Raw genomic sequence first — 57,381 nt, 5'->3', positions numbered from 1 at the left:
GCACTGCCCACCCTACATCTACATCTTCTCTAGATTTTTAATAAGATTACTGGTCAGGTGGGCAGTGCCTAATACCAATTCAAACCCTGACAATCCTTTTGGTACCCACTGCCCACCCTACATCTACATCTGAAGAATGAAGAATGAAGAATGAACAAATTCTAAAAGTGCGATTGACCTTAGGTCACGCTACGCGATGCTCGGTACGAGCCGCTACGCGATCGCAAAAATGGTTTGTGCTAGGAACCCTCCAACCTCTCCCCATCTCCCCATCTCCCCATCTCCCCATCTCCCCACACTTCCCCCTTCTAAACAACCCGATATATTGTACTCAAGTACAAACCGTTATAATTGATTCAGTCAGTTTCAGTAAATCCCTGTCCCACATTCATCTAGCTATTGATCAGGCAGCATTCCATCGGACTATCCTGTCGGCGGAATGCTAAAAAAAGCACTACTCCCATCACTCTTCTAAACAAAATCTAATGTCTGGTAACTCACCCCCACTGATTCAAACCCTGACCCCAGACCGTTGGGCAGGATGGAGCATGGACTTTATCGGGGCAGGCTATATTGCTTTATTTGTCAAAAATGGTCGGTGTGTGCGGGTATGGAAGCCAGGGCGTCATGTCAGCTTCGCCCTACCCTGGCTAGAAAAATGTGAACTGCTCCTAGTAGACAGCAAACTCCGGCACTTGCCCATTACCTCCCAAGGAGACTTTCTATCCCGGGATCAGTATCTTGTCAATGTCTCTTTGAATGTAATGTATCAAGTGGTAGATGCCAAACGAGTTGCCCTAGAAATATCTGACCCCATTGCTGCCCTAACTAGTGCCGTTAAAGATAGTTTAGGAGTAGCAATTAGTCACCTGAGGATGGAACAGTTAACCAATCAGGGACGAGTAGATGTCCGACAATACATTCTCGACCATGTTGACGTTTACTATACCGTAGGCTTTTCCATCGAAGATGTGCGAGTCAGTGACATCAGTTTTCCTAACACACGGGGGATAATTCGTCAAGTCGAAGGGATGAGTGCTCGACAGGAAGCAGAACATGAAGCCGTCCTAAAAATGCAGATTGCCAATGCTGGTCGCCCAGAACTCTCCCCACCACCAATCCAGCAAGTCAATATCCTCCCTGGTGGAGAAGCTAACTCTAAACACTCCATTGTCAATCAGGAAGTACCTAGGGCTACAATTCCAGACGAATCAGCCGCCACGGCCAGTCTGCCCATTCGCGATCAACCAGTACTTGCCCCAACCGTACTTTTTTCCAATCCTACCCCAGCAAGCAAGGGGCGTTTAGTAAACCGTTCATCCGGTGCCATGATTGTTTTGTCTGCTAATCCTTTCACCATTGGCAGAGAACCCACGAACACCCTAGTGTTAGAAGATGCGATGTGTTCTCGCAACCATGCCCAAATTCTCCAAATTCCAGAGCCTCAGGACAAAGTGCGCTACCAAATCATTGATGTGGGTAGTTCCAATGGTACTTTTGTGGACCAACAGCGGCTTAGTTCCCATCAACCCTTTTGGCTTAGTGCAGGAAATGTGATCCAGATTGGTAATCAGGAATGGACTTTCCAGTTACCTTGAGCAGTTGATCCGCATCTAATACTCTACGAGGCAGCATTACCGTAAAAGTAGTGCCAACGCTAACATCACTGTTTAGACTAATTGTCCCACCATGAATATCGACACATTTTTTGACAATGGCTAACCCCAGTCCAGTACCAGAAATATTTTCTACATTCGAGCCTCGATGAAAAGCATTAAATAGATTATGTTGCTCTTTCCTAGGAATGCCAATCCCGTCATCACTCACCTCAAAAATAACTTGGTTATTTTGACAGGTAAACTTGATCAAAACCTTGCCTCCATTAGGGGAATACTTGATGGCATTGTCAATCAGATGGGTAAGGATTTGCAGTAGCAGCTTAGAATCAAACAACGGTCGCCCACAGTCTTGATCAATGTTTAAAATCAGGTGATGTTTATCACCATAGTGCTGTTGCATGTCATCCACTAGATCACGCACAAATACCCCTAAATCCAAAGGAGTAGGCTGAAACTCCAGTTGTTCAAATTCTGCCTTATTCAGGAACATCACATTACCCATTAAGTCCGTTATCCGTTGAACAGCTGCTCGGATCCGTTGAAAATGTTGGCTTTGTTTAGATTTATCCCATCGATGGCAGTAAGCTTCCAGCAGTTCAGAACTGGAGAGAATGCTGGTCAAGGGCGTGCGGTACTCATGGGAAATGGCTATGATCATCCGAGATTTAAGATGATTGAATTCTTGTTCTTGGGCTAGAGCTTTGCGTAGCTGAGCTTCTAATTCTCGCAGTTGCTGGTTTGCCTGTTGTAGATCAGCAGTGCGTTCCGCTACCCGCTCCTCTAAGTACAAATTTTGGTCTTCTAGTTGTTTGGTCAGGAAATGCAGTTGTAAATGCACCTTGAGACGGGCTAACACTTCTTCAGTCTGAAACGGCTTGGTGATGTAATCTACAGCCCCCAGGGACAAACCTTTGATCTTATCAACCGTGTCATTCAGAGCAGTCATAAAAATCACTGGTATTTCATTAGTTGCCGGATTAGATTTCAGTCGGCGGCAGGTTTCAAAACCATCCATTACCGGCATGATTACATCTAACAAAATTAGATCTGGTGTTGCATATTCGCTCTGATCGATAGCCGTTTCACCATCAGTTGCTACCAATATTTCCCATCCCGAATTTGCGATCGCTTCCGACAACACTTTCAAATTCGTGGGATTGTCATCAACGATCAAGATAGTGGCTTGATCAACTTTAGTGATAGTCATGGATTTACCCCCTGAACGATTTTATAAATTCCCGAATTTGCTTAACCTGAAAGCTAGTTGCTAATTGCCTTAACTCCTTGGCAAAATGCCGATATTTTTTATCGCTCTGTTCCAGTTCAACCAAGGTTTTATCTATGCCATGGATATTGCCTCTTTTGGCCAATTCAAATAGCTGATCAATTACCTCAGCTGGTGGAGCAAAAATTTCACCTGTCTCCAGTGATAGATTTTCTGAAGTTATACTTTCTAGGTTGTTATTATGTTCATAAATCCAATTAATTTTTAAATATTTTTGTAACTGATTAAAAAGATAATCCATGTTAATTGGCTTAGATAAAAATGCATCAGCTCCAGTCTTTATACTGTTTGTTATGTCAGTTTCAAAGGCACTAGCAGATACAACCATAATCACTACATTTGGCAATTGCTGTGATTTCCTAATAGCACCGATCATTTCCAATCCATCCATAATTGGCATCACAATGTCTGTCAAAATTAAATCGGGCTTAATTTCTGTTGCTTGCTGATAACCTTCTTGACCATTACTTGCTTCAAAACAACGAAATCCAATCGACTCTAGTAGGTTAATGAGTAACGAGCGATTGTTGAGATGATCATCCACTATTAGTATGGTTGGACGTTTCCCTTTAATGCCAACAATATTGCTGCTGTCTACGACTGTTTCTTGCTGGGGCGATTCGGTAGTGGTTGCTAGTTCCAAATCTAGCCAAAACCTACTTCCCTCACCTAAGGTACTTTCCACTTTGATTTCACTCCCCATTAGGGAAATAAGCTTCATACTAATTGCCAATCCCAAGCCAGTGCCTTCTGATTGTTTTTTAGTATCTCCTACCTGCTCAAACGGCAAAAAAATCTTTTTCAATTGTTCTGGAGTCATCCCGACACCAGTATCTTCAATTTGAAACCTGATTGTGTGGGAAGGGTCACCATTCAACGATGAACCGATTAAACTTACTTGAAAGGTCACACTTCCAGTATCAGTAAACTTAATCCCATTACCCAGTAAATTAATTAAAACTTGCCGCAGGCGTTTTTCATCCCCATAAATACCCACTGGCAGCTGAGGCTCGGCATGGTAAATAAACGATATACCTTTTTGCTGGGCACGAATCCGACAAATTTCTACCACGCCCATCAAGAATGAAGTAAAATGAATATCACTTTTGTGCAGCTCTAGTTTCCGAGCTTCAATTTTCGATAGGTCTAAAATATCATTGATTAAAGTAAGTAAATGGGAGCCACACTGGTGAATAATACCGATGCCATCCAGGTCTGATTTACTTATATTTGAAGAGCGTTTGAGGATTTGAGCGTATCCCAGAATGCCATTGAGGGGAGTGCGCAGTTCATGGCTCATGTTAGCCAAAAATTCGCTTTTTGCCTGGTTAGCAACATCAGCAGCTACTTTGGCTGTTTCTAATTCTTGAGTGCGCTCCTTAACTTTGACCTCCAGAGTGCGAGAATAATCTTGCAATTGCTGGTTAGCTTGTTTCAATTGCCATTGATTCTGGGTATTAGTTCCTAAAATCGCCGATAAACATAGAGCTATTAATGGGGAAATTACAGGAATCCACCAACCTGTTAGAAAGACTAAATAGCTACCACCGACAATCATGCCCCCTGTCATCAAAATACTCAGAATTAATTTGCTCAGGAGATGTTTTCTTAACCAGTTAGTCTCTGGTAATACCCAACTTCCTACGGCTCCGATCAACGAACAGCAAAAAATCCACAGCCCCTGTGCGTTAACATACCATACTCGCAGCAGAAGTCGTCCATCAAGTGCTGCACTCAACATCTGGCTGGCGATATTGGCATGAATAACAACACCAGGCATTTCCTGAACGATAGAGCTGAGACTGCTATCATAGGGCGTCGGAAAAATGTCGTTAAGGCTCGGTGCAGTCATACCAATCAAAACAATGCGATTGTACAACTGCTCCGGCGAAATTCTATTGCTCAGAACATCACTGATTGAAACTGTATTGAAGCGCTCCTGGGTGCCACGGTAATTCAACAATATTTGGTAGCCTCCAAGATCTGCACCTTGATAACCAGCATTTTTCTCGGTTAGATTGAAAAATCTTGCTTGACCTAATTGGTAATACTCGCGCCTCCCATCGATTTTTTTGAGATTGATTCCTTTGGCTTGAAGATACATCAAGCTCAATCTAACCCCTAAAGTAGGTATATCCTTACCGGATTCATCTGCTGCTGATATCAAGCTTCGCCTTACTTTACCATCCCCATCTAGCACCAAATCTGCTAGAGCAACTTGATCTCGTTGTGCTAAGGTCGGAGGTGGGGCAACTCTTTTATCCCTCACGAGGGACTTCACTCCAATCAAGTTGGGTGTGGACTTCATCACCTCAACGAACTCCTGATAACCAGGTTCCACTGGAAAATCGCGATAAATATCCAGACCAATACCTTGAGGCCGGTATGCTTTAATTTTTGTGATTAACTCAGCTAAAACAGCATCAGAAATCGGCCATCCTCCCAGTTGAGTCAGATCCGATTCATCTATGGTGATAATCACAATGCGATTATCAATGTCTTCAACCGGACGCAGGCGAAAAAATTGATCCAGGGTAGCCCACTCCAGTAGCTGGAACCATCCTGCCGTATCCAAAACAGTGACTAGTGCAGCCACAACTGGAGCTATTATAAATACAAAGCGCCATTGCTTCAAACGCTCTTTAAAGTGAAGCCACATTCCCCTTAGTCAATCTCTAATCTAGGTCAGGTTTGTTCTCTACCAACCTTGGTGAGAAGCCTATAGGCGCTTCTATTGGTTGGCAGGATTCCAGGAATAGCATCGACCGGTAGAACTGCTTTTGTGGTGAGTCACTAACCCGTCGATAACTTACCTACAGAGTTCCCAGTAAATCCTGACTAAGTAACAGTCTTGAGAAAAAAAGCAAAAAAGGGATAAAAATTGACGTTGCCCAATTATGGAATGATTGAGGCTAATTGGTAATGGGTAATTGCTAACTGACTCAACTATAGCAATTATCATAGCTATGAGGTACACAGAATTTTTTACCTCTTCCCTCTTCCGACTTACCTGTTATCTGCTCCGTTATCTGCTCCGAAGTCCCTGCTCCCTGCTCCCTAAAACCGAATAATTTGTACCTCACCCAAAGAATAATTGCTATATACTTGATTGAGTTTCTTAGTTCAGCTATTGACAGGATAGGACGGAATCAATTCCGTAAGTTGTTTTAAGCCCCATGTTAAACCCCTGGTTTAAAACCACGGGTTTAAGAAGCGAGATTTTTTGGATTTATCACAGATCAGCTGCTAACTAACCCCTTGAGCCCCATAGGGTTAAATCCTTGCTTTGCAAGGATTGCAGGATAAGAGTTGATGGCCTGATGTTCAGTGATTTATAGTTTATTTATTGAGCAACGGCTGGTTAGCGATCGCATTTAGTCCTACTGATTGTAACAGTTCTTCCCAATGGGAGCGATAGACTGAATTTCTTGGTTCAGCTCGCCTTAAATCAGCGAGGGTAGCGACAGTATCGACCCAAATCCCATCTTTAGCCAACAATGAGGCTTTTTTCAGTGAGGCTTTTAATGTGTGCTGATTCATCAAGGTAGAATTGGCTTCAACTCGACGAATCCATCCAGTTACCTCAGGACTATCTGGTTCTAAATACTCCCCACAAATCATCACCAAAGACCACTGGTAATTCTTACCGACCTTTAGTGGTGGAGCCTCAGGTGGTAATTGAACCGCCATTACACCTGGCTGATTAGGCAGACGTATAAAGGACTGGTAATGATGGTTTCGCTGTTCATCCTCGAAACTTAAAAAAGCTTCTTGAGCTGAAGTCTGAGGAACATATACCAGCAAAGTTGGACGTTCTGCTACCGTTAAGCCCAAATTAGTGGCTGGCATCAGCGGTGTGACTGATGAAGTGGTGGTTTTAGCATCAGAGAAACAAATATCTTCACCCCGGGAAGCTCCTCCCCTTGCTCTCTCCGGTCTTGGATTCTGCGTATTTCTGAATCCGATCGCCTGAGTTGGCAAACTGTGGATGAGATTCATTCCTAGGAATAGTAAAGTAAAACAAAGTGGTAATCTCACGGCTAATTTGTTTGATTTCATAAAATATTTCCTATTGCTGCAGGACTTTCTTTATGATCATGCTGGGCACAGAAAGCAGAGCAGATTATTTACCGCTTTCTAATTTTTATTTTGAGGGTTGCTAGAACTTTCAATATAAACGCCTAATGTTTGCGTTCATGTTTGTTTTATGTTTTATTTCTAGTATGTTTGATGCCCAATTGTCCTCTAAGAATGTGTTTGAAAAGTCCTTCGATTAGAGATAGAGCAGTCGCCAGGGCAGTTAGGACATGACAAAAGTCTCACACCCTTTGTAAGCGCAAGAGTTTGACTTCTGACTTCTGACTTCTGACTTTTGACTTCTGCTATAGAGCAATTACAACCAATTTCCCACTAACACAAAGGGAGCCCAGTAGACAGGATGGTTATATTCCCCTTTCAATAGCGCTAACTGAGCACGGCGCAATGCTTCAGCTTTAGTTACACCTGCTTGAGCCAGATACTTGTAAAATTCAGCCATCAGCTGAGCAGTAGATTCATCCCTTACTGCCCATAGGGTAGCTAAGGTGCTCCGTGCTCCCGAACGTACTGCTACTCCAGCTAACCCCAAGACAGCACGATTATCCCCTCTAGCAGTTTGGCAAGCACTGAGTACCAATAATTCAATGGGATTAGTGTCTTGTCTTTCTCTTGAGCGCAGTAGTGAATTGAATTGCCGGACATTAATTCGATCGTTCCAGGCTAAAACAAACGTCTCATCGGCAGTACTACTAAACTGACCGTGGGTTGCCAGATGTAATACTGGGAAAGGTTGTGCATCAACAGCGTTTTGGAGGTTGCTATCAGTAAACTCCTGATTCAAAAGCACTGTTGTGGAAATTTTTGAGGAAATCTGTTCTAATTCTCGCTTTACTGCTGGCAACGGCTTAAAACCTTGGCGACCCTCACTCAGCCCAGCAGTTATAGCTTGGATCTGGTTTGATTCAAGGGAGCGTGGATCTAAAAGCTGCAATCCTGGACTTAGAGCTATGCTATATTTCTCGATCAAATACTGTTGACCATCATAGAGAGCGGACATGGGTAAATTCCGCAAAGAACCATCTAGCACAAATACTAGAGTGGTGATGCCGTGGTCTTCTAACTCAGATTCTGCAGGTCTAATCAGCCAATCATAACCTTGCTGATAGAGCTTGAGACGTGCTCGCTCAGAAAAAGCTCTATTCAAAGATTGTCGCATCCGTCGGAAGAACTGCTCCAGCTCTGCTTGAGGTATATAAGTTTGGTAGTGACGGAGGGCTTGTCCTGGCACAGAAACAATCACCTCTAACCGTTCTGGCAAAATAATAGGATAAATAACTGCCGCTTTCTGGTCAATTTGGTCAATCTGCCTCGGTTGACCTTTTAAACAGGCTTCCTGGAAAAAGTTCTCTAATTCAGCTAATTGCAGCGATTCAATAACTTGCATCGCCTTTTTCAGGTGGTCTTGACTAATTTCTGCTGAGCCTTTTGCCTGGGATACCCCTCCTGGCTCAGGGGTGGTGACAGAAGGTTGCAGTAGTAATTCAACTAGCTCTCGATAGATCGGTTCGACAGTTTCAGTGAAAGAAAATTGGACATCTCGATTGATAGCGACTAAGTCTGAGCGCAGTGACTGGAGAGTTTTGACCGCTGAATCGTAAGCTGCGATCGCTTCGTTGATATCCCCCTGCTGTTTGTGCAGCCTCCCCAGTTGCCAAGCTGCACGAGCGGCAATATCTGAGGCATGATTACCTTGGGCAATCTGTAGAGCATTCTCTGTTAACCTCAAAGCCTCGGACCACTGCTGGGTTTGTTCATACAATGAACCTAACTGAGTCATGGCATAAGCTTGAGCTGTTGGATCCCCCAATTCCATGGCTTGTTGCACTGCTCGTGCCAGAATTTTTGCGGCTTTTTGGATAGGTATAGGCACCCCTTGTGACTGTCTAGTTGAAGCAGCTGCCAACTTTGACAAGCTCTCAGCAAAGTTGACCGCAGCATAGACTGTGGTTCGACTGGGGGGCTGCTGAGCTAGATTAGATTCAATGGCAGGCAATAGTGCGATCGCTTTCTTGTGCTGGTCTAGTTCTATATAAAGGCTGAGTTGGTTGAGTTGTGCTTCAGTTTGAATTTGTGGGCTAGTTGCTTTTGTGACCACTTGTTGGTAATACTTCAAGGCGGTTTCCGGCTCTTGTAAGTTTCTGGAAGTATTTCCCAAGCTGAAAAGAATGTGACTGGTATCCGTGGCAGAATCTAACTTCTGGGCGATTTCCAAACTTTGCTCTAAAACTTCCCTGGATTCGTGTACATCTCCCACTACTTGCAAAGCCACTCCCAAACTCCGCAATCCCTTGACTTTAAGCAGGGAATCATCTTGAGCTTGGAGCTTTTCATTGACAGCTTCTAAGAGTTTTCGCGATCGCCTGTAGAAGCCCATAGTTTGTAGGGCTTGAGCCTGGTTAATCTGGCTACCCAAGATGCCAACCTCATCCCCTAGAGATTGATACGTAGCTTCTGAGTTTTGCCAACTTTCCAGAGCAGATTCCGTTTGTCCCATCGCATTTCTGAGACTGCCCTGAATAGTCAGCGCTTGAGCCAAAATCGACCCTTTTTCCCTAAGTTGTATACCCTGCAAAATCTTCAAACTTTGGTCAATAGCACTCTGGGCTTGCTGCCATTTTCCCAATCGTTGGTCAGCTAAGGAGAGATAGCTCAAGCTCAAAGCTTGTCCCACTTCATCACCTTGTTGCTCAAAACCAACAGCTGCCTGTTGCCAGACAGCAGCCGCCTCAGCAAATCGTCCGGCTTCATAGAGAGTTCTGCCTTGCTCTAGCAACTCTGAACCATGCTTGGTGGGTTCTAGCACAAAGGTTTGGGGATTAGAAATAGCACTAACGAGTTGCTGGTTTCCACCGACCTTTGCTCTACTCCCCAGTACCGAATGATCAGGATAGGCTACAGCAGGAACTACCATAGTCACTATCAAAAAGGTTAGTAATCCTAACCAGATAGTATAGTGACTAGATTTGGGAAGCTTACCTAGCTTGCTCATCATCTATGTCCAATAACTACCAGCAAATTTTCTTGGGCTCCCATAAATTTCTGTCATCTTAGTTATTAATTAATTATTAATTAGTTATTAATTAGGTGAATATTAGCCATGACCGGAACATACTCTTCCCCAATATGGGAGCTAATCGGGATTAGTTCTATAGTTCCCACTTTTCTTGGCAAGAGCGTCAACCAACAAACTGCGTAAAAATTGGGTTCGATGACCCATTCCCTGTTACCAGTTGGGTTAACGGGGGTGTGAAACGCTGATTGGGTATCACTATAGATGCTTAATCAACAGCTTTTGTGATAATATACGGTTATATGGCGATTGGGGCTGTGGCTCAGCTGGATAGAGCAAGCGCCTCCTGAAAAATCGGGCACCATGGAAGAAATTCCGTGAGTGAATGTGGTCAAATTCGGTGAAACCTAAGGGGTATTTAGCTTATTCAGTACTCTAAGGCAATACCGAGCCAAGCCTGAATCTGTGTGCGAGTCATCGTCGAGGTTAAATGCAGGAAGGTGGAGAGACTAGACGGCCACCACCTAAGGGGTATTAACCTTAAGAGGTATTAACCTAGGGTGAAGGTATAGTCCAGAGAGTGGGGAAACTCACACCAATCTGAAGCGCTAGGTCGCCGGTTCGAATCCGGCCAGTCCCGTTGATAAGCTATTAGCTATTAGGTACTTTGTAAGCATTCAGTGGTCAGCGGTCAGCTTATTCTATTCAAAAGCACCGATTGCGCTACGCGCACGCTGCGCGAACAGTAGCGTGGCACAGGCTTCGACGCTGTGACCTAACCCATAAGCTGATACGCGACACGCTGATAGCTTACGGTATGTTAACTACTTCAATAACTACTTCAAAACTTCTTCTAATTGGTGCTGCTCCCAAAGAAAGCGATAAATACCAGGTTGTTGTAGAAGTTCACCATGAGAACCAGTTTGGACAATTTCCCCTGCGTCCATTACCAAAATCCGGTCAGCTTTAGCAGCAGCTGAAAGTTGATGGGAGATAAAAATTACAGTTTTGCGCTGGACTCCTTCCGAGAGATTGTCCAGAATTTGGGTTGCTGTCTGATTATCAACACTCGAAAGTGCATCATCAAGAATCAGCACTGGTGCATCCATCAGCAGAGCTCTAGCTAAAGCAGTACGTTGTCGCTGCCCCCCAGACAGGGTTATTCCCCTTTCCCCAACAATTGTTTCGTACTGCTGGGGGAAATTCATAATTTCCGGGTGAATTTGGGATTGCGAAGCCGCGTATTCTACCTCTGAGTGTTCGCTGATTGGTATACCGTAGCAGATATTGTTTTTAATGCTAGTGCTGAACAAGAAGCTGTCTTGAGGAACATATGCGATCGCATTCCGCAAGTTCTGCAAGGGCAGCTTAGTAGTATCATATCCATCCAAAAACAGTTGACTAGCTTGAATATCCAGCAAACGAGGCAAGGCATTAGCCAGGGTAGATTTTCCAGAACCAATGGCTCCCACAATCGCTACTGTCTCACCTGCATTAATCGTGAAGCTAACATTTTTCAGGGCAGGAGTTTGACTGCTGGGGTAAGTGTAACTCAAGTTGACAGCCTTGAGCTGACCTCTTACTGGGGTTGGCAAGCTAACTGAATCTGGGGCATTGGTAATCCGAGGCTGAGCCAAGAGAATCGACTCAATACGATCAATACTCACTTCACCACGTTGATAAGCAGTGATGGTAAACCCTAGCAGTGCTGTGGGGAAGACTAAACGTTCAGTGTAGATAATCAGCGCCACAAAGTCACCAATACTGATAGCACCGGACTCAATGGAACCAGGACCAATAGTTAACAGCACCAGTAAGCTGAGGTAAGTAAGAGCCTCAATTATTGGAAACAGAAAGTTTCGTGTTCTTGCCAAATTGAGATTTGCTCCCAAAAGCTGCTGATTGATTTGATGGAACGCACGACGCTCGTTTTCTTCCTGAGCGTATATTTTAATCATGGCGATACCACTCATATCTTCCTGAATCAGCTCACTGAGGTTAGAAAGTTTCTCCTGGACTTCTTGTTGTTGGCTGCGCAGTTTCTCACTAAATAGCTTGACAATAATCAACATCAACGGATAAACCGCCAAGGCTAAGAACGTCAACCACGGATCAATGCCAATCATAACCGGCACGGTCAAAGAGTAGGCAAACACCGTATTTGCCAGACTCAAAACTGCAAACCCCAATAGACGCCGAATATTATCCACATCACTGGTGGCTCGGTTAATCAAATCACCGATCGTGTTCTGAGAAAAATAGGCTGGTTCCAATGTCAGCAAATGCTTAAAAATCCGTTGCTTCAGGTCAAATTCCACTTTGCGCCCCACTCCAAACAATAGGATGCGCGAAGCCATCCGAATCCCCCACATCAATGAGGTGAGTATCAAAATAAGCAGCACAAAGCTCCAGACTTGGTCGAAGCTCAAGGTTTGACTCAACTCGTCAATAGTATCCCTGATCAGTAAGGGGATATAAACACCAAGTCCATTGACAATAAGGAGGGCAAAAATACCTAGGGCTGACTGTCGCCAGTATGGGCGCAGGTAAAGCAGCAGTTTTTTTAGACGGGAATTCAGCATGTTACAATACTATACAATTCCCATCCTGGTTACAATCTTAAACAATTCCCTTCCTTTAGGCTTAACCTTTCACCAAAAATCGGGGAGTACTTAGCCTCAAGGGAACCGCAAATCATAAATTACCGACCCTTACTGAAGGTGGGAGCCGAGGGTGGTATCGGTTTACTTCCGATGAAACCAGAAACCCACACTATACCCGATTGGGTTCATGTGGGTAGTTAACATAATGTCTATATTTCAAGAAACATCTCTTGCGGTCGGCGATTCAACTTCTGTACTGGTAACTGGTCTTCCTCGTAGTTGGAAGTAAATATTGCTAAAGAAGGTGTTAATTACCCTGGTAGTCTGGTCAAGGGCTCCGATAGAAGGGATAAAAGCTTGGATGCCAAGGGCTTGATTGGGTGGAACAAGTTGAGCCAACACAGCGTCCCTAGGGAAAGGACTAGCATTAGTAGTAAGCTGAATTGATTCCCCATCGGGAACAAAAGCAGTGAGGGTTTCCTCCTGCCACCCGATTGTTTTGGCCATTTGAACCGCAGGTTGGTTTTGAACGACTCCAGGCCCGAGAAGTTGAGCCAGCCGATTAGATAGAAAAGGGGTGCTGGCGACAAGCAAGACAAAAAATCCCGTCCAAATCAAGGTAGGTCCTGGGTTAGAGATATTGTCACCTTTAATTCGCATTGCTCCTAGGAACCAAAGCAGAAGTGCTAAGCCCAATGGTTGAAAGGGAAGTGAGAAAATTGTCCATATCGGTGAAACCAGGGCATTGGTTGGGGTGAAAAACAGCAGGACAATAATGGCAAAAACCAAAAAACCCCCAAGCCAGGTGAAATACTGTTTAGGGATGATTTCGAGCAGCAGCTTGGCGAGCAAAAATCCAAGCACTACCCATAGCAGGACTAGAAATAGTAGTTGCATAGTGAATACCTTGTAAGTTTTTGACCGTTAGCTGTTTGTTGTGGAAGTTTGATCCGACAACTCAACCTCCTATCCGGCTAGTCGTATTCGGCTAATTGATCAACTGTGGTAATTTGATAGGCATAAATCCCTCAAATCGTGGCGACATGCTCAGTTTGAGGAATATCTCAACAGGTAAATCACCCCAGTCTGAATTGCCTTAACACCGGCATTATACTTGCCATTGGCTGCAAAGGGTCACTTTGAAATTGGTGTGAGTGGGATCAAACTAGGAAACGTTTTCTGTCAAAGGGGTTGAAATTTTGCTATTTCAACCAATAATCATAGAATACCCTTGGCGAATTAACAGGGGATATTTGGATCTGACCCCATTTAATAGCAGACTAGGCAAGACTTCATACTCCATGCCTGTTTGCCTCGCGCCGATATTGATGGCCGATATTGATGGCCAATATTGATGTTTGATTGAAAACGTTGCCGGTGGATAAACCAGCTCAAATGGGAAACACTTCATACAACACGACCCCTACCATACAAGAGTCGCTGACGGTGGAAAACCGCATCAGTCGTTTGGAATTAATTGTTGGACAAATCGGAGAGGCAGTGCTTGCCACTACCGAAACTATAGACCGTCTGGCTGACCGGGTCGATAACTTTGTGATTCAAGTGCAAAACCAAGGACAGCAAGTCCAACAACAAGGCTACCAGCTTTTTGCTCTAAGTGATGCGGTGCAAACCTTGGCAGAAACTCAAAATGAGTCTCTAAAACAGCTTGAGCAAGTCACACAAACCTTGCAACAGCTTGCTGCAGCGATTGAAGCAGGGGAACACTGACTTTCCTGGCTGTTGAGTTACGCACCAAGCTTGTCGATTTAGACTGGGTATGGGGTGTGGAAAAGATCGGGTTTGGGGTAAGAATAAGGCTAACCTCCTTTTGGAGCATACTTTCGTCTTTCAAAACCCCTCAAAACTTTTGGGGATTATTGACAGGTTTATTGAGAATAAATTGCTCCAAAGCATTCCCAGGAAACTAAGAAATCTCGTTCAGTTATTTGAACCAGTTAAAATTATGGCTCAATCAGGACTTACGCAGCAACTCTACTTGTAGGGTCTCCCTCAGGACCCTACACCATCAGCATGTTTGTTGCCCAGTTTTGCGTAAGTCCTGTCAAAGTCAGCCTACACCCACGCGCTCACCCTATCCTGACTCTGAACGCCGTGCATTGAAGAGTGGAGTGTTGTGGAAATGAAGCTAAAGCTTTCCAGCATGGTAAAAATATGCTACCACAACGAGAGTACCCAAAACTGATTAGGAGAGCATTAATGCATTTTCCAACGCGGTACTTCCTGCTTGTTCCGGCGACTGTACTCATGAGCTTATTGACCGTTAGCTGTAGTGGCAAAAAAGTTGAATGTCAGAAAATTATTGAAGTGGCGAACCAGGCAGTTGAAGAAGCTAAAACCCTGACTAATGGTGGAGAATCAAGTGATCCCGAGGCAATGCTCCAGGCAGCTAATGCTATGGAGGGGGCATCTCAAGACATGGAATCGATAATAGTTAAGGACGAACAGCTCCAAGACTATCAAGCTGGTTTTATTAAGATGTATCGCAATACCAGCAAGGCGACTCGCGACTTTGTAGAGGCTTTTAACAAGCAAGACCGCTCAGCTGCGGAGGAAGCCTTGAGCAATTTGCAGAAAGCCACCACCCCAGAACCAAAATTAGTGGCGGATATTAATACCTACTGCTCAGCTAACTAGGGGGTTGAAACAGTTAATAAAACCCTATTATTACCTCGACGTCTGTATTGCCAGACAGGTTGTTTAGATGTCTTGTGGTGGGCTGACTGCGCTATAGAATCGCCGTCTAGAGCGCAGCTGAAAAACCCGATATTTTTATATGCTAGTTAGGCAATACCCAAAATACCGTAGCTGCTAGGTCTATAGTAAATTTACCATTCAAGTATATGGTATGTTTCGTTTCTCAAGTACTGCCAGTAGTATATGTGAAGTAACCCAACTTGCTTCGCTAACAGCGAAGCAAGGACGGTCTTATTCGTCTTTAGGATTTCCCGCTTCATCCGCCGATGCCACGTTGGGTACTCCCTAAGAATAGAAAGTCCAGAACTGAATCTGGTGATGGTCTTACTCAGCGTCCACAGGCAGTCGCCCGTCTTCCACAGGCAATAATTCTTTTTGCCGCTTGGTTTTCGCCGTTTGTAACGGTCGTGCCAGTTGATTTATGTCTAAATGACATCTTGCGCTTGCCTTTTCTGCACGCTGTTGCGAACGGTGGTCGAGTTCGTTTACGCGCTTTGACTACATCTCTATTCCACCTAGCTCGACTATCATCAGCCCATGCCTAACCATGTAGACCTAAGCCAGTTATATTCATATTAGCATATAATCAACTATTTGACTATCCATCCCCACCGTCAAAGTTGGATGGGGAATTCCGCCATTTTTGTTAAACAATCTGCCTTTGAGATCTAATGAAATATGCCTTGGTTCATGAGTGGTTGACTCCCAAAGCAACTGGTGGCTCAGAACTGGTAGTGCAAGAAATACTCAAACACATTGATGCTGACCTGTACGCCCTGATTGATTTTGAATCAACCAATCCCCAGAGTTATCTATATCAGCGCTCTATTGGCACAACATTCCTACAGAACTTACCCTTCGCTCGTAACGGGGTTCAGAAATATCTGCCGCTGCTACCCTTAGCGATTGAACAGCTGGAACTAGGGGAGTATAATATTATACTCTCCTCTTCCCATGCTGTTGCCAAGGGTGTCCTTACTAGTCCCCAACAACTGCACATCTGTTACTGCCATACGCCCATGCGTTATGCCTGGGACTTGACCTTTGATTATTTGCGCAGTAGTTCTATGGGACAGGGTTTTCCAGGGTTGATCACTCGCTATCTGCTTCATCGGTTACGTCAGTGGGACGTGATTACAGCAAATCGGGTGGATTACTTTATTGCCAACTCTCATCACACAGCACGGCGGATCTGGCGCTGCTATCGGCGTAGGGCTGAAGTTATTTACCCACCGGTTAATATTGAACGTTTTCCTTTCCAGGAAGAAAAAGAAGATTTTTATCTGACCGTTTCCCGGATAGTAAGTTACAAACAAGTATCTTTAATTGTTCAAGCTTTTAATCAACTGGGATACCCTCTCGTGGTGATTGGTGATGGCTCAGATTTAGCAGGGATTCGCAACTTGGCTCACAAGAATGTAAAATTTATGGGATTTCAACCCAATGAGGTGGTTGAGCAGTATATGGCTAAAGCTAAAGGGTTTGTCTATGCTGCCTGTGAGGATTTCGGCATTGCCCTGGTGGAAGCCCAAGCTTGTGGTACGCCGGTGATTGCCTATGGTGCTGGTGGGGCACTAGAAACAGTTCTAGATATTCGGCAACATTTAGACAGTGGTACAGGTCTATTGTTTCCAGAGCAAAGCTCAAGGGCTTTGATTGAAGCCATGGAAACCTTTGAGACCTTGGCAGGAAAGTTTAATCGGGAAGCGAGCCGGTTAAACGCTGCCAAATTTGCCCCCAACATTTTTGCTGATCGCTACCTGACATTTTTGGAAAACTGTTATCAAGACTACCAGTTTTAATTTCTCTGGTAAAAAATTAAATATCCTAGCTGGCTATGCGCTATAGCGAGTGTCTCGTAGCTTTATGATTATGACGTGTGGTGTGAATTGAAGGAGTGAGATGACTGCCGAAAGCCAACTTAACTCCGTCAAGATATTGCGAGCATTCGTGAAGCGAGGTTTTCAGCCCCTCGTTTCACGTCGTAGACACAAGAATCTGACTCGCTATCGCTTAGACGGAAATTTTGCCAAGCGACTGTTTGATGTGACCTTTTCCCTATCAGTTCTGATTTCGTTTTTTCCCGTTTACCTGCTACTGGCATTGCTAATTGTGATCAGCTCACCTGGACCAATTTTTTATGTTCAGGAGCGGGTGGGTAAAGACTACAAACCTTTTGCTTGCCTGAAATTTAGAACTATGGTGGAAAATGCCGACGAAATGTTGCTAGAGATGATCGAAAAATCCCCTCAGATACGGGAGGAATTTCAGGATAATTACAAGCTCAAGGATGATCCTCGAATTACTGGAATTGGAAAATTTCTACGGCTGACTAGCTTAGATGAGTTTCCTCAGTTCTGGAATGTACTCAACGGACAGATGAGTGTGGTTGGTCCAAGACCGTTAGTGCCAGAGGAATTGCCCAAATACGGGCGTCACATGGATAAAGTCTTGACAATTCGACCCGGAATTACTGGCTTATGGCAGGTTTCTGGACGCAATGACATACCTTACCACCGCCGTGTGCAAATTGATGTTTACTATGTCAGTTTCCGGAATTTTTGGCTGGATTTATGGATCATCGTGAAAACCATTGGTGTTGTTATTTTTCCCAAAAATAACGGTGCTTACTAGAGGTAACTAGTGCCTGCTAGAGGAGAAATTAGGTAATGGGTGACATTAGGTAATGGATCATGGGTAATGGGTAATAAGCCCAGTTGCCAATTACCCATTACTGATACCAAGTTGCTCTCAAACCTATTATTTAAGCTATTATTTATTGCTTAAGGGCTCAATTGAACGGAATGGGGAGATGGGAGTGAACAAGCTCCTATCTCCTACCCATGTCTTGATGCAGTCGCTCATGGGGGTTTCCCCCAAGACCGCGCTGCATCGCTAAATGCAAGTCGGTATGATTACCTACTATCAGCATAGTTTGTTGATATGATCGCCCTATCAAACCGGAGGGAAGATCAGATGAACAAAGCAGAACTACGCCGATCCCTGCTTCAAAAGCGCCAGTCTATGTCTGTAGAAGAATGGCGGCAAAAAAGCGATCGCATCTGTACCCATCTACAATCTGGCGTCCTAGTTACCCAGTCACAAACAGTTTTAGCCTATTTCAGTTTTCGACAAGAACCAGATCTAAGTCCCCTATTTACAGACACTAAGCACTGCTGGGGACTACCCCGATGTGTGGGAAAATCTCTCTTCTGGCATACCTGGAAGGCGGGCGTTCCATTGCAAAAAGGAAATTATGGTATTTTAGAACCCAAACCTAATGCTACCACCCTAGAGCCAAAGGATGTGAATTTAATCCTTGTACCCGCTGTGGCTTGTGACCAGCGGGGGTATCGTTTGGGCTACGGTGGTGGTTTCTATGACCGACTGCTGAATTCACCAGAGTGGGATTCTATTCCTACCATCGGCATTGTATTTGAATTTGCCTATATACCTCAACTACCCATTGATGAGTGGGACAAAGGCTTGCACAGTGTTTGTACAGAAACAGGATTCAAGAGGGTGGAACAGATCTGAAATTCCGTGTTTCATACTGTTTCATACTCTTGCTGTACAAAAACTTGAGACTTCGTACTTCATTTAGTAGACGATTGACAATTAAGCGCTCCCTTTGGATAAGCAATACGTTGGTGATTATATTGTTGCCAAACTCTGATGAACACTTGGGCAATTTTTGATAAATCCTGCCGGGTTAGCCCAGAATCGACTAATTGGTTGTCCTGCCAGCGAGCTTTGAGAATTTTATTGACCACCGTAAGAGCAGTTTCCGGAGTGACCTCTTTGAGTGAGCGTAGCGCCGCTTCACAGGCATCAGCTAACATAACTACACCAGTTTCCTGGGACTGGGGAATTGGACCGTCATAACGAAAATATGACTCGTCCACAGACCCAGTACCTTCAAGTTGAGCTTTTTGCTGAGCCTGGAAATAAAAATAGGAAATCAGCAATTTCCCCTGATGCTCTGGGATAAAGTCCCGCACTGCCTTGGGTAACTGGTGCTTACGAGCCATAACCAGTCCTTCGGTAACGTGCTTTTTGATAATTTCAGCACTCTTGAAAGGATCATTAATCTGATCATGCTTGTTCGGACCACCCATTTGATTTTCTATAAACCCTAACGGATCGTGCATTTTACCAATGTCATGGTAGAGCGTACCTGCCCGAACCAGTTCCACATTACAGTGGAGTTCTTGAGCCGCTGCTTCTGCCAAAGAAGCAACAAACAGAGTATGTTGAAACGTTCCAGGTGCCTCAGTAGCTAGACGCTTGAGCAAGGGACGGTTGGGATTAGACAATTCTGCCAGACGAATCGGTGTCACCAGGTCAAACAAACGTTCCAGGTAAGGTGATAGCCCCAGGGCGACAATACTCCAAGCTAAGCCAGACAAACCTAATAACAAGGCTCCTGGCAGAACTGCAGACCAAATTGTACTAGCAGTGGCACTAATAATCAGATTGATAATCAGGGAAACGACACCTTGAGTTAAGCCCACCCCAACTCCGAGCAGAGCCAATTCCTCTCGCGATCGCATTCGTCCTGCCATCAAGGCACCCAGTAAACCACCAGCAACATTTGCTAGTACTTGTTCTCCAGTGACTTCCATACTAAAGGTCACTAAGCCTGTCAGTAAACCCACTACTGTCACGCCCATCGTAGACCCATAAAAGTTCCCTACTAACAAAGCAATAGCAGGCATAGTGTAGGGAATCTCGAAGAAGGGACTCTTGAAAAGTATTGATATTGGCATACTCAGGGTCAGTAGCAATACCAAAATGTAGTCCCGCCGTCTCCATTTCGGGTGAACTCGCCGTTGCACTAAGGCAAAGATGCCCACCGTAGTAGTAACCAAACCACCAAATCCCATCAAACCCAGCCAGTTAATTCCTCGACGGCTTAAGTCGAAATAATCCAGTAGTACAAAGTCTGTTTGAGTGATGGTTTCACCTTCGGTTACAATCACATCTCCTTTCCGCACTGAAACCATCATTGGTTCCACTTTTTCTGCTGCCTGTTCTGCTATGAGCTTGGTTAATTCTTTGTTTTCGATCAAGTTGGGTTCTAAAACTCTCACTAGTAAATACTTGGCTAGTGGTTGAGCTTCCTGGGGCATAAGGCTACTCAAGTTTACCTTCACCGCCTCTTGGATCAGATTTGGTGGTAATCCTGGAACAATGCCTTGGGTCAGGATGCGACTAGCAGCCTGCTTAATGACTATGCGGGTTTTCTGCCAATCTTGATCTGATAGATCGAGTACGGAAACATCATTTAGGCTACTGAATTCAGGGCTAAGGTATTCTGAGAGCTGAGGCAACACCTGAGCATACTGTTGGCGAGCAGCAGATATTGACTCAATCAGAGCTGAGAACTCTTGTTCAGAAGACTTTTGACGGTAGCTTTGCAGTTCACTTACTGCCTGAACAAAAGCTACATTTAATGAATTTTCTGGCGGAGTCGGTGGTTTGGCTTCAGAATCAAACCCGTTGCCATGGTTATCGATATCTGAAAATGCCAAGATAGCCCGCCATTCCCATTCCTTACTTTGCCGTAGATACCGCTGGGTGGCGATGGATAGTACATCAGTCTTTACAAAAGGAAAAACACCGCTGTTAGTGCGCAGTTCTTCGACAGCGTCCAGAGACTTATCAAGATTTTGATAAATTCCTTCTGTAACAGATTGGTCAATCATCAAGACTGGTTGAGCACCTCTTTGAGCTTCTTTGCGTCTCTCAGCCGTGGTCTTAGAGTCCTCAACTATAGCATCGAATGGTGCCCGGATTGTCTGTGGTGCTACTCTGTCTTCACGTAGCTGTGGCTGATTGTAAAAGCGCCCTCCCATAACACTGGTCAGGGAAACCACTGCTAAAGTCCACATTACAGGTAGAGTAATTCTCTGTTGAATTTGGTGCTGGCTTTTGCCCCAATCTTTTCCTGAAGTTAGGCTAGTCGAAGTGCCTTCACCATGGGTTGGAGACTCTCTCGGCTGTAGAGGTTGTCCTTTCAAATTCTCCTGCTGTGGGCTAACTGAGGATTTGGCAGCACTAGAGGAGTTAAATCCCAAAAAACTGCGAAGGTGCTGAGATGTTCGCCGTAATTGCGTGATCGGCTGCGTCAGCGAATTGAACGTTTTCATAGCACAGGAATGGCAATGTCTGGTAACAGTAGCGGTCTGCTCACAATTTGCTGTGTGGTGGTGGCATTTTGCTTAAAGACATCTACATTTATTTATTATTCATAAAAAACACTGGAAAGTTTGCCTCCACTCATTTTAAATCCACTCATTTGACATGGGTAGAGCCCACGTTGCGTGGGAAACTTCCAGTGACAATCAGGCCTTGTATACTGTAACAGTAACTGGAGTTTGCGAACAGAAAACTTCATTAAAGTGGTAATTATGGTTTCGTGGTTACCTTGGTCAATCCCCATGGCTATTGGTTGGGTTTGACTTCCAGATGATTCACAGACCAACTTCACCGTAAATACGCCTAGGTCATTATTTACAACTTTAGCTTTTCTTTCTTTGATCCATTCCCTAGGGGAACTTGGGGTAATTTGCATTAGTGGCTGTCGAGTTGGTGATAAAATGGCTACTCCCATGGAGATAATCCTCAATCATGGAGTTATAAGTCCCCTCGACCACCTAATCCAAGATGATTCCTGTCGTTAACCGCGACTGAAGTCAGCAGTCTTGCAGATACTCCAGCTTAGGGGTTGTGGCTGGAAGTTCTTACCAGGATTAGGCTCAATGGTCTAGTCACACTTAGGCTTAAGTCTTACCCCATAAGCACCCTTTATTGCGGGGTCAGTAACAGAATATAATCTCAGACTTCACTGATTTTTAGCTGACAAGGCTCAGAAGCCAGTGTTTTTTTAGATCATCTTAGTTTAACTGGTTTATATTGGTTTTACCTATAGCTGTGGTAGCAAATTCAACACCACGGGTGCAACACAGGCCATGAAAATTTTATGTACCATCAAGTTTCAGGCTACAGCCCCTTGTAGGTGGAGCTTCATTTTTGGTTTGACAGTCCGTTGATTGAACAGCTTATCGCGATCCGATCACTCTTGGTGCTACCACAGCTAGCTTCTGAAACTCAGCTATGGCTGAAACATCATATACACCTGACCACACTGCCAACAACTGGTCTGCTAATTGCCATTGGTCAACCCCAGTACCGCTGAGGTTAAGCGCCATCAGCCAGGGCACTGGAATACCGATGATACCGTTATAGGCACCAGCTAAAGCACCTGTTAAGGCAGCAGTAGTTTGTGATTGATAGCCTGTAAGAGCTGCACGAGTTACACAGAGGCGAAAATCTTCTGGGGTGTTTAGGAAACAGTACAATGCTAAGGCAATCGATAAAGAGCAGTCATCCTCAGACTCATTTCTACGCCTTTGCTCTCGACGCAGCTGGATAACAGTTTGTTCTAAACTTGCCCCAAGCTCGAGTAGAGTTTGTAATTGTTCCAAGTGTTGCACCCAGACCTTTTGATTTTGATAGTTCCCTAGGTAGGCAATGATTCTGGAAATCAGGGTAGGGCAGTCAAGTTTTTCGGTAAGGGCGATCGCTGTCGCCCAAGCTATTGTCAAGACACTCTCAAACCTTTCAGAATCATTTTGCCAAATTGCTGCCGCCTCTAGCAGTTTTTGGCGCAACTTGACTTCATCTTCATGAAAAAATAATGCTATTGGTAAGGTTGCTACTGCTGCTTCGCTACTGTTGGCAGTCCCTTTTAATGAAAGGATAGAGGGTTGAGCCTTTTCACACTGCACTAACCAATCTCCTAAATCGAGGTTGCCACAGCGAATCAAACTTTCAATACCACAAGTAGCAATCTTGCTCCAATGGGAAATCGTCTTACTCAGACCAGCATCCCCTTGGGATGGCGGTCGAAATCTTACTTGAGCTGGTCGTAACTTTTGGCAGCCACTCCCAGCCAGGATTTCTCCCACAAGGCTACCTAACAAGGCACCTCTAAATCGGTTCAAAAGTGAGTACCGCATCCATATTTTGTCAAGAAATCTAGTGTGCTTTTAAATTGCCTTTTTCAACCCGCAAGGCAGCACCCATCAAATTTTTGATTTTAATTACCAATCGATTTTCTCAATGTAAGAACTAGAGCCTGTAACCCCAGTCTATAGCTGTTAGCTCCAAAACCACTAATCTGACCGACTACCACTGGTGCCATGAACGAATGATGTCTAAAGGCTTCTCGTTGATAGATGTTGCTAAGATGAACTTCTACAGTTGGCAAGGCTACCGCAGCTATTGCATCTCGAATAGCCACACTGGTATGGGTATAAGCAGCAGCATTAATTAAAATCCCGTCGTGGTGTCCTAAAGCTTCATGTATCCTATCGACTAAGATACCTTCATGATTAGACTGCAACGCTGTCACGCTTGCCTCAAGCCTTTGCCCTTCTTGCTCTAGGAGATAGTTAATCTCATCCAAGGTGACAGATCCATAAATACCTGGTTCTCGCTGTCCCAGTAAATTAAGATTGGGACCATGGAGAACCAGGATACTTAGACGTTTTCGAGAATCACCGGACACAATGACTATCTAATTCCGACGACACCTTGGGTCATTAACAGGAATGGGGATTGGTTCTGGTTCAGGCTGAGCCTCAGGACCTAATAGCGCTTCAATAAGCTTGCGCGCCCATTCTTGAATTTTTTCCAAAACCTTTTCTATATAGTCCATCAAGCAAAAAGCTCCTATAAGACCACTTGTATCTTTTCTTTTACACTTTCAGTTCCCTAACAGGTTAAAAACCATTACTGCTTTTTGAGCAGATCAGCAAGGGAATCAGTCTTGCCTAAGGTTTTTTTGGCTTGACCATGACTCTGAGAAAGGAAAAAGAACAAAGTGTTGTATCTATTATGTTAATAAGGCTAGCACATTTTATACAATTCATTCAACCAAGATACATTAACCGTGTTTATACCCTCACCAGCATAAGACCTATCAGTTGCCTGACCGAAAAATTGGGGAGTGTGAGGGGTGAGGTCTATACGCCCCTAGCTTTAGATATGGGGTTAGCATCACCCCTGACATAAAACAATTGAGGGATTCGGCGTTTCATTTGTTCTGTTTGTGTTATGATGTTATTACTGGCCTACCACAGGTGAGAAGTCGTCGGTATCACCAATTAATCTACGACGTAAAGCGATGGTAGCAGCAAGGGAGCGAAAAACCCTAAAAACGCATGGACTCTAAAGAGTACCGACCAAAGCGCAAAAGTTAAGTTTTTTAGTCAAAGGTAGGGCGGGGCACGCCCAAACCCTGGGAGAGTTATTCCAGTAAGCTTGTGGAGAGCAGACCGCTGGGTACACTTGCTTAAACTAGATAATGCGTTTGTAGACGGTTATTTGGTGCGAGGAACGGTAAAACCCTTGTGTATTAAAGTCAGCTCGTCGAAACAAGAATCCCCTGGCATAAGCGCCATGGGGAGTGTCAATCAGTCAGTAATATTTGCCGAAAGGCTTGCCTGGTTTCGGGCTTCAAATAATTCTGTTGTAAGGTTTGCCACTGTTGCCATGATTTGTAGCGGTTGGCCTGTAGTAACTGAGCCAACTGGGGAGCGTTATGCTTTAGGTCTGAGTGAAAGACAGAGTTTAAGAATTCGTCTAAAACCATACTGTCCTGAATATCACCTAAGATGCCTTGAATTTGCTTCATATCTTCGACATAGTCCTTATAGGTAGGACTATAGAGTTCAGTAAATAGATTCATTTGGTAACGCACCCGCTTGGCTTGCTTGCGTAGATCGTGAATCATTGATCCACGAATGGCTAGCAGGGACTCAACTGCTGCTGGTTTCAGCTGCTTGGGAGTTTGGCTACCAGTATCCTTAAGATCAACGCCCACTAGCCAAGCGGGGTGGAGTAACAGGCGGCTGACAATGGGTAAGAGTAAATCAGGTAATACTGCAGCCGCTGGCATCTGAGCCATTTCTTTATAGGTGGGTTTTTTTAGCCACAGTTTTAAGGTTTGCTTAAGCTTTTGGTGTGGCTTACCTTGCAGAACGTCCCGAACTTGTTTTAAAGCTTTGCACCGCTTTTTTTCCAAGTAAACGTAGGCTTGCTTCAATGCTTTCCGTTCTTTGGTCGGTAACTTGGGTTGGTAACCTTTGTGGAGGGTTTCTTGGAGGACATCTAGATCTCGAAGACTCCCTAGAATACGGGCAATCTTACCAATCTGTTTTTCAGAGGCTGCTTTGGGCAAGACTACGGCAGGGGTAAAACTAGTGACGGCGGTACGCAAGCGCCGCATTCCGATACGCATTTGGTGCAGCTGTTCGGGATCTCGATCTTCGAGAACGGCGGCTTCGTGACTAAGCATTTTCTGGAAGTGTTTCTGAATTCCCAGATAACTCCATTCTCCAATGGTTTTGGTTTGGGGTAATACTAGTTTGTTCATCGTCCCAGATACGTTTAACCCGGTAATTCGTGGGCTTCGCCGGAATCCGTGTATAGCACGTCAGTAATTGACGAGGAGGTATCTCTCAAAGCTTTCAGGAAAATCCCAAAAGCGCCATTGTGGTCTCGATCAAGTGTGTGTCCGCATTCAGGGCACAAAAACTTCTTAGATCCGCCTAACTTACGGTGAACATGGCCACACCTTGTACAAGTCTTGGAAGTGTACTCTTCAGATACGTCTACTACAAAACAACCTCTTTTAGTTGCCTGATGCTTCAACGTCATCTTGAATCGGTAATGTGCCCAATTCATCATTGCCCTAACTGTTTTACTTCTGATTTTCCTTTTAGCCTTACCGACCATTTGTGATGTTTCAAACTTTGGTAAGTAAATAACTTGATATTCAGAAGTTAGATAGCAAGAAATTTTCTTGTGGGCTTCATCAATTAGGTTACGAATTTTTACCCTAATCCTTTGAGCAGCCTTCCTTAACTTAAACCTCTTTCTCTTGTTAGGGCGTCCCTTGGCCAAGGCTGCCTGACAAATTAATCGATCTAAATGAGAACACAGGCGATAAACCCTTCCAATGTCCCCAGTCCCTAAGTCTATAAATCTCTGGCCATCAAATCCAGTTAAAAAGCTCCTCACGCCTGGGTCTAAGGCGATTGCTTTTTGAGGGATAGGGAAATTATCTTGGTCTGATTCAACGGCAAAGCTAATAAACCACCGACCTCGATCAATGCTAAGTATCGGCTCGTGAGTCATTTTCTCAGGGAGTGGTTCACTGCTAGTGAACGTTAATCCTTTGGTCTGTCTAGGATAAAAGACACCTTTGGAGAAATTAGACTTTTGGAATCGAATAGATTGGACTGGATCGCAGTACCGCCTAAACTTAGTATGACCACCAGATTTAATAGCAGCTTTGTACGCTTCAAAAGCTTGAAACACTGCTAATTGTCTAGGGTTGTAGGGAGTTTGATTTACCCATTCAGGAACATCTAACATCACCTTTTTCCTGAGGTCATACTTCCCAATTTTTGTAGTTTTGAGGATGGCGACCGCTTTATTGTAACACCATCTAGCTGCGTTAATCCAAGTTCTCCATTTAAGCTTCAGTTCAGTTCCCGGGTAAACTCGGATCTTCTTTGATAGCAGTTTTGTACTTCCTGAGACCGTAGAGTCGGCAACTGAAGACATGGACAATGGCGAGGATATTCTCCACCATCTCTCCCTCATAAGATAGGTCTGACTGGTTGAGAACCAAGATCTTGCCACCGTTTTGCGTAACATACCATTCGATAAGTTCAAATCCGAATCTTGGCCTACGGTCTTTGTGTGGGAGCACAACCAGGTTGATATCTCTTGACATGACCCGTCCCAATAAGGTTTTAAGACCTTTTCGCTTGTAGTTGAGTTCTCAGCCGATGTCAAAGATGATTTCTGCTTCCGGGAATTGCCCTTGGCAGAACGCCGCTTGCCTTTCGAGGTCGTCTTTTTGTTTTTTGCTTGAAACCCTGGCGTAGATGACGACTGGCTTGTTTGGGACTTGTCCAAGAACGGAGTCAACATCGTACCTCTGTTGATTACTTGGGGTTCTAATGGTTTTGATTTTTCCTGCTTGATCCCAGTATCGGAGTGTTCGCTGTGATACTCCAAGGATTTCGCAAGCCTTTCGGGGTGGAACATAACGCATCAGCGGTTAGTAATAATTGGCTTTCTATATACTGGTACCAGAGTCTGCCGATGAATTCCAGACACTGCCGGAAAAATAATCATCTATTAGCTACAGTCTGAGGTCTAGCAAGCCAGACTCTTGAGATTGAGGTTGAGTGGACTCAGGATAGTTAGAGTCCAAAGCTTAACCTCAAGTTAACCAAAATCCCACTTTGATTAACTTGAGGTTAAGGATAAAAATAATGCTATATATTTTTACTTAGTCAGAGAATATTGTCAAGTTATGATCAGACTTTCCATAGAGGTTTGCAGCTCATGAGTCAGGTCAACTATAGCTTATCTAGCACCATGACGACTGGCTCGATAGGCTGGGTAAAACTCAGAGACCGATATTGGTTTACCAACTCTCATCTGTACCCTTTGCTTACCTAATCGAGGACGATCAAAGGGGTTGCCACCCTTGAGGCGAGTCACCAGATCCCATAGCAGTAAGGTTGTCTCAACAAACCGCTCGACGGTGGGTTTTTCCAGCACATATTGACCTGGTGAGATAAATTTTAGGGGCGGTTGGGCATAACTCATCGGTGTCTGGTCGATAGTGTCTGTTGGATGATACTTGCAGCACTAACTGATTAATCGAAGGTTTGATTGATTGTGATCAGATGTAGTGATCTAAGGATGGATAGTTCCATCAGGCATAATTGTTTCCCTTAGATTAGCTTGGCTTAGTTCAGCTTCAATGATAGTAGCCCCAGTTAAGTTAGCTTTACTGAGGTTAGCGCCCCTCAGCTTAGCTGTAGTGAGGTTAGACCCGCTTAAATTAGCTTTGGTAAGGTTCGCCCATCTAATGTCAACCCCGTAAAGGTCTGCCTCTGCTAGGTTAGCTCCAAACAGATAGCTTCCACTCAGGTGAGCTTCTGCTAGGTTAGCCCCTGGACACTCAGCTTTGTATAGGTAAGCCCCAAGCAGTTCAGCTTGATGAAGATTAGCATTGCTCAGATTAGCATGGCAGAGATTGGCAGCCATAAGGTTAGCCTCAACCAGGTTAGTCCGTCTTAGCTTTGCCCCACTTAAATCTGCTTCTGAGAGATTAGCTTTGAGCAAGCTAGTGCCAATTAGGTTAGCATTACTCAAATCAGCTTCCATCAGGTTAGCTAGGGTCAAGTCAGCCCCAATTAAATTGGCACCATTTAGGTCAGCCCTGATCAGGTTAGCTGCTATAAGTTTAGTCCCAATTAGCTCTGCCGAGATCAGTTTAGCTTTGATTAGTTCAGCATCTTGGAGGTTGGCATTACTGAGGTTAGCTTGACTGAGGTTAGCGCTAATCAGTTTAATATTGCCTAGATTTGCCTTTTTTAGGTTAGCTTTTGCTAAGTTTACCCTTTCAAAGTTAGCCCCATTGAGGTTAACTTCGCTAAGGTCTGGTTCTAGATCTAGATTTGTCTTTCTCCATTCTGTCCATCTCAATGGATCTTGTTTGAGTAGAGCAAGATGTTCTAGATTGGCCATTGAGGTTCTCCTTCACATTATGTAGCGGTGCCAACAAAGACTTTAACCCAATGGCACTACATTAAGGGATCAGGTCAGGAAGAATTCCTTTCTATTCCTTGCGCTTGGCAGCAGGATGTTCACGACCACTCACGCTTTCAATAGCAGTCAGCGCTGCTTGAGACGCTGCTAATATATCCCGTTCTTCTCCGCCTAGGTAGAGGCGTCCAAAGCTGCCCACTGCACTAATTTGTAAGATGTTAATTAAGGCGGATTTCTCTGCTTCATTGGCAGCTAGGGCAGCATAGGCAGCTGGCTCAACTTCTAATACATATAGGGTTTGCCCTGCTAGCAACATTTGACCGCGCCGTGTGCGATTAATTAACTGGGTCTGGTGGGCATCAATATTACGGATAATTTGGCTAGAAATGACCCGAGGTTTGAGCCGATCCTGTTCACGGACGCCCAGTGCGTCTAAAATTGCTTTGCCAGCTGTACGGGTTTCCCCTTGTTTATTAGCATGCACCTCTAGAAGTCCGTAAAGCCGTTCGACCACCAGCACTCCTGGACGCACGGCAGTGGATTTGAGGGCAATATCGGTAATCCGGTTAATTTCAATACCTGGTGAGATTTCAATCCAAAGGGAGGTATCTCCTGGTAAGGGCAAAAATCCTAACGCTACTGTTCCCATGTAAGCGGCGTGCTGAGGCTGCAAGCTGTCTATGTATACGTAACTGCGTAGTTCAATACCCAAAGTTTATATCTGTTCCTTTTTTAGTGACTAGAAGTTGTCCAAAAGGCAATTCGCACTCACAGAAGCCTACCACACCTCTCGACCTTCTGGTTTACCCCAGTGAACCTCTTCACTGATTTCGACTTGATTGGCTAGTAATTCATCTAGGGTATATTCTTCAGGTTATTCTACCGGTCCCAAGACTAATTTTCCGTCTACAACCCTGGAGATTATATTCATCTTTAGTCCCTACTGCTAAGCAATGGCTTTGGGAATTATAATGGCTAAGGAGTTTCTCCACCTACTGATATCCGTTAGTGAAGCATCTCGGTTGGAGATTCGTAATGGTGTTGATTTTATGAATTTTAATTACAGATATACAGCCGCCATAAAACTATGGTAAATTCAGGGGTATTAGTTTCTTTTTAATTCAATTGTCTGCTGCGTTTTTTTGCTATAAATCTGATAATTATTCCAGAAAAATATCCATCATGGCTTTTAATATGATTATTTGTTAATTAATTTAATTTTATTGCTAGTTTATTTTTTTTACCTATAAATTATCTATCGTAATTATCTGGATATTTTATTTATATCTAAGTTTTTTTTGATAGCATAAAAACTCTTATAATAAAGAGTATTGTTTGATCATAACAATGATCAAAATAGCGTCAAAAACTCTTGTTTATCTTTTATTAATTTTTATTTAAACAGTATGATTTTATTTATAGACAGCAATAAGTATTATCACTATCACTTAAATCTAGTCTTGTTTGGTTGAGCTATGAATTGAAAAACGTCTCCAATATTACATTTTTAAGAGTCCGTTGGTTATCGATAATAATCTGGTTGATAGGGGATTGGTTAATGCTTTGGTTGCTCTTACTGATATCTAGTTTATTTAAAGCTCCGATGGTAACCTGTTCACTAATCAAAGCAAGAAAACGTAAGGTGTTGCGTCAGTCTTAGAATGAATAGGAGTAGAGTGGGCATCCTGCCCGCCCGAAAATATTGATAACAGGCAAGATGCCTGTTCCACAAAACTATTCACATCATTCCATTATTAAGCAACGCCAAACGTAAAGCTTCGCAAGCTAAAACGTCTATAACCAAGATTATGCTAATTGAAATTAAACTAGAAACTAGCCTATAATCACATACCTTCTCAGAGGTTGAAGAGTATGTCAATCCTGGCTGACATACTGTTGATGAAAGTTTTAAACTGATGAGATAATGGTAGTTTGGTCTAAAAAGGAAGTAAGTAATGCGACTGTCTCAGATGCTGTTGGTGACACTGCGGGAAGACCCAGTGGAAGCAGAAATCCCTAGCCATAAACTTTTGCTCCGTGCGGGTTACATTCGACGTATTGGCAGTGGCATATACGCCTATTTACCTATGATGTGGCGTGTCCTCAAAAAAGTTTCTCAGATTGTGCGGGAGGAAATGGATGCCACAGGTGCTCAAGAGTGTCTACTGCCTCAGCTACAACCGTCTGAGCTGTGGAAAGAATCGGGTCGTTGGGACACCTACACCAAAGCTGAGGGCATTATGTTTGCTCTGATTGACCGACAAAAGCGGGAATTGGGGCTTGGACCAACCCATGAAGAGGTAATCACTACTGTTGCTAAGGACATGATTCGCTCCTATCGGCAATTACCTCTAAACCTGTATCAAATTCAAACTAAGTTCCGAGATGAAATTCGCCCCCGATTTGGGCTGATGCGGGGACGGGAATTCATTATGAAGGATGCGTACTCCTTCCATACCGATCACGAAAGCCTGAAAAAGACTTATCAGGCGATGGATCAAGCCTATAGAAATATGTTTAGCCGCAGTGGTTTGGAGTTTAGAGCGGTTGAGGCTGACTCTGGGGCGATTGGGGGTTCGGGTTCTCAAGAATTTATGGTTCTGGCTGATGCTGGGGAAGACGAGATTCTCTACACAGAGGATGGCAAGTATTCTGCCAATGTGGAAAAAGCGGTTTCCTTACCACCAGACCTAGAGCCCTCACCCTATAACACTTATGAAAAACTAGAAACTCCAAACACCTCAACTATTGACACCCTCTGTCAATTCCTGAAGTGCTCTGCCACTAGTGTGGTAAAAAATGTCCTTTACCAAATTGTCTATGACAACGGGATGACGGTGTTGGTTTTAGTGAGCATTCGGGGGGATCAAGATGTAAATGAGGTGAAGTTACAGAATGAATTGGTGAAATTGGCAGACCAATACGATGCCACAACGGTTTTAGCCCTGACGGTACCAGAGGTGGCTACCCAGGAAAAATGGGCATCGAAACCTCTACCTTTGGGCTACATGGCACCTGATTTGGCAGATGATTATATCAAGTCAGCTAAAGATATTGCGCCTCAGTTTTTGCGGTTGGTAGATCAAACAGCAGTGGAACTGAAAAACTTTACTACTGGTTCTAATGAGTCAGGCTATCACGTAGTTGGTGCCAATTGGGGTGAGCAATTCCAGTTACCGAAGCTAGTGGTGGATGTCCGTAAGGCGAGTCCAGGCGATCGCGCCATCCATGACCCGAATCAAACCCTAAAAAGCGCTCGCGGAATAGAAGTTGGCCATATTTTCCAGTTGGGGACGAAATACTCATCGGCGATGGGGGCTACCTACACCAGTGAGCAAGGGGAAGAAATTCCGTTATGTATGGGCTGTTATGGGGTGGGAGTGTCTCGGTTAGCTCAAGCAGCTGTAGAGCAATCCTATGACAAGGATGGGATTATCTGGCCAGTTGCGATCGCACCCTACCATGTGATTATCACGATCCCGAATGTGGGAGATACCCAGCAGATGGCAGCAGCAGAAAAACTTTACACTCAACTCAATGAAGCAGGTATCGAAACCCTGCTTGATGACCGCAACGAACGAGCTGGGGTCAAGTTCAAAGATGCTGATTTAATTGGGATTCCCTACCGGATTGTCACTGGGCGATCGCTTAAAGATGGCAAAGTGGAAGTGGTGGAACGGGCTACCCACAAATCGACAGAACTCTCCCTTGAGGAAGTGCTACCCACCCTGAAGCAGTGGATTGATACAGCTCTAAGGACGGTTTAGGATTGAGGGTTGCAGGTTGAACGCGATTGCGTGGCCTTTTGGCCAAGGTTGTTCGCCCAAGGCGATTTGATCTAGGGTAGGTTGAAGGATACAAGGAAGGATACAAGGATAACCATTGGGTGAATATGACGAATGACTAATCAGTGTTAAACCCATTCTATGGGTAGGGAAACAGTAAACTTCGCTCCCTTACCCAATTCACTGTCCACAGTTATCTGACCCGCCATCAGATCACAGAGCTTTTTCGCGATCGCTAAACCCAACCCAGCCCCACTATACTTGCGGGTGTCCGACTCATCTACCTGAGTGAAGGGTCAGTCAGTTGGAGTTGAGTACTGTCAGTTCGAGCATGCTGCATCATGCTTTGAATGATGCCCTCGGCTCTTTGACCATGAAGTTTGATAGCGAGAGAATTGTCTCGCAGTTCTGTCAAGGTGTCTTTGATATAGCTAGCTGTTGTTGTTTTTATATGCTCTAATTGTATTTTAAATTCTTCGATGAGTTCCTCAGCTAACTCCATCGAACCTTCGGCATAATTGTTGACAAAGTTGAGAGGATTCCTCAGTTCATGGGCAACCCCTGCAGTTAAGGTACCGAGGTATGCTAGTTTCTCTGTGGCAATAATTTGCTCTTGGGCTTCCTTAAGCTGTTGGAAAGTCTTACTTAACCTGGTTTCCGCCGCCGCACGTTCCGCAACTTCTTGTTTCAAACGGGCATTTTGTTCATCAAGGGTTATAGTCAAATGTCTTAGTTGTAGATGTATCCTTACTCTAGCTAATACCTCGTCTTGTTGAAACGGTTTGGTGATGTAATCGACGGCTCCGATGGAAAGACCTTTGACCTGATCAACTGTGTCAGTCAGTGCGGTCATGAAAATTACGGGGATGTCTCGATTTGAAGGGTTTGCTTTTAGTCTTTTGCAAGTCTCAAATCCGTCAATTCCTGGCATCATTACGTCCAATAGAATTAGATCGGGTTGATTATAGTTAACTTGTTCAATCGCGCTTTCACCATCTGTTTCCACAGCAACCGTAAAGCCAGCATTGTGCAAAGCCTGGGATATGACTGATAAATTGGTGGGTGTATCATCTACAACTAAGATGAGATTTTTGTCTTGATCGTATGTCACTGGTTCAGGGTCATATCAACACAAATCGATTTACTCATAAATTGTAAAATATCTATAATTTATCATCCCTTAACCATGTCTAAGTCTAAATTTATTTATTAAAATAAAACAAATAGTTTTGAGTTATAATCCTAGAAAATTTATTTATTATGAATTTATTTTTATCAATTATTTCACTTATTAGAGTTAGCAAAATCTAAGCCGGATCAAAAAATGGATAGCCTGATTAATCTGTGCTGCTGCATACTTGAAGCTATTACTGAAAAAGGTGCTTGTTTAGGATTATATAAACTTACCTTGAACTTACCCTCAGGGAAAATACTGACAGGAGGTGGGATTTATGGCAGTTATTGTCAAAAATTGAGAAACGAGCCAGGAGTATATTGGGCTCGGAACAGGATTTGGAGCTTACAAATCATCACGCCCAAGTCATTTCTGGTAGTAACTTTAGACATCAGCTAGTTTGTTGCCTACTTTTGCTTAAGTTCTGATATAGCACTACGCATTCAGATGTAAGACAATTCCTAAACTCCGAAACGTAAGTAATCGCTTACTTCTGACTTCTTACTTCTTACTTCTGACTTGCACGTAGCGCTATAATTTCTGTTTTATCCATGATAAAAACCTCTCCTTGTCTGCTTTTCCATCAGCCTTAACTATGGGTGTTCAACCAGATTTGTTCTGATCGGCTATTGATCTGATCGGCTATTTACCAAAGCCAGAATTTCTTGCCACTCCTGATTTGATAAAGGCTTCTCTACCAACTCCACACCAAAACAATCGGCAGCAGCATGAGTTAGGGCATCCACCACAATGTTTATTAAGGCATCTCCCCGTTGAGCCATGGGTAGATCAAAGGGAGGGGGCGCTTCCCCAAACACTTGAGTATACAGTCCAGCATCTGGTTCTAAGGGAATTGAGCCATGCTGCAAAATCACATTACCACGGCGCAATTGAGCACTACCAATCAGTTTAGAACCATCTGCCAACACTAAATCGGCACCAGTAGCAGTCCCGAAACAGTTGGGATTGTGAATATACCCCCGTCCGGCTGAACCATAGTGCAACTCTACACCAAGCGAGCGCCACCCCTGAATCAAAAACTCACAAATTTGGTGATAGGCATCAAGACGTTTACCAGTCAACCCGGAATTAACCACCATATAGGTCAAATCTCCCTGATGTAGCACAGCTCTACCACCAGTGGGACGCCTTACCAGCTCTACTGGTTGTGATGCCCAAGTGAGTTGTTCCCAGAACTCAGGCCAACGGCGTTGATGGTAGCCAACAGAGATGGTTGGTGATGCCCAGGTATAAAATCGCAATACTGGGGGATGTTTTCCCCGTTGGTGCTGGGCTAGTAGCCACTGGTCAATGGCCATCTGAAGCCGCCCTGATGCCTGTAGTAAGGGAATTAAACGCCAGGATGAACTCTGAAGTGGTAAGTCTGAACTATCAGAAGTCTCAAGTGGTAAGTCTGAAGTATTAAACAATGCCATTGTTGGCTGATTTGTTCGCTAACTGGTATGTTTTAATCTTTATCCTTCACCTGTGTGGTAATATCAACTGGAATCAGAAGATTTTAGGCCGCACCAAACTCAGCTTGTAATAAGTCATCATTGTCATCGGCTATAGTGGCTACCACGGTAATGGCGCGAGAAATTTCTCCTGGGGACAATTCAGCAACAGTTCGCGTGGATAACACGACAACTTGATCCTCAACAATAGCAAAGCGGGATTCAAAGGTGTCATACCAGTTCATTTCCAGGAGCTTGCGCATCAATTTTGCCTCGTCCTTGGCAGGTAGATGCATCACAGAAGACCAAGCTGTGAAGGTGTCATCATCTGTGGAACCAGTGAGCTGAACGAATACTTCCACGCTACCGTACTGAAACTTCCACAAGTAGCCTTCTTCACTGTGGCTTACCATAGCGCTATTGTTTTGTTCCAGGCTGGAGATGACCGTTTCAATGTTTTCGACATAGTTAACGGCAGTCATAGTCTGGTTGAACTCACTGGCAACGATTTCTGCCATTGACAAGTCTTGACTAGATAGAGTGTCAGGATTCGGCTGTGGGTTTGTCATAATCTATTTCTCTGTGCTGGTCTTGGGGTTTGCCTAAGACCCAGTATCACCTGTAGCTATGCTTCTTGACACGTTGAGTGATTTTCTTAAATCAAGGGTCGAGACATGCAATTAGGTGAGACAGGCAAAAAGGAAAGGGTCAAGGGGAAAAAATGATTTTGCCTTAACCTTTTTCCTTGAACCCTTGTCTTAGATTTTACCTTTGAGATACCGAAACACTAACAAATGCCCTTGAACAGCTTCTGACTTCTTGACCAATTTTCTAGGAGACAGCTTTTTGCTGATGTTTAGATACCTGATTCAGACCGTTCAAAAACATTGGCACAAATTTTTCGATAAACCCTTGTGGATCTTGCTGCCAAGCCTTTTGTGCTACCTGAATCCTGGTCATTTGCAGTTCAGGGGCTAGCAAGGTTTGGGGTAAGCGCTCGATCAGGTACTGAGGACGTTCCCACACTGGCAAAGTATTGGCAACCTCTAGCAAGTTATTGAGTCGGCGCAGTTCAGCACCTGCCATCAGATCTATACCAGATTCATAAGCCGCCTGTTCTATCGCTACATACTGGCGCTTTGCCTGTTCGACCTTCTGTCGATGTTCTGGGCTTTTCTTGGCAATTTGTGCCAACCACCGATTCCCCCAACGCACATGACCAACTTCCTCTGGGAAAATCTGTTCAATGGTTTTAAGAATCTTAATATTTTCTTCCGTTTTCGGTGCCTCTTTCAATGCTTTGATGTGAGCTGAGAAGTACTCACATCCCCGTTTTTCGGTGACATTAATCGCTGCCAAACCACCGATCAGTCCATCGTTCAGCTTTCCTGGTTGTTTATAGCTTTCCTGGTCGATCAGTCGATCAAATTCCTTGATGTAGGACACTCCAGGGGGCTTACCAATATCTGCCCCCAGTTTCATGAGTAGGTCAGTCAGCCACATGGCATGACGAGCTTCGTCAGCAATGTGATGAGATAGGTCACGCACCAGTTCTTTTGGCTGACCATCCAGCTTTTCTACCAAATCCGTGAGATCCAGGCAACTGTGTTGTTCGTTGTAGCGATAGCGGTTGAGCATGACCAGGTGAAGTTTGCGATCGCGTACCACATGTGGCAGGATTTCACGGGCACCCATGCCATTGTTTGATTTGTGAGGATATGCAACTGTCATAGATTTTCTTAGCTAAACCCGCACCAAACCCACGTCTGACCCGATAGGGGAACGGTCGTTGAATTGGGGACAGGAATTATTTATGACCAAGTCTACTGTAGACTATAATAGCGTTTAGATCTCGGTTGTTAACATACTCCCAAAGGCCAAGAGGCATGCATGTAAGAGGCAAAAGGCAAAAGGGGCAAGAGCTCCGGAGTTTTATTCGACAATAAAAAAAGACAATACAGGTTTACATCTCAAATACAAACGCGCTTATCATGAAAAAAATTACTGGACCTCGTAGCAGCAAAAAACATGATTCAGTAATAAAATCAATCTAAAATCAGTGTGGCTCGAAGTGTTCCTCAATGGACACTGACCCTACGGTTTCAGCTGTCCGAGGAATTGCCGTCAAACAAACAATTGAGCGATAGTAAATCCGCTGTTCAGGAGCCATATTCGTATCCATCAGCAAAGTGAATAGTTTTCAAATATTTTGGATGAACGTCAAACCTTTTGCCGACTGTGGTTAGTTTGAAACTTGGTCTAAATCGAATCGCCACTCGACCGGTGTAGATTCCTAGGTACTTCCCAGTTAAAACATTAGCTTTCACTAAATCCCCTGTCTGGAAACCCATAAAGAACTTTTGGGATGGAGCATGACGGATTGGGAAGCCGTAGCGGTCAGTCCCGCAACGCTGACGAGTTCCATGACCTTTTGCCTTGATTAATAGTGGCTTAACTCCCTTTAAAAGTAGCTTTTCCGGTGTAGAGGCACCTACGCAAGCCGCATCAGTCCAGTGGTGTTTCTCGATGCCTCTGGTCTTACGGTTAAACTTGGTTGTACCCCCTGTACCTGTTTCTAATAGCAAACTGAACGATTGCAGCCTTCTGAACAGTTCCCATCGGGTAGCGTTAACGGCTGCCGCATCTTTCAATGGTGCTAATGCTTGTGCCAAAATTCGTTTGAGAACTAATGGTTTTTTTTTCAGGAACTCTTCAACAGGTTGGTTTCCTTTGGCTTGATTACAATAATGACAAGCCAATGTTAAGTTGCTCACACGGTTACTACCTCCCCTTGATTTGGCGATGATATGTTCAATCTCTAAGGGGACATTTTCAACGCCGCAATAAGTGCATTTTCTACCCCATTTGGTCAATAGATACTCTTTTACTTCAAAGCCAAAGAGCTCTCCGTGTTGATACTCAACACCGCTAATCTCAGGATTTTGTAATTCCTGAGTATCGAACCTAACCAGCTCAGTAGAGATGGCTGTAATAGGACAAACTTTGAGCATCCGTCTGACCCATGTTTCAATGTTGGCAATCCGACTCTCAAGAGAGGGAGGTAACCATCCTTGTTTACGGGTTCGATTCAGAAATCGAGGTTTACGGTAACGGGTTTTACGGTTACGGCGTGCCCTTCTTAATGCCCTACGAGATTCAAGGGCGTCTTTAATTTGTTGCCCTCTGTGAGAGATTTCTAACGCTCCTACAACACGTCCTGTCTCCTCTTGAACTACGGCAATTCCAGTTACTTTGCTTCCAGGGTCAATCTTAATCCTATGAGGATGAACTATCGATTCTTCCGCCGTTCTCTCCTGTAGCACGATCGTGAATGGATAGCGCTTGTAGACTTTCGCTCGTCCTTTTGTGAGTAGTTCTCTCGCCCGTGCTGGATGGCAAGGGTCAAGAGGCAAAATGTTTTTGTCTACTACGAAAACTCGCATTACTTTGAACGCTCAACATAAGTTGGTAAGGTTTGCCTCGACGTGTTAAGACTCGGTACTTTCTGAGTAACACTGGCTTTCCCGAATGACCTGTTTAATTACCCAGTTGTAGTGCTTGAAACTGGCACGCATTTCAAGGTACGAATTTTAACGCTTAGTCTTAACGGCTGCGCGAGGCGAGGATTTCTTGCCTCGCGCCGTCTGGTCAACAGGCTTTATTCAAGCCCACACTGTACCTTGAGGGTCAGTGTGCGGTAGTTGACCCTAGAGGATGGCTAATGGTCTTAGTTCACCATTGACAAAGTATTAGACATCGTAGTATAGTGCGAACTCATAGGGATGAGGCCGCAACCGCATGGGGTTGACTTCGTTGTCTAGTTTGAATTCAATCCAGTTGGTAATGAAGTCTTCGGTAAATACTCCTGATTCAGTCAAGAAGGTATGATCCTTTTCTAAGGCTGCCAGAGCATCCTCTAGAGAACCGGGGGTGGATGGAATTTTGCTCAATTCCTCTGGAGAGAGGTCGTAAATATCCACATCTAGAGAGTCACCTGGTTCAATCTCGTTCTTGATGCCATCAATACCAGCACAGAGCATGGCAGCGAAGGCGAGATAGGGGTTACAGGTGGCATCAGGGCAACGGAACTCTAACCGCTTGGCCTTAGGATTGGGGCCAGACAGAGGAATGCGGATGGAAGCTGAACGGTTGCCTTGGGAGTAAGCTAAGTTGACTGGGGCTTCAAACCCAGGAACCAGACGCTTGTAGGAGTTCGTGCTGGGGTTGGTAAGTGCTAACAGAGCCGGGGCGTGCTTGAGTAAACCACCGATGTAATGGAGCGCCATGGTACTTAGGTTGGCGTAACCATCACCCCAGAACAAGGGTTCCCCATCCTTCCAGATAGATTGGTGGGTATGCATTCCCGAACCATTGTCATTAAAGATTGGTTTGGGCATGAAGGTGACAGTTCTGCCATACTTTTTGGCAACATTTTTGATGACATACTTATAAGTCATCAGATCGTCAGCAGCCTTAATTAGGGTGCCAAAGCGGAAACCCAACTCGTTCTGTCCACCTGTAGCTACCTCGTGGTGGTGCTTTTCAATGGGTACGCCGCACTCTGCCATGGTTAGCAGCATTTCGGTACGCATGTCTTGCAGGGTGTCTGTGGGGGAGACAGGGAAATAACCTTCTTTATAGCGAGGCTTATATCCGAGGTTACCACCTGCTTCTTCTCGACCAGAATTCCAACGACCTTCAACGCTGTCTACATAGTAGTAGCACTGGCTCTCGGTTTGGTCAAAGCGAACATCATCAAACACAAAGAATTCAGCTTCTGGACCAAAGAAGGCGGTATCCCCAATGCCAGTGCTGATCAGATAGTCAAGGGCTTTCTGAGCAATGCTGCGTGGATCGCGGCTGTACCATTCCCCAGTACGCGGTTCCTTAATGCTGCAAATCATGCTCAGGGTTGGTTCTTTCATGAATGGGTCGATCCAAGCCGTTGTGGCATCAGGAACCATTGCCATGTCAGATTCGTTGATTGCTTTCCAACCCCGAATACTTGAACCATCGAAGGGAACTCCATCGACAAAGGAATCCTCTTCTATTTGGTCTTGGTAAAACGAGCAGTGCTGCCAGATCCCTGGCATATCAATGAATTTAAGGTCGATGATTTTTATGTTTTGGTCTTGAATCATTTTCAAGACTTCTTGTGGGGTTTCAGGCATGAATGACTCCTTTGATCAGCTTTACGTTTGTTTACAAAGAAACAATCTTAGAAAATTACTTGAGTTAGTGAATCTACCAAAATTGGCGACACTTAAGCTTTCCCAAACCGAGGACGGGCTAGGTAAGCATCCGAGTCAGTTATTCCTGGGGAGATACTTTTTTTTGAGTGGTGCAAGCAGCACGATTTTCTTAAAAGCATCTTGATGGGCTTTTCCCTTGAACAGTGAAAAGTTGTAGTTCCCTGATTCCTGACTCATCCTAGGGATAGAAAGTAGGACATTATGTATCTAACAATACAGAATGTCCTAAGATGATCGGATCTCATATGAATAAAAAATTAAATTTTCGAGTTCTAGACTAAGTCAGGTTCGCACAAAGGCTCGCACAAAGGCTCAACAGAAGGTCTTTGTCTGGTCACCATGGCACAGAGGCGAAGACTAGGCTCTGGTTAGTGGCAGGTTTTGCCTAAATCCCTCTATATGGCCTCTATATGGGCAATGGGGTTAGTGGGAGCATTTGGTCGGTCGGTTCTAGTTTCCCTGTTTCCCCCCTCTGGAAGTGTCTTGCTCAACTATAAGGTCACATCTATGGTGGGCAACGCCCAATTCTCAAGAAGCATTAAGGATGAAAGCAACAAGCAACAGGGTACAATCTAGTGATGAAAGATATGTATACGCTTAGCTCCAGCCAATTATAGCGTCTGGAATTGAGCACACATTCAACTTGCTGTTTAACTCCTGTGGAGTGCATAGTGTAGCGCTCTGTACCTGTTGAGTGCTCGCCCTATATCTAGGGAAGAGGTCAATAGTAAATCAAAAATATCAAGATTGTTGTTGGGAGAATAATTTAATGAGGGATCTAGTCACAAACTTGATTAGGAATTATGATAGCTCAGGTCGCTACCTAGATCGGGATGCCATCGATTCACTTAAGTCTTACTTTGAAACTGGCACCGCTCGGGTGGCTGTAGCTACTTTAATCAATGGCAATGCTGCTTCTATTGTCAAGCAAGCATCAGCACAACTGTATGAGGAAGTTCCTGAACTGTTGCGTCCAGGTGGCAATTCTTATACAACTCGTCGTTATGCTGCTTGTTTACGAGATCTGGATTATTACCTGCGCTATGCTAGTTATGCCCTAGTTGCTGGTGATACCAATGTCCTGGATGAGCGGGTTCTACAAGGGTTGCGGGAAACCTATAACTCCCTAGGTGTGCCAATCGCTCCAACCGTGCGTGGGATTGAGATTATGAAAGATATGGTCAAAGCAATGGCAACAGAAGCTGGTATTGGGAATATCGGATTTGTTGATCAGCCCTTTGACCACATGAATCGTGAGTTTAGCGAAACAGATCTTTAAGACATTGATGGTTGGTTGACAGTTGACGGTTGTACGGGTGACTGGAATGGTTGCCCGTACTATAGCGCTGCGCGCAGGGAATCGGGAATCGGGAATCGGGAATCGGGAATCGGGAATCGGGAATCGGGTAATTGCTGATTATATTGCTAATTTTGTCAAGGTCTATTACTTGAACGCTGCTCCAGTAAGGGACGAAACTAGCAAACCTTCCAGAGCCGACCGCCACAAATGATTGAATTGCTGATTGAAATGCGATTGGCCGTAGGCCACGCTACGCGATCGCTTAATAGCAGGCTTGCTGGTTTGTAGCACTCAGGACGGATAACTTGCTTCTAAAATAGTACATAAATACTAAATCACGTCCAGTATGTGTGGTAGATTCACCCTGACAACTATAGGGGTAAGCCTAGCGCGAGCTTTTGATTTAGATGATGTGCCAACCCAGGAGGCTAGTTACAATATTGCCCCTACTCAGCTGGTGGCAACAGTATTAAACCCCTCAACTGAGACTGAGCGACAATGGCAATTGTTACGTTGGGGTTTGATTCCTAGTTGGGCAAAGGATCTAAAAATTGGTGCAAAGCTGATTAATGCTAGAGCAGAAACGGTAGCAGAAAAGCCAGCATTTCGCAGTGCATTCCGTCGTCGGCTTTGCTTGGTTGTAGCGGATGGTTTTTATGAGTGGCGAAGACAGGATGGCAAGAAGCAACCGTTGTATTTCCATATGAAAGATAAGCGTCCGTTTGCTTTTGCAGGACTTTGGGAACTTTGGAAAAATCCAACGGGTGAGATAATTGCTTCTTGTACAATTATAACCACAGTAGCTAATGACATTATCAGTCCGCTCCATGATCGAATGCCAGTCATATTAGAACCTAGGGATTATGATTTATGGCTGCATCATCAGGTAAGTCAACGGGAGCTATTGCAGCCACTACTGATTCCCTATGATGCCCAGAAGATGAGTGTTTATCCCGTTAGCACTACTGTGAATAATGTCAGAAATAATAGTCCTGAGTGTATCATCCCTGTGGAACTTGATAATAATTAAAATAGTCCCTACAATTCTACATTTTAAATCACCATGACTGCTTTTACAGTAAGTTTCAAATCTATTATTGAACTGACTGATGACCAATTTTATAAGTTATGTCGAAATAACCCGGAAATAAAATTTGAGCGCAATGCCAAGGGAGAAGTGATTATCATGTCACCTACTGGTGGAGAAACTGGTAACCATAATGCTGAAATCATCATCGATTTAGGTATTTGGAATCGAAAAGCTAAATTAGGGGTTTGTTTTGACTCTTCGACGTGCTTTAAACTCCCTAATGGTGCTGACCGTTCTCCGGATGTAGCGTGGATTAAACAACAACGCTGGGATGCACTTAAACCAGAGCAACGCCAGAAGTTTCCACCGATTTGCCCGGATTTTGTGCTAGAATTAATGTCTCCAACTGATCGGTTAACGGTGACTCAAGCCAAGATGGAGGAATATCTAAAAAATGGGGTAAGTCTGGGCTGGTTAATTAATCCTCAAGCACGGCAAGTGGAAATTTATCGACCAGGTCAAGTTGTGGAGGTGTTGGAGTCTCCTAAAACTTTATCAGGGGAGGAGGTTTTGCCTGGGTTTGTCCTGGATTTACACTATCTTTGGTAAATATAAAATTTTACTTTCGTCACTCATCACCTGCCGCTGGAATAATAATTTTTTAAACATTCAACACTAGTTTTCTAGAGGTCTGCTATGGGTCGTGCGTCAAAACTAAAACAACAACGTCGCCAAGAATCTCACGACGGTACTAACAGCACTTCATCCCGACCTAGGTACGTATTATTTGAATCCAATAGCTCTAATTACCTAGCTTCATTAGAGTTATTAGGTGGGATGGAACGGTTAAATTGGTGTCCTCATGCAGGGGGAGCACTCAAATTTGATTCCTTCAGTCAAGCCCAAGCCAAAGCTAAGCGGATTGCTAAGCAAAGAGGATACAGCCTAGAAGTGGTTGAGCTTAATTTTGAACATGTTAATACTGACCAAAAACCTTAGTTACAACCTCCACATTAGGCTCAACCTCTATCCAAAGGGTGGCACCACTATTCTTGGGAGATTCTGGTCTATAGACTAACCGGGATGGCCCGCTGATTTCTACATAATGACAGTTGATATCGCGATTACCCCGTTTAACTGTAATCACTGGGTCTGTTGTATGGTTTTGTTGATTCTTTTGAAGTACTTCCTCGTTGAGGTAGATGTGAGTCAGGGATTTGCTGGGCTGTTTTCTCCAGGAGCCTTGTGGTCCTCGGCTACCGGGAACTATCTTGGGCATACCGTTATATAGCGGAATCCGCCAAAAGCGACCAACTTTTTCGGCTCCTTGAATTCTGCCCTCTTTCAGGAGTTGGCGAACTCGTTGAGGACAAATACCTAGAAGATAGGCGGCTTGGGTGGTATCTATCATGATCGGGCAACTTACTCTAGCGCTATTAATTTATTCGGAAATATACCATACAATTACAGCAATTGCCAAGTTTTATAGGGAACAGGGAATCGGGAATCGGGAATCGGGAATCGGGAATCGGGAACAGGGAACAGCGGATCTGGGCACAGCGGATCTGGGCACAGGGAAGAGAGACTATTAAGTATTAAGTATTAAGGATTAAGTATTAAGGATTAGGAATTAAGCCAGAAGTCTTGAATCGATTAATAAACGTTTAGCAAAATGGCTGATTTATCTGCAGGAAGTACGATAAAAATCAGCAAAAATATCTTTAACTATACCAAATTATCGAAAACTATTTATTCCCTCTCCCCCCACACTCCGAACACTCCACCCTCTCCCGACACTCTTCCCTATTTCCTGCCCTCAGCCCCATGCTTCTCACAAGAATACCGTCGAAATCGATAACCAGGGACTTTAGATATAGATTGTTTATCCTTAATACAACCTTGGGCTTTTAACTCAACAGAGGCAGAAAAATTGACTACCCACAATTCTAAAGGTTTGGGCAGTTGAGCCACAGTTTTTTGCAGGGTTTCTGTAGCTACCCTTGGCTCGGTGTCTTTATGTGCCAAAAGAAACTGGGGTGAATTAATGGCAGTATCAACTACTTTGCGACGGTTCAATTCCCAAGCTAACCCCATCATTTCTCCTGTTTGTTCATGGCTTTTGTGAACTGTAGCAATCAGGACTGGCAGGGATTGAGACTGGAAATCACTAATCTCTAAGATTTTAGCGATCGCAAGATCTGGTCGATCGGCTTTTTGGTAACTCACATGGGATGCCACTATCACTCCACCTACCAATCCCATCAACAGGATTAGTGCTACCCATTGCTGATCTTTCCCTTGGGCAGCTCTCCAACAACTGGCAAAGCTTGCTGCTAGTAACATAATTACGATGGGGAAGTAGACAAACTGGTAACGAGCGGCTAAGGTCAAATCAATGCCAAGACCGTAAGTGATTAATAAGAATAATGCGATCGCTCCCAGGACGAAACCGCCCAAAACCTGAGTCATGACCTTAGTCTGGGAGTGTAACCTCTGAATTCTGATTCCTCGACGCAACAGTTGCCCTATCAAGAGCACTAATATTACTGTTACTAGTCCAGAGGCGACCATAATCGGTAGGGATTGCCCTTCTACTGGCAGCATCACTACCATAGTGATCAGCCAAGACAAGAGTCTAGCTACCGGTTCGAGCAAATTGCTGAGGGTTGTGTCTTGGTGAACCCACTCTGTCAAACGATTACTGGAGGGGCGTGGCAAAATTGGCAGCCAAACTAAGACTCCCATTAATGTCCCGAGGGCCACCGCGTAAATTCGCCACCAGTACTTCCAAGAAAATACTGAACCCCCTGACCCAATCCGCAACCCAAGCATTACCAGTCCTACAGCTGCGATCACCAGGACGAAAAAGTAATGGACAGCTATGCCCAAGCTATTGACAATAACCCAGATTAATGCTATGTAAATCGGGAAGGGCGTCTGCCGTTGAAGCGATCGCGTAGCGTACACCAAACAACTGACTGAAGCGATAACCAATAGAATCCCTAGAGTGTAGTGTCGAGCTTCTTGAGCCAGATAAATGCCATAGGGTGAAACAGCCATCAGTGCTGCTGCGAAGTGACCCACCAGGCAAGAACGAAACCCTAACCAACCTAACCCAAACATGGCTGGAATTGAAATCACTCCCAGTAGCACACTCAAGGATCGCGCTACCCACAGGGATACCAATTCCCCATGGCCTGGAAACAGCTTCAGCCACAGATGGGTTAGGACGAAGTACAGTGGTGGGTGATTACTCTCCGTGATTAGGTTATTAATAACGGAATTGATGCTAGCACTAGAGTTCGGTTTGAGGGGAGCTAACAGGGTATCTGACGTAATCACCTGATCCAGCGGTACGCTCCGAAAACTATTGCCCAGGCTAAACACTAGGGTGGCAAATTCATCTGACCAGGGGGGTTTTCCGGCCAGATAGGTAAACCGTAAACCTGCTGCGATCGCTATCCACACCAGCAGTAATAGAACTATGACCCAACTACTCCAGCTTTTGTCCACTTGGGATTTTGGGTTGTTAAGAATCATTAGTCATTAATTCTCTTTGTAGCTAGGAATCAAGGTAACGTTTTCCCAAACTACTTTATTATCGTTGATGCCACTGTTTAGTTACTTTAACTGAAATCGGTGCTGGGGCAGAGGAATAATACCGCGCAATTAGACCGCTATGAAATAATTAGATGAGCTAATCATTGCCATGATTTTTTAATACTGATGAAAGACAAGCTGAAACCAGACTGGGCGGGGGATGACTTACTCTCCCGGTTCGTTAATCTGTTGATCGACACCAAGCCGATCTACAAGGTGATGCAACACCAGGCCAGGCAGGTGTTAATTAAAACCGCAGAAAAAAATGGGATTGAGTGGCGGAAAAACTACCAGGAGTTAGAAAAATCAGGAGCGAAGACCTTACTATCGGATATTACTAACCCTAGCCTGGTCTACCCAGACTACTACAAAGTCCCTTTCCATGCTTATGACCAGGGAAACCTATGCTGGGAAGCTGCCTTTGAAGCTGCCAGTGCTACCCAGGCTATGGGGTTGAGGGTTTGGCCCAAAGAAAAACTTACTTGGCTTTCGGCACAAGAACGATTACGAAGTAGTTTTCATAAAGTACTAGGAGAGTACAGTCCCGAGATAGTCACAGATGTCCTAGACATTGGCTGCTCAGTAGGAATATCTACCTTAGCGCTACACCGCTACTACTCCAGGATTAAAAAGGGCAAAATCCGCACCGTTGGGTTAGACTTATCCCCTTATATGCTGGCTGTGGCCAAGACCATGGATGAGACAGCAGAAATATCAGAATGGATCCATGCCAAAGGAGAGGACACCGGTTTACCGGACAATTCCTTTGATGTGGTCACCTTACAGTTGGTGCTTCATGAACTACCGCACCAAGCAACAGAGGAAATTTTTTCCGAAGCGCTGCGGATTCTACGACCTGGTGGCTGCCTTGGTGTTTTAGACCAGAATCCTGCCTCCCCAGTCATCCAGAATCTGCCCCCTGCACTGTTTATTTTGATGAAAAGCACAGAACCTTGGATGGATGACTACTATAGCTTTAATGTAGAAGGGGCCATGATTAATGTTGGTTTTGACTATCAGACCACGGTAGCCAGCGATCCTCGTCACCGGACTATTATTGCTACAAAACCGTAAGCTATAGCAGTCGCCAGGGCAGTTAGGACATGACAAAAGTCTCACACCCTTTGTAAGCGCAAGAGTTTGACTTCTGACTTCTGACTTCTGACTTCTGCTATATCAGCTATCAGCTATCAGCTATCAGCTATCAGCTATCAGCTATTTCGCGTAGGGCATATGCTTACACAAAACCTGCTTGAGGTGAGTGGGTGAAGTGTGGGGAGTTTGGGAAGTCAAATCAGCAACTCTTGTCCACTGTTACCTGATCTCTGTTCCCAAATCCGCTGATCCCTGTTCCCGACTTCTGAAAGAAATCTAAAGGTTGTAGCAATTCCTCTTGATGCAGTGGCTAATCTAGCGTTTTTTATCCTAATGAGGTACACATAATTTTTTACCTCTTCCCTCTTATGACTTTACTGCTTCCTGCTTCCTGGTCCCTGGTCCCTGGTCCCTGGTCCCTGGTCCCTGGTCCCTGGTCCCTGGTCCCTAAAACTTGTACCTTACTAGCTTGAAAACCGCTAGAGTAATAATTACGAGTCAATCCCAAATGAACTAGTTTGGGATTGACTCGCTGTTTGCAGCTTCCTGTGCCGTTCAAAGGTGCTGTAAAAACAACCCAGTTAGGTTATATAAGTAAGGATATGAAAAAATCAGTATAATTTTTATAAATTTATCATGAAGACTACCCAAATTTTTTGAAAGCTTTTTTGAACTAAATGTGAAGATTTGGTTAATTGTGAAAAAAAAGTAAAAATTTGGTGAATCAAGTCCAGGTGGTTGTCGAGTTTCCTAGTCTTGCCCAACCTGAGTTCGACATCACCAACTTTATCCAGGAGTCAGGAGCTTCGATTCAGGATTCAGGAGCCATAATAACTGAATTTTATAGTTAATTTGGAATTAATCAGAGTTTAATGGGCAATTAACCTATGTATTCTCCCAATAACTTCTGAATTATTCTCCTGAATTCTTAATTATGTCTCCTATATCCTCAAAAAACCAGCCAATTTCTTACATAAAACTGAGGTTGTCCAAGACCGATTGCCCAAGACCGATTGCCCAAGACCGATTGCCCATGCTGGGATTTTGGCATCAACAGGCTCGGGGTAGACTCATAATCTAATCCCTTTACCCTTTCCCCTTTGCCCTGATAACTGCGGCGAAGTCTAATCAGCGCCCAAAGCCGCTTAGGCCAAAGCAGGGGCAGAATTTAGGGCAGCACTATGGTATTGATTGGACTAATAGCAGTCAAACCGAATTGGACTAATAGCCATCGGAGGAGGATATCCTGATCTGGTCAGCCTTGGGGTTTATCACCTTTCTCGTCAGAGAGATAACATAAAAGGAGTTCTTGCCAGCAGCACCTACACTAGGAGGTGGGACCCTAGGGCGATTTACTCGCCCTAGGAGGCGCGCACCTATGGAAATTTATAGCCACCATCTACGAGGTCTTCTGGTTATGATCACAGATCTGTCCCAATTGGGATCAGGACTGAAACAGGTTGTTAGGACTAATCAGGGGGATGTTGATAGAAGGGATTACTGGCTATCAGCAGGTGCGCTTGACCTTGGCGAATTAAATTCGCCAAGGTCAAGCGCACCTATAGAAAGTATGGGGTTGGTGACACTCGATGGCAATCAGGCGAAGCCAAGCTGTCAGTTGTATCGTCTCTATTTTCGTCTTGCAGTTGGCAGGGAAGGTATTCGAACCATTTCCTAGATTTCTTTAGATGTCTTTTGTTAAGAACAAACACAATCACTATTAATTATGTCAGAAATTCTAACACTAATCAAAAAACCAGAGATTCCCAGGAAATTAGTAAAACCATCTCAACCAATTGAACTAATTCAGCCATCAGAACCAAAGTTTATGGCTGTTGGGGTTGTAACTGGTGAGGTAGATTTGTCTGAGAAAATTCCTACCATTACCATTCAGGGTAAGGCTTACCCACTCTTTTTTCTGCTTAAGCACAACCGGAAAAGGTATGTGCTGGATATTCTCAAGGGGCACATAGAGGCCGGAAACCGAGAGCATCGCCTCGTGGTATATCCTAAGCCGATCCACTTCCCAGACAGGAACAAATTCCAGGATATCCGGTTTGAGGTAATTGGGATTTTACAGGAAGACAGACCCCATGCTTGGGCTGAAGCGATTGGCAATGGGTATTTCATCTTGGCTGGATTGTGGCAGTTCATCCCTGTTTGTAAAGTTCCCTGTGTGTCAGTCTTTAGGAACCACAGTGAACAATTAGTGAACTATCTCAAAAGCCACCAGGCTACAGAAAGAACTCGGGTACTCAAAGCTGGTCACTGTCCATTATTCTGGCGGGACTCCTCGGTCAAACCATTCCGATTCAATCCTAAGCTCAAGGAGCAGGGCAAGCCAAAATTCATCCAGGTCAAAGCCCGATTCCTTCCCCACAAAAATGCCTTCGCGTTTGTGGAAGAATTGGCACCCCCAATGGATCAGCCTCCACGGTTCTGCAAAGTTCGGAAAGAAGATAAGCAGGAAGCCTTGGCGGAAGCTAAGAAAAGAGCTGCTGAAATGGCTGAAAAAAGAGCTGCTGAAAGTTCTGAAAGTCCTGAAAAAACAGCTGCTGAAAGTCCTAAAAAAAGACCTGCTGAAGGTCCTGAACGTCCTGAAAGTTGAGTACTTCTATTCACAATACCAACTGTGATCAGTACCAACCCAACGCCCAGTCGAGCCGTTGAGACTTGACTGCTGAGGCGTTTGGTGCTGGCAAGGCTGGTAGGGTGATAGTTAAGACTTAAGCACAAGTCAGGTAAGCCAGCGCTGTCGGATAACTTGGTTGACTGACTATATATTTTCCATAGCTTAACTATAGCGCTAGTATAAACCACGAGTAACTATAGCGGTTTTCAATTAGGTGAGGTACATTTTTATAGGGAGCAGGCAGCAGGGAACAGGGAACAGTGATAGGAATTATTTGACCAACGACTTTACTTAATATAGCCAATCATTGATAATAATAAGTTATAATTAAGGGTTAACCTATTTTATTAAGGTTTAGGGTATTGCTTTGACAAGGATGCGATCGCAACTGCCCCCGTTGGTACTTTTCTGTCAAAAAGCGAAGCATCCGCAGTTTCTGTACTTAATTTTGGTACTTAAGAGTAATTATCTCTGATTATCTTCTATTTTCTTGACAATGAAATATCCCTGCTCTTAGAATCGCGAATGGCGCAGGAGTTCTTGAACCGAACTCCAATCTTTTCCAAAGTCCGATGGGGCAGGAAACCTGACTATTCCTGAATTCCCCGGAACCAGAAGCCACAAGGAGACCCTATGGTTCAGTCTTTCGAGTGCTCAATCCAAATTGACCCGGCCTTAAGGGGATGGCAGACTTGAGGGTCTCCATCATCTCGACCGTCCTGTCCCTTTAACATCAGGCCAAAATTCGTAAAATCATTAATTCAAACATGCTAAAGACAACATTCAACCGCTTCAAGCCAGCTGCTCTTCCCTTGAAGAAAGCACTCTCAAGACTGGCACTTGGTCTAGGGACCCTGCTCTTTGCCGCAGTGGCAGTATTCTGTGTCACAGCTCCTACGGCTTTAGCAGCAACGATAGAACCATTGCATGGAATACAAGTTACTGAAAATACAGTCATGATCGTAGTGACGAGCACGGGCTGCACGAATAAAGAGGACTTCACAACCATATTGGAAAAATCCCAGCCTCCAACTGCCACCTTCATCCGCCTGAAACCGGATCCTTGTAAAACTGCTTCCCATGCCTACCGGATTTCCTTCTCCCCGGAGGAAGTGGGTGCGACAGAATTTAAAGTGGCCAATCTGTTTGAACCCATGCCCAGATTTTAGCGGCGGAAGTTCTTAAAACAGGACTCTAAGTCGAAAAAAATGTCACAAACTGCCTGGTGAGATCGTTTTAGTTATAGAGCGACATAGCTAACGTTGGGGTAGGCGAGTTTTAGCAACAGTAGTTAAACAAGGTTTAACTCTTACCCTATGGCCTCAATTTAATTATTCCATAGGTGCGCTTGACCCATTAAGAATTAAATTCGCCACGGGTCGCACCTGCTGAAATTCCTCCCGATGCTCACGTTACGGTAGAGCGCGGGAGGAATTTTTTATATTGATCTCAGTTATAATAAACCTTAAAAAGCCTAAGTCATTTCTAATTGCCCATCTGTCTATGCCAGCCAAGGATATTTTTCACAACACCGTTCGGTTAGCCCTAGAAAAAGATGGCTGGCTGATAACTAAAGATCCTCTATACATCAAAGTTGGCGGATCGGAAATGTATATAGACTTAGCAGCCGAACAATTAATTGCAGCCCAGAAAGATAATCAAAGCATAGCGGTAGAAATCAAAAGTTTTTTACAAGAATCAGAAATGGCAGAGTTTCACGTCGCCCTTGGTCAATGTCTTGATGCAGTCGCTCATGGGGGAAACCCCCAAGACCGCGCTGCATCGCTTCCTAAACTATCGATTAGCATTAAAGCAAACATTACCTAATTTTATTTTATACTTAGCCGTTCCTACCGATACTTACAATACATTTTTTCGTCGCCCCTTTATTCAGGATGCTCTTGAAGAGTATCAGCTAAAATTGCTAATTTTTGAACCTAAGAAAGAGGAGATTTCATCATGGAAACCTTGAACTATAATGAATTAGTCCAAAAAATCTTGAAAGCCCACGCTATCAACCTTAACGATGATCAGACAGAAGTTCAAATGATATTTGATAGTGAGCGCAATCATTATTTAGTGATGGTAGTGGGCTGGTATGACCAACGACGGGAATACGGAAGCTTAATTCATATTGATATCAAAGATAATAAAATTTGGATTCAGAGTGATGGCACTGAAGTGGGAGTAGCTAACGAATTAGTTGAAGCAGGAGTTCCCCAACAGCATATAGTTTTAGGGTTTAAGTCTCCCTTCAAAAGACAATTTACTGCATATGCTCACCTGTAGCATTTTACAGAAAAGTTTAGTAGGGTGGGCAAAAAGTAATAGAGTTTTTCCATTAAGCTTATCGGCGATAATTTTTTGCCCACCCTACCATTATAGGCAAAAAGTAATAGAGTTTTTTCATTAAGCTTATCGGCGATAATTTTTTGCCCACCCTACCATTATCGATTCAATCCAATAGCCAACTAAACAAATCTCCCACAGTAATGCTTAACTCCCTAGCAAAGGATGGCACAGGAAGTTGCTCGGATGATTGATCAAACACTTCCATCTGCTGTTTTGGACGATAAACGAAAACCGTTTGCTCCTCTGGATCAATCAACCAGCCCATTGCCGTCCCATACGTTAAAAAATGGAGAATATTCTTTGTCACCTTAGTTTGACTTTGGTCAGGTGAAAGAATCTCAATTGTCCAATCAGGCGCTGCCTGGAAAACATTGGCAATTTCGCCATTGTCATCACGAGGAATTCTCTGGGAAACAAACACAGATACATCGGGAACGGTTGAGCGTCCACCAAAAGTACACCGAAGTTCTGGAAAAGCACGAGCAATTCGTTCTTGCTTCACCACTAGATTAATAGCAGTAACCAATTCCCCTTGAATTGTGCTGTGTTTTCCCTGTGGCATTGGTTTCTGAACAATTTGTCCATCAATATACTCACTAGCAGGTTTGGTTTCTGGTAGTTTTATAAACGCTTCCAATGACACTAATTTTGATTTTTGATTTGGAGAGTTTTGAGTAATCATTGTCATTGGTCACAAACCCCATTGAATTACTATTTATAGTCTATAGCATTTTTAGTTAAGATGTGAACATAAATATAATCAAGCAATCAGCCAGGGTAACCAAATTGCTAAACTAAGCAAGCTGATAAACAAAACTGGCATGGTAAGAATAAAACTTAAGCGAATATAATAAACCCAACTGATTTGGAGTCCTCTAAAAGCCAATACATTCAACCAAAGTAGAGTTGATAGACTCCCTAACGGAGTAATTTTTGCTCCTAAGTTGCACCCAATTAAATTACCGTATATCATCACTTCTTTTACAGCTGGATCAATATCCGTAATGTTTTCAATTGCCTTAGCATTCAGCAGTACTGTTGGTAAATTATTGAGTACACTAGCAAGAAATGTGGCTAAGAAACCACTACCACTAGCTGCTAAGGTGAGTCCCCAATTAGAAAGGATTTCCAACCGCTGGCTCAACAGAGCAGTTATGCCCAGATTGTCCAAACCGATGCTGAATAGAAACAGGACTAAGATAAGTAAAATAATTCGCCATGGCAGTTGACCTGCTAGCGGTAAGATATAACTAAGTCTACTAGCCCGACCGTTAAAGGAACGTGCTGCTAATGCCACCATCACTAAAGCGGCCATAGCAGCAATCCAGGCAATGGGGAAATTTAGCACTTTTGCCAACAAGTAGCCAATTAGGAGTAGTCCTAAAATAGGAAAACTCAATTTAAAGATTAAGGAATCTCGAATCGCACGATTAGGTGGTGGTAGACGGGCAAGGTTATAGGTCAGGGGGATTTGGGGTTCAAAATAGAACCAAAGAATGATGATACTAGTGGCTATTGTGGCAACGGTTACCGGCAACATCACCATCACATAGCGCAACCAGGAAATCTGTAAATAGTCAACATAAATCAGATTGACTGGATTACTCATCGGCAGTAGCAAGCTAGCGGCATCGGTAATAAAACCACTAGTAAACACAAATGCCAGAGTAGCTTTGGCACTAAAGCCAAGCAGCAGCAAAATTTCCATGACAGCAGCTGTCCAGACTATGGTCGTGGCGAGGTTAGTAAACACATTGCTCAATAACATCCCCACTAGGATCACTAAGGAGAAAAGCAAATGGCCACGACCACATCCCCAATTAGCTATGTGAAGCGCTAACCACCGAAACCAACCTGCTTGACCTAAACTTAGGGCAAGAATAATTAGAGAAATAAGGGTGAAAGTGGCGTTTCCCACTCTCGCCCAGACTATGGGAATATTCTGGAATAGCAAAGGGAATAGGGAGTAGGGAGTAGGGAGCGGTGCGACCCGTGGCGAATTTAATTACGGGTCAAGCGCACCGTAGGGAGTAGCGATGCAGAGGTGCGACCCGTGGCGAATTTAATTCGCCTACGGAAAAAGCACCATTACGGTCTTGGGGGTTCCCCCCATGAGCGACTGCATCAAGACGGGAGTAGGGAACAAAAATTGTCACAATTCCTACACGCATCCCTATATAACTAATAACTAATTACACTAATTACTGGTAATCCGATGCTAGGGATAAGTGATCATTTTATGGTACTATCAACCGTCAACGGTTAACCGTAAACGGTGAACTGTCAAGAAAATATAAACCATTAGGTAAAATGAACTATTAGGTCACAAATAGTGTTATATTACTTAAGTTAAAGATTAAACCACTAGATATAGCGTGACCTCTGCCAGAGTCTTCCCCAAACCCATGAACCATATCCAGGAGTGGACAGCTAGTAGTGTTGATGAACAGCTGACTCGCCTCAATGTAAGGTCTCTCGAAGGCTCTAGCCCATTTGAGTATCTCTTCTATTCCGACTCCCTGCCCAGACGCAATGATGGTCGAGTGCTAAACTCGATTCTGAAACGCTATCAACACCTCGAACAAGGGGGATGGTGGTGTTCTGGTATTGACTTGCTTACTGGTCAGGAGGATATTTGGGGCTGTTTCAAACCCAGCCAACCCCGTCAGAGTGGGGAAACTAGGAAGCTAATAAAATATGAACATCCCCCCAAAACCCCCACAGGCTTGTTTGCTCTGCGAGTACCTTTGCACCTGTGGCAACGGATTGCTGAGCGCAATGATATTACTATTCTCCCCACAGACCTTGACCACAATCAACCGGATCTAGGATTTTGGCAGTGGCTGATCTCTCACCCCTCGATTCCGTTGTGTATTACTGAGGGCGCTAAGAAAGCTGGAGCTTTACTCACTGCTGGTTACGCTGCGATCGCATTACCAGGAATTAATGGTGGGTATCGAATCCGTAGGGATGCCCAGGGAAATCGGATTGGCAAGTCTGACTTGATTCCCCAACTACAGAAACTAGCGACTCCGGAGCGACCGATTTACATAGTCTTTGACCAAGACTCGAAACCGAATACCATCAAAGCTGTCAATGCTGCGATTCGTAGAATGGGATATCTGCTCAATCAAGCAGGTTGCCCTGTTAAGGTGATTACTTGGGATGCCCAGCTAGGCAAAGGGGTAGATGATTTAATTGCTGATCAAGGTCAGAAGACCTTTGAGCAAGTTTACCAACGAGCACTCCCCCTCGATACTTGGAAAGCTAAATCCCTAACCCAGCTCACCTATCGAGCTAACCTTAAGGTAAATTGCCGCTATCTGCAACAACTTCCGATTCCGGATACAGCCCAACTGATTGGGATTAAATCCCCTAAGGGTACTGGAAAAACCCAACTACTGGAAAAAATTGTCTCTCAAGCCCTAGCCCGAAAGCAATGGGTGTTGGTGCTTGGTCATCGGGTGCGATTAGTAGAAGCATTGTGCCAACGCTTTGGCATCAAGTATATCACTGAGGTCAGGGATGACCAGAAGGAAGGGGTGTTAGGTTATGGTTTATGTCTCGACTCCTTGCATGGTAATTCTCAGGCTCGCTTCAATGCCGCTAACTGGTCTGATGGCGTAGTGATTATCGATGAAGTGGAGCAAGTGCTCTGGCATGGATTGAACTCTAGCACCTGTCAGAGTAATCGGGTTGCTATTCTCAAATCTCTGAAAACCCTAATCCAGAATGTCTTGGGGGGGTCTGGTCAAGTTTATATTGCGGATGCGGACTTGAGTGATATATCGATAGATTACTTACTGAGCTTGTCTGGAGTTGACCTTGAACCCTTCATCATTGAGAATGACTGGAAACCGAACATTGACGGGTCCTGGCAAGTTCATAACTATACCGATAGCACACCAAAAAAACTAGTGCGAGAGCTAGAAGCACACATTGCTCAAGGAGGCAAACCCTTTGTGTGTCTTTCCGCTCAAAAACCCAAGAGCCAATGGGGTACTTGCACTCTAGAAGCGTACCTAAAAAAGCAATTTCCCCACCTCCGGATATTGCGCATTGATTCGGAATCCCTTGGTGAAACAAATCATCCAGCCATGGGGTGTATCAATAACCTCAACAATGTTTTACGGGACTATGACATTGTATTAGCTAGTCCTGCTATTGAAACGGGAGTGAGTATTGATCTGCGGGGACACTTTACCTCTGTGTGGTGTATTGCCCAAGGGGTGCAAGGAGAAAATAGTGTCAGACAAACCTTAGGCCGAATCCGAGAAAATCTCCCCCGGTTCATCTGGGTAGCCCCTTATGGCTTTAATCACGTCGGTAATGGCTCCACGTCTCTATCCTCACTACTGGCATCTGGACAGCGTTTGACCCAAATGAATATTCGGTTGCTACAACAATCGGATTTCGATGCTGTGGATGATTTAGATACAGGCTTTCAAGCAGAATCCTTGATGTGCTGGGCGAAAATGGCTGTCCGATTCAATGCCGCCATGGTCAACTATCGGGAATCGGTGCTAGCAGGATTGCGTGCTGAAGGTCATCTGGTGATGGATGTTTCCCCAGTCAGTTCCACTAAAGCTGGGAAAAAGAAGTCTAAGGGTTCACCCCAAGCGGAAGAGTTGGGAGCACAGAATGCTCTGATGGCAGCGATTACTGCAGTTAGAGACCAAAACTATCAGGCTGAGTGTAATGCGATCGCATCTAGTCAAGACTTCAGT

General features: G+C 44.3%; 47 protein-coding genes and 3 pseudogenes. 21 read left to right on the top strand and 29 right to left on the bottom strand.

The features are described 5' to 3' along the window. Window positions 1-143: 143 nt before the first annotated feature. Window positions 144-446: a hypothetical protein gene (locus F6K38_RS10390; RefSeq protein WP_287247909.1), complete on the top strand. Its 303-nt coding sequence runs from the start codon at window positions 144-146 to the stop codon at window positions 444-446. 39 nt (window positions 447-485) lie between these two features. Continuing rightward, a complete protein-coding gene (locus F6K38_RS10385; RefSeq protein ID WP_287356575.1) occupies window positions 486-1,598 on the top strand; it encodes an FHA domain-containing protein in 1,113 nt (370 codons plus the stop codon). Here the strand turns inward: F6K38_RS10385 and F6K38_RS10380 are convergent. The 6 genes from F6K38_RS10380 to F6K38_RS10355 form a co-directional block, all read right to left on the bottom strand. After that, the gene (locus tag F6K38_RS10380) at window positions 1,540-2,826 is read right to left on the bottom strand and encodes an ATP-binding response regulator (protein ID WP_008177898.1); all 1,287 of its coding nucleotides are present in this window, start codon (window positions 2,824-2,826) and stop codon (window positions 1,540-1,542) included. The genes F6K38_RS10385 and F6K38_RS10380 overlap by 59 nt on opposite strands. A 4-nt stretch (window positions 2,827-2,830) precedes the next feature. Continuing rightward, complete coding sequence (locus F6K38_RS10375; protein ID WP_008177901.1) at window positions 2,831-5,563, bottom strand: CHASE2 domain-containing protein; 2,733 nt, start codon at window positions 5,561-5,563, stop codon at window positions 2,831-2,833. A 680-nt stretch (window positions 5,564-6,243) separates the two neighbouring features. Beyond that, window positions 6,244-6,963, bottom strand: coding sequence for a DUF928 domain-containing protein (locus tag F6K38_RS10370; RefSeq protein ID WP_131827273.1), 720 nt, complete (start codon window positions 6,961-6,963; stop codon window positions 6,244-6,246). A gap of 334 nt (window positions 6,964-7,297) precedes the next feature. After that, complete coding sequence (locus F6K38_RS10365; RefSeq protein ID WP_008177907.1) at window positions 7,298-9,991, bottom strand: CHAT domain-containing protein; 2,694 nt, start codon at window positions 9,989-9,991, stop codon at window positions 7,298-7,300. Between the two features lie 857 nt (window positions 9,992-10,848). Beyond that, window positions 10,849-12,594: an ABC transporter ATP-binding protein gene (locus F6K38_RS10360; RefSeq protein WP_008177909.1), complete on the bottom strand. Its 1,746-nt coding sequence runs from the start codon at window positions 12,592-12,594 to the stop codon at window positions 10,849-10,851. 237 nt (window positions 12,595-12,831) lie between these two features. Next, on the bottom strand, window positions 12,832-13,512 hold the full coding sequence (locus F6K38_RS10355; protein ID WP_008177911.1) for a hypothetical protein: 681 nt from the start codon (window positions 13,510-13,512) through the stop codon (window positions 12,832-12,834). 498 nt (window positions 13,513-14,010) lie between these two features. Between F6K38_RS10355 and F6K38_RS10350 the strand changes: the two genes are divergently transcribed. From F6K38_RS10350 to F6K38_RS10325, 6 genes are all read left to right on the top strand, one after another. After that, on the top strand, window positions 14,011-14,346 hold the full coding sequence (locus F6K38_RS10350; RefSeq protein WP_044491879.1) for a hypothetical protein: 336 nt from the start codon (window positions 14,011-14,013) through the stop codon (window positions 14,344-14,346). A 489-nt stretch (window positions 14,347-14,835) separates the two neighbouring features. Beyond that, entirely contained in the window at window positions 14,836-15,273 is a 438-nt protein-coding gene (locus F6K38_RS10345) for a hypothetical protein (RefSeq protein ID WP_044491854.1), read from the top strand. A 326-nt stretch (window positions 15,274-15,599) separates the two neighbouring features. Further along, entirely contained in the window at window positions 15,600-15,878 is a 279-nt protein-coding gene (locus tag F6K38_RS10340) for a hypothetical protein (protein WP_131827274.1), read from the top strand. A gap of 126 nt (window positions 15,879-16,004) precedes the next feature. Further along, window positions 16,005-17,135 carry a glycosyltransferase gene (locus F6K38_RS10335; RefSeq protein ID WP_008177918.1) on the top strand — a complete coding sequence of 377 codons (1,131 nt, stop codon included), beginning with the start codon at window positions 16,005-16,007 and terminating at the stop codon, window positions 17,133-17,135. Window positions 17,136-17,235: 100 nt separating this feature from the next. After that, window positions 17,236-17,967, top strand: coding sequence for an undecaprenyl-phosphate galactose phosphotransferase family protein (locus F6K38_RS10330; protein ID WP_008177920.1), 732 nt, complete (start codon window positions 17,236-17,238; stop codon window positions 17,965-17,967). A 342-nt stretch (window positions 17,968-18,309) separates the two neighbouring features. Next, window positions 18,310-18,870: a 5-formyltetrahydrofolate cyclo-ligase gene (locus F6K38_RS10325; RefSeq protein WP_044491881.1), complete on the top strand. Its 561-nt coding sequence runs from the start codon at window positions 18,310-18,312 to the stop codon at window positions 18,868-18,870. Window positions 18,871-18,929: 59 nt separating this feature from the next. Here the strand turns inward: F6K38_RS10325 and F6K38_RS10320 are convergent, their stop codons facing one another. The 11 genes and pseudogenes from F6K38_RS10320 to ccmP all read right to left on the bottom strand — a co-directional run bounded on the left by F6K38_RS10320 (window position 18,930) and on the right by ccmP (window position 29,692). Next, entirely contained in the window at window positions 18,930-21,485 is a 2,556-nt protein-coding gene (locus tag F6K38_RS10320) for an HD family phosphohydrolase (protein ID WP_044491856.1), read from the bottom strand. 95 nt (window positions 21,486-21,580) lie between these two features. Continuing rightward, complete coding sequence (locus F6K38_RS10315; RefSeq protein WP_008177928.1) at window positions 21,581-21,949, bottom strand: RRXRR domain-containing protein; 369 nt, start codon at window positions 21,947-21,949, stop codon at window positions 21,581-21,583. A 448-nt stretch (window positions 21,950-22,397) separates the two neighbouring features. Beyond that, window positions 22,398-23,357, bottom strand: coding sequence for an ADP-ribosylglycohydrolase family protein (locus F6K38_RS10310; RefSeq protein WP_008177931.1), 960 nt, complete (start codon window positions 23,355-23,357; stop codon window positions 22,398-22,400). Between the two features lie 80 nt (window positions 23,358-23,437). Continuing rightward, complete coding sequence (gene aroQ / locus F6K38_RS10305; RefSeq protein ID WP_008177933.1) at window positions 23,438-23,908, bottom strand: type II 3-dehydroquinate dehydratase; 471 nt, start codon at window positions 23,906-23,908, stop codon at window positions 23,438-23,440. A 9-nt stretch (window positions 23,909-23,917) separates the two neighbouring features. Further along, window positions 23,918-24,058 carry a hypothetical protein gene (locus tag F6K38_RS10300; RefSeq protein WP_008177935.1) on the bottom strand — a complete coding sequence of 47 codons (141 nt, stop codon included), beginning with the start codon at window positions 24,056-24,058 and terminating at the stop codon, window positions 23,918-23,920. Window positions 24,059-24,811: 753 nt separating this feature from the next. After that, a complete protein-coding gene (locus F6K38_RS10295) occupies window positions 24,812-25,777 on the bottom strand; it encodes a CHAD domain-containing protein (RefSeq protein ID WP_008177938.1) in 966 nt (321 codons plus the stop codon). Between the two features lie 14 nt (window positions 25,778-25,791). Next, entirely contained in the window at window positions 25,792-26,973 is a 1,182-nt protein-coding gene (locus tag F6K38_RS10290; RefSeq protein ID WP_008177940.1) for an RNA-guided endonuclease InsQ/TnpB family protein, read from the bottom strand. Then, a pseudogene (locus F6K38_RS10285) lies at window positions 26,894-27,472 on the bottom strand (IS607 family transposase). Before F6K38_RS10285 ends, F6K38_RS10290 begins: the two are co-directional and overlap by 80 nt. 314 nt (window positions 27,473-27,786) lie before the next feature. Further along, window positions 27,787-27,993 (bottom strand): annotated as a pseudogene (locus tag F6K38_RS10280) (1-acyl-sn-glycerol-3-phosphate acyltransferase); the annotation flags it as partial. Window positions 27,994-28,122: 129 nt separating this feature from the next. Beyond that, complete coding sequence (locus F6K38_RS10275; protein ID WP_008177946.1) at window positions 28,123-28,959, bottom strand: pentapeptide repeat-containing protein; 837 nt, start codon at window positions 28,957-28,959, stop codon at window positions 28,123-28,125. 91 nt (window positions 28,960-29,050) lie between these two features. Next, entirely contained in the window at window positions 29,051-29,692 is a 642-nt protein-coding gene (gene ccmP / locus F6K38_RS10270) for a beta-carboxysome protein CcmP (protein ID WP_044491860.1), read from the bottom strand. Window positions 29,693-30,935: 1,243 nt separating this feature from the next. Here ccmP and proS point away from each other — a divergent pair. Further along, window positions 30,936-32,747 (top strand): proline--tRNA ligase, encoded by a 1,812-nt coding sequence (gene proS, locus F6K38_RS10265; RefSeq protein ID WP_008177951.1) that lies wholly within the window; start codon window positions 30,936-30,938, stop codon window positions 32,745-32,747. Between the two features lie 146 nt (window positions 32,748-32,893). Here the strand turns inward: proS and F6K38_RS10260 are convergent, their stop codons facing one another. From F6K38_RS10260 to glnA, 7 genes are all read right to left on the bottom strand, one after another. Beyond that, window positions 32,894-33,010 (bottom strand): sensor histidine kinase, encoded by a 117-nt coding sequence (locus F6K38_RS10260; protein ID WP_324293442.1) that lies wholly within the window; start codon window positions 33,008-33,010, stop codon window positions 32,894-32,896. Window positions 33,011-33,045: 35 nt separating this feature from the next. Then, window positions 33,046-33,876: a response regulator gene (locus F6K38_RS10255; RefSeq protein ID WP_287356573.1), complete on the bottom strand. Its 831-nt coding sequence runs from the start codon at window positions 33,874-33,876 to the stop codon at window positions 33,046-33,048. Window positions 33,877-34,565: 689 nt separating this feature from the next. Further along, complete coding sequence (locus tag F6K38_RS10250; RefSeq protein WP_287294048.1) at window positions 34,566-35,375, bottom strand: lipoate--protein ligase family protein; 810 nt, start codon at window positions 35,373-35,375, stop codon at window positions 34,566-34,568. Between the two features lie 83 nt (window positions 35,376-35,458). Further along, window positions 35,459-35,962 (bottom strand): YbjN domain-containing protein, encoded by a 504-nt coding sequence (locus tag F6K38_RS10245; protein ID WP_008177958.1) that lies wholly within the window; start codon window positions 35,960-35,962, stop codon window positions 35,459-35,461. Window positions 35,963-36,224: 262 nt separating this feature from the next. Continuing rightward, window positions 36,225-37,124, bottom strand: a complete 900-nt coding sequence (locus F6K38_RS10240) for a ferritin-like domain-containing protein (RefSeq protein ID WP_044491863.1) — start codon at window positions 37,122-37,124, stop codon at window positions 36,225-36,227. A gap of 428 nt (window positions 37,125-37,552) precedes the next feature. After that, entirely contained in the window at window positions 37,553-38,836 is a 1,284-nt protein-coding gene (gene iscB / locus F6K38_RS10235) for an RNA-guided endonuclease IscB (RefSeq protein ID WP_287251413.1), read from the bottom strand. Between the two features lie 306 nt (window positions 38,837-39,142). Further along, on the bottom strand, window positions 39,143-40,564 hold the full coding sequence (glnA, locus tag F6K38_RS10230) for a type I glutamate--ammonia ligase (protein ID WP_008177966.1): 1,422 nt from the start codon (window positions 40,562-40,564) through the stop codon (window positions 39,143-39,145). A gap of 850 nt (window positions 40,565-41,414) precedes the next feature. On the opposite strand from glnA, the gene apcB reads away from it, so the two are divergent. Continuing rightward, the gene (gene apcB / locus F6K38_RS10225) at window positions 41,415-41,924 is read left to right on the top strand and encodes an allophycocyanin subunit beta (protein WP_008177972.1); all 510 of its coding nucleotides are present in this window, start codon (window positions 41,415-41,417) and stop codon (window positions 41,922-41,924) included. Here the strand turns inward: apcB and F6K38_RS10220 are convergent. Beyond that, window positions 41,905-42,150 carry a hypothetical protein gene (locus tag F6K38_RS10220; protein ID WP_154659637.1) on the bottom strand — a complete coding sequence of 82 codons (246 nt, stop codon included), beginning with the start codon at window positions 42,148-42,150 and terminating at the stop codon, window positions 41,905-41,907. The genes apcB and F6K38_RS10220 overlap by 20 nt on opposite strands. 141 nt (window positions 42,151-42,291) lie before the next feature. Between F6K38_RS10220 and F6K38_RS10215 the strand changes: the two genes are divergently transcribed. The 3 genes from F6K38_RS10215 to F6K38_RS10205 all read left to right on the top strand — a co-directional run bounded on the left by F6K38_RS10215 (window position 42,292) and on the right by F6K38_RS10205 (window position 43,974). Continuing rightward, window positions 42,292-42,975: an SOS response-associated peptidase gene (locus tag F6K38_RS10215; protein ID WP_287356571.1), complete on the top strand. Its 684-nt coding sequence runs from the start codon at window positions 42,292-42,294 to the stop codon at window positions 42,973-42,975. A gap of 33 nt (window positions 42,976-43,008) precedes the next feature. Next, entirely contained in the window at window positions 43,009-43,584 is a 576-nt protein-coding gene (locus tag F6K38_RS10210) for a Uma2 family endonuclease (protein WP_287251409.1), read from the top strand. Between the two features lie 87 nt (window positions 43,585-43,671). Continuing rightward, on the top strand, window positions 43,672-43,974 hold the full coding sequence (locus F6K38_RS10205) for a hypothetical protein (RefSeq protein ID WP_287251408.1): 303 nt from the start codon (window positions 43,672-43,674) through the stop codon (window positions 43,972-43,974). Here F6K38_RS10205 and F6K38_RS10200 read toward each other — a convergent pair. Together F6K38_RS10200 and F6K38_RS10195 are read right to left on the bottom strand one after the other, a co-directional pair. Next, window positions 43,952-44,386, bottom strand: a complete 435-nt coding sequence (locus tag F6K38_RS10200) for a helix-turn-helix domain-containing protein (protein ID WP_008177982.1) — start codon at window positions 44,384-44,386, stop codon at window positions 43,952-43,954. The genes F6K38_RS10205 and F6K38_RS10200 overlap by 23 nt on opposite strands. A gap of 392 nt (window positions 44,387-44,778) precedes the next feature. Continuing rightward, window positions 44,779-46,515, bottom strand: coding sequence for a glycosyltransferase family 39 protein (locus F6K38_RS10195; RefSeq protein ID WP_008177986.1), 1,737 nt, complete (start codon window positions 46,513-46,515; stop codon window positions 44,779-44,781). 186 nt (window positions 46,516-46,701) lie between these two features. Between F6K38_RS10195 and F6K38_RS10190 the strand changes: the two genes are divergently transcribed. From F6K38_RS10190 to F6K38_RS10165, 6 genes and pseudogenes are all read left to right on the top strand, one after another. Then, window positions 46,702-47,649 carry a class I SAM-dependent methyltransferase gene (locus tag F6K38_RS10190; protein WP_287356569.1) on the top strand — a complete coding sequence of 316 codons (948 nt, stop codon included), beginning with the start codon at window positions 46,702-46,704 and terminating at the stop codon, window positions 47,647-47,649. A gap of 740 nt (window positions 47,650-48,389) precedes the next feature. After that, on the top strand, window positions 48,390-48,521 hold the full coding sequence (locus F6K38_RS10185; protein WP_008177993.1) for a hypothetical protein: 132 nt from the start codon (window positions 48,390-48,392) through the stop codon (window positions 48,519-48,521). 875 nt (window positions 48,522-49,396) lie between these two features. Then, complete coding sequence (locus tag F6K38_RS10180; protein WP_008177995.1) at window positions 49,397-50,278, top strand: hypothetical protein; 882 nt, start codon at window positions 49,397-49,399, stop codon at window positions 50,276-50,278. Window positions 50,279-51,069: 791 nt separating this feature from the next. After that, on the top strand, window positions 51,070-51,471 hold the full coding sequence (locus F6K38_RS10175; RefSeq protein WP_287252904.1) for a hypothetical protein: 402 nt from the start codon (window positions 51,070-51,072) through the stop codon (window positions 51,469-51,471). Window positions 51,472-51,805: 334 nt separating this feature from the next. Next, a pseudogene (locus F6K38_RS10170) lies at window positions 51,806-52,274 on the top strand (XisH family protein). Then, complete coding sequence (locus F6K38_RS10165; protein WP_287252902.1) at window positions 52,262-52,591, top strand: XisI protein; 330 nt, start codon at window positions 52,262-52,264, stop codon at window positions 52,589-52,591. Before F6K38_RS10170 ends, F6K38_RS10165 begins: the two are co-directional and overlap by 13 nt. Window positions 52,592-52,757: 166 nt before the next feature. Here F6K38_RS10165 and F6K38_RS10160 read toward each other — a convergent pair whose 3' ends face one another. Beyond that, window positions 52,758-53,342 (bottom strand): Uma2 family endonuclease, encoded by a 585-nt coding sequence (locus tag F6K38_RS10160; protein WP_287356567.1) that lies wholly within the window; start codon window positions 53,340-53,342, stop codon window positions 52,758-52,760. 72 nt (window positions 53,343-53,414) lie between these two features. Beyond that, window positions 53,415-54,608 carry an ArsB/NhaD family transporter gene (locus F6K38_RS10155; protein ID WP_287298344.1) on the bottom strand — a complete coding sequence of 398 codons (1,194 nt, stop codon included), beginning with the start codon at window positions 54,606-54,608 and terminating at the stop codon, window positions 53,415-53,417. Between the two features lie 99 nt (window positions 54,609-54,707). On the opposite strand from F6K38_RS10155, the gene F6K38_RS10150 reads away from it, so the two are divergent. Together F6K38_RS10150 and F6K38_RS10145 are read left to right on the top strand one after the other, a co-directional pair. Further along, a complete protein-coding gene (locus tag F6K38_RS10150) occupies window positions 54,708-54,839 on the top strand; it encodes a hypothetical protein (RefSeq protein ID WP_267871963.1) in 132 nt (43 codons plus the stop codon). A gap of 220 nt (window positions 54,840-55,059) precedes the next feature. After that, window positions 55,060-57,381 (top strand): plasmid replication protein, CyRepA1 family (locus tag F6K38_RS10145; RefSeq protein WP_287356577.1); only part of this gene is annotated, 2,322 nt, incomplete at its 3' end.

The organism is Moorena sp. SIO3B2 (genome assembly GCF_010692525.1).
Taxonomy (GTDB): domain Bacteria; phylum Cyanobacteriota; class Cyanobacteriia; order Cyanobacteriales; family Coleofasciculaceae; genus Moorena; species Moorena producens.
The sequence above is the reverse complement of the archived record's forward strand: the minus strand, read 5'-3'. Positions and strand labels throughout refer to the sequence as shown.

What these genes read in the sequence shown, in the direction of transcription:
- F6K38_RS10355 (WP_008177911.1), bottom strand. Translation starts at nt 13,512, where the DNA reads ATGCAACTACTATTTCTAGTCCTGCTATGGGTAGTGCTTGGATTTTTG.
- F6K38_RS10310 (WP_008177931.1), bottom strand. Translation starts at nt 23,357, where the DNA reads ATGCGGTACTCACTTTTGAACCGATTTAGAGGTGCCTTGTTAGGTAGC.
- F6K38_RS10350 (WP_044491879.1), top strand. Translation starts at nt 14,011, where the DNA reads ATGGGAAACACTTCATACAACACGACCCCTACCATACAAGAGTCGCTG.
- F6K38_RS10335 (WP_008177918.1), top strand. Translation starts at nt 16,005, where the DNA reads ATGAAATATGCCTTGGTTCATGAGTGGTTGACTCCCAAAGCAACTGGT.
- iscB (WP_287251413.1), bottom strand. Translation starts at nt 38,836, where the DNA reads ATGCGAGTTTTCGTAGTAGACAAAAACATTTTGCCTCTTGACCCTTGC.
- F6K38_RS10380 (WP_008177898.1), bottom strand. Translation starts at nt 2,826, where the DNA reads ATGACTATCACTAAAGTTGATCAAGCCACTATCTTGATCGTTGATGAC.
- F6K38_RS10375 (WP_008177901.1), bottom strand. Translation starts at nt 5,563, where the DNA reads ATGTGGCTTCACTTTAAAGAGCGTTTGAAGCAATGGCGCTTTGTATTT.
- F6K38_RS10345 (WP_044491854.1), top strand. Translation starts at nt 14,836, where the DNA reads ATGCATTTTCCAACGCGGTACTTCCTGCTTGTTCCGGCGACTGTACTC.
- F6K38_RS10175 (WP_287252904.1), top strand. Translation starts at nt 51,070, where the DNA reads ATGCTAAAGACAACATTCAACCGCTTCAAGCCAGCTGCTCTTCCCTTG.
- F6K38_RS10250 (WP_287294048.1), bottom strand. Translation starts at nt 35,375, where the DNA reads ATGGCATTGTTTAATACTTCAGACTTACCACTTGAGACTTCTGATAGT.
- F6K38_RS10190 (WP_287356569.1), top strand. Translation starts at nt 46,702, where the DNA reads ATGAAAGACAAGCTGAAACCAGACTGGGCGGGGGATGACTTACTCTCC.
- F6K38_RS10210 (WP_287251409.1), top strand. Translation starts at nt 43,009, where the DNA reads ATGACTGCTTTTACAGTAAGTTTCAAATCTATTATTGAACTGACTGAT.
- F6K38_RS10365 (WP_008177907.1), bottom strand. Translation starts at nt 9,991, where the DNA reads ATGAGCAAGCTAGGTAAGCTTCCCAAATCTAGTCACTATACTATCTGG.
- F6K38_RS10290 (WP_008177940.1), bottom strand. Translation starts at nt 26,973, where the DNA reads ATGTCTTCAGTTGCCGACTCTACGGTCTCAGGAAGTACAAAACTGCTA.
- F6K38_RS10215 (WP_287356571.1), top strand. Translation starts at nt 42,292, where the DNA reads ATGTGTGGTAGATTCACCCTGACAACTATAGGGGTAAGCCTAGCGCGA.
- F6K38_RS10340 (WP_131827274.1), top strand. Translation starts at nt 15,600, where the DNA reads ATGCCACGTTGGGTACTCCCTAAGAATAGAAAGTCCAGAACTGAATCT.
- F6K38_RS10295 (WP_008177938.1), bottom strand. Translation starts at nt 25,777, where the DNA reads ATGAACAAACTAGTATTACCCCAAACCAAAACCATTGGAGAATGGAGT.
- F6K38_RS10390 (WP_287247909.1), top strand. Translation starts at nt 144, where the DNA reads ATGAAGAATGAACAAATTCTAAAAGTGCGATTGACCTTAGGTCACGCT.
- F6K38_RS10325 (WP_044491881.1), top strand. Translation starts at nt 18,310, where the DNA reads ATGAACAAAGCAGAACTACGCCGATCCCTGCTTCAAAAGCGCCAGTCT.
- F6K38_RS10245 (WP_008177958.1), bottom strand. Translation starts at nt 35,962, where the DNA reads ATGACAAACCCACAGCCGAATCCTGACACTCTATCTAGTCAAGACTTG.
- F6K38_RS10240 (WP_044491863.1), bottom strand. Translation starts at nt 37,124, where the DNA reads ATGACAGTTGCATATCCTCACAAATCAAACAATGGCATGGGTGCCCGT.
- glnA (WP_008177966.1), bottom strand. Translation starts at nt 40,564, where the DNA reads ATGCCTGAAACCCCACAAGAAGTCTTGAAAATGATTCAAGACCAAAAC.
- F6K38_RS10300 (WP_008177935.1), bottom strand. Translation starts at nt 24,058, where the DNA reads ATGGACTATATAGAAAAGGTTTTGGAAAAAATTCAAGAATGGGCGCGC.
- F6K38_RS10200 (WP_008177982.1), bottom strand. Translation starts at nt 44,386, where the DNA reads ATGATAGATACCACCCAAGCCGCCTATCTTCTAGGTATTTGTCCTCAA.
- F6K38_RS10180 (WP_008177995.1), top strand. Translation starts at nt 49,397, where the DNA reads ATGTCAGAAATTCTAACACTAATCAAAAAACCAGAGATTCCCAGGAAA.
- F6K38_RS10315 (WP_008177928.1), bottom strand. Translation starts at nt 21,949, where the DNA reads ATGGGAGTAGCCATTTTATCACCAACTCGACAGCCACTAATGCAAATT.
- F6K38_RS10160 (WP_287356567.1), bottom strand. Translation starts at nt 53,342, where the DNA reads ATGACAATGATTACTCAAAACTCTCCAAATCAAAAATCAAAATTAGTG.
- F6K38_RS10275 (WP_008177946.1), bottom strand. Translation starts at nt 28,959, where the DNA reads ATGGCCAATCTAGAACATCTTGCTCTACTCAAACAAGATCCATTGAGA.
- F6K38_RS10330 (WP_008177920.1), top strand. Translation starts at nt 17,236, where the DNA reads ATGACTGCCGAAAGCCAACTTAACTCCGTCAAGATATTGCGAGCATTC.
- F6K38_RS10385 (WP_287356575.1), top strand. Translation starts at nt 486, where the DNA reads ATGTCTGGTAACTCACCCCCACTGATTCAAACCCTGACCCCAGACCGT.
- F6K38_RS10320 (WP_044491856.1), bottom strand. Translation starts at nt 21,485, where the DNA reads ATGAAAACGTTCAATTCGCTGACGCAGCCGATCACGCAATTACGGCGA.
- F6K38_RS10195 (WP_008177986.1), bottom strand. Translation starts at nt 46,515, where the DNA reads ATGATTCTTAACAACCCAAAATCCCAAGTGGACAAAAGCTGGAGTAGT.
- F6K38_RS10165 (WP_287252902.1), top strand. Translation starts at nt 52,262, where the DNA reads ATGGAAACCTTGAACTATAATGAATTAGTCCAAAAAATCTTGAAAGCC.
- F6K38_RS10370 (WP_131827273.1), bottom strand. Translation starts at nt 6,963, where the DNA reads ATGAAATCAAACAAATTAGCCGTGAGATTACCACTTTGTTTTACTTTA.
- F6K38_RS10205 (WP_287251408.1), top strand. Translation starts at nt 43,672, where the DNA reads ATGGGTCGTGCGTCAAAACTAAAACAACAACGTCGCCAAGAATCTCAC.
- F6K38_RS10360 (WP_008177909.1), bottom strand. Translation starts at nt 12,594, where the DNA reads ATGCTGAATTCCCGTCTAAAAAAACTGCTGCTTTACCTGCGCCCATAC.
- apcB (WP_008177972.1), top strand. Translation starts at nt 41,415, where the DNA reads ATGAGGGATCTAGTCACAAACTTGATTAGGAATTATGATAGCTCAGGT.
- proS (WP_008177951.1), top strand. Translation starts at nt 30,936, where the DNA reads ATGCGACTGTCTCAGATGCTGTTGGTGACACTGCGGGAAGACCCAGTG.